The 56,997-nt window shown below is 58.8% G+C and carries 52 protein-coding genes and 3 pseudogenes (1 of these 55 only partly in view); 25 read left to right on the forward strand and 30 right to left on the reverse strand.

All coding sequences use genetic code 11. The features are described 5' to 3' along the window. The coding region (locus K9B32_RS26320; protein WP_224567845.1) for an electron transfer flavoprotein subunit alpha/FixB family protein at window positions 1–349 on the forward strand (349 nt) is incomplete at its 5' end. Between the two features lie 80 nt (window positions 350–429). Here K9B32_RS26320 and K9B32_RS26325 read toward each other — a convergent pair. From K9B32_RS26325 to K9B32_RS26340, 4 genes are all read right to left on the reverse strand, one after another. Beyond that, window positions 430–915, reverse strand: a complete 486-nt coding sequence (locus tag K9B32_RS26325) for a DUF1643 domain-containing protein (RefSeq protein ID WP_224567847.1) — start codon at window positions 913–915, stop codon at window positions 430–432. A gap of 63 nt (window positions 916–978) precedes the next feature. Beyond that, complete coding sequence (locus K9B32_RS26330; RefSeq protein ID WP_224567849.1) at window positions 979–2,250, reverse strand: M24 family metallopeptidase; 1,272 nt, start codon at window positions 2,248–2,250, stop codon at window positions 979–981. Window positions 2,251–2,303: 53 nt separating this feature from the next. Further along, window positions 2,304–3,392: an FAD-binding oxidoreductase gene (locus K9B32_RS26335; RefSeq protein ID WP_224567851.1), complete on the reverse strand. Its 1,089-nt coding sequence runs from the start codon at window positions 3,390–3,392 to the stop codon at window positions 2,304–2,306. Continuing rightward, complete coding sequence (locus K9B32_RS26340; protein WP_224567853.1) at window positions 3,382–4,635, reverse strand: aromatic ring-hydroxylating oxygenase subunit alpha; 1,254 nt, start codon at window positions 4,633–4,635, stop codon at window positions 3,382–3,384. Before K9B32_RS26340 ends, K9B32_RS26335 begins: the two co-directional genes overlap by 11 nt. A 108-nt stretch (window positions 4,636–4,743) precedes the next feature. On the opposite strand from K9B32_RS26340, the gene K9B32_RS26345 reads away from it, so the two are divergent. Together K9B32_RS26345 and K9B32_RS26350 are read left to right on the forward strand one after the other, a co-directional pair. Then, window positions 4,744–5,631: a LysR substrate-binding domain-containing protein gene (locus K9B32_RS26345; protein WP_224567855.1), complete on the forward strand. Its 888-nt coding sequence runs from the start codon at window positions 4,744–4,746 to the stop codon at window positions 5,629–5,631. Between the two features lie 373 nt (window positions 5,632–6,004). Then, window positions 6,005–6,745 (forward strand): alpha/beta hydrolase family protein, encoded by a 741-nt coding sequence (locus K9B32_RS26350; protein ID WP_224567857.1) that lies wholly within the window; start codon window positions 6,005–6,007, stop codon window positions 6,743–6,745. A 202-nt stretch (window positions 6,746–6,947) separates the two neighbouring features. On the opposite strand, the gene K9B32_RS26355 is transcribed toward K9B32_RS26350, so the two are convergent. From K9B32_RS26355 to K9B32_RS26365, 3 genes and pseudogenes are all read right to left on the reverse strand, one after another. Beyond that, window positions 6,948–7,430, reverse strand: coding sequence for a GNAT family N-acetyltransferase (locus K9B32_RS26355; protein WP_224567859.1), 483 nt, complete (start codon window positions 7,428–7,430; stop codon window positions 6,948–6,950). A 164-nt stretch (window positions 7,431–7,594) separates the two neighbouring features. Continuing rightward, window positions 7,595–7,720: pseudogene (locus K9B32_RS29195) on the reverse strand (DUF2277 domain-containing protein); the annotation flags it as partial. 68 nt (window positions 7,721–7,788) lie between these two features. Beyond that, window positions 7,789–8,121 (reverse strand): GYD domain-containing protein, encoded by a 333-nt coding sequence (locus tag K9B32_RS26365; protein WP_224567861.1) that lies wholly within the window; start codon window positions 8,119–8,121, stop codon window positions 7,789–7,791. A 109-nt stretch (window positions 8,122–8,230) separates the two neighbouring features. Here K9B32_RS26365 and K9B32_RS26370 point away from each other — a divergent pair. Further along, window positions 8,231–8,483 (forward strand): annotated as a pseudogene (locus tag K9B32_RS26370) (chromate transporter); the annotation flags it as partial. Window positions 8,484–8,614: 131 nt separating this feature from the next. On the opposite strand, the gene K9B32_RS26375 reads toward K9B32_RS26370, so the two are convergent. The 3 genes from K9B32_RS26375 to K9B32_RS29075 form a co-directional block, all read right to left on the reverse strand. Then, window positions 8,615–9,106, reverse strand: coding sequence for an SRPBCC family protein (locus tag K9B32_RS26375; protein ID WP_224567863.1), 492 nt, complete (start codon window positions 9,104–9,106; stop codon window positions 8,615–8,617). Beyond that, window positions 9,087–9,449, reverse strand: a complete 363-nt coding sequence (locus tag K9B32_RS26380; RefSeq protein WP_133704368.1) for an ArsR/SmtB family transcription factor — start codon at window positions 9,447–9,449, stop codon at window positions 9,087–9,089. Before K9B32_RS26380 ends, K9B32_RS26375 begins: the two co-directional genes overlap by 20 nt. A gap of 127 nt (window positions 9,450–9,576) precedes the next feature. Then, a complete protein-coding gene (locus K9B32_RS29075; protein ID WP_318013373.1) occupies window positions 9,577–9,846 on the reverse strand; it encodes a hypothetical protein in 270 nt (89 codons plus the stop codon). 200 nt (window positions 9,847–10,046) lie between these two features. Here K9B32_RS29075 and K9B32_RS26390 point away from each other — a divergent pair, with 200 nt between their 5' ends. From K9B32_RS26390 to K9B32_RS26405, 4 genes are all read left to right on the forward strand, one after another. After that, on the forward strand, window positions 10,047–10,760 hold the full coding sequence (locus K9B32_RS26390; RefSeq protein WP_224567865.1) for a cysteine hydrolase family protein: 714 nt from the start codon (window positions 10,047–10,049) through the stop codon (window positions 10,758–10,760). Further along, on the forward strand, window positions 10,757–11,221 hold the full coding sequence (locus K9B32_RS26395) for a putative quinol monooxygenase (protein ID WP_224567867.1): 465 nt from the start codon (window positions 10,757–10,759) through the stop codon (window positions 11,219–11,221). Before K9B32_RS26390 ends, K9B32_RS26395 begins: the two co-directional genes overlap by 4 nt. A gap of 182 nt (window positions 11,222–11,403) precedes the next feature. Then, a complete protein-coding gene (locus tag K9B32_RS26400) occupies window positions 11,404–11,613 on the forward strand; it encodes a cold-shock protein (RefSeq protein ID WP_007792156.1) in 210 nt (69 codons plus the stop codon). A gap of 202 nt (window positions 11,614–11,815) precedes the next feature. Further along, window positions 11,816–12,061 carry a hypothetical protein gene (locus tag K9B32_RS26405; RefSeq protein WP_224567869.1) on the forward strand — a complete coding sequence of 82 codons (246 nt, stop codon included), beginning with the start codon at window positions 11,816–11,818 and terminating at the stop codon, window positions 12,059–12,061. A gap of 290 nt (window positions 12,062–12,351) precedes the next feature. Here K9B32_RS26405 and K9B32_RS26410 read toward each other — a convergent pair whose 3' ends face one another. The 3 genes from K9B32_RS26410 to K9B32_RS26420 form a co-directional block, all read right to left on the reverse strand. After that, on the reverse strand, window positions 12,352–14,772 hold the full coding sequence (locus K9B32_RS26410; RefSeq protein WP_224567871.1) for an autotransporter outer membrane beta-barrel domain-containing protein: 2,421 nt from the start codon (window positions 14,770–14,772) through the stop codon (window positions 12,352–12,354). 322 nt (window positions 14,773–15,094) lie between these two features. Next, on the reverse strand, window positions 15,095–15,301 hold the full coding sequence (locus K9B32_RS26415; protein ID WP_224567873.1) for a hypothetical protein: 207 nt from the start codon (window positions 15,299–15,301) through the stop codon (window positions 15,095–15,097). Window positions 15,302–15,932: 631 nt separating this feature from the next. Continuing rightward, window positions 15,933–16,526, reverse strand: a complete 594-nt coding sequence (locus K9B32_RS26420; RefSeq protein ID WP_224567875.1) for a TetR/AcrR family transcriptional regulator — start codon at window positions 16,524–16,526, stop codon at window positions 15,933–15,935. Window positions 16,527–16,683: 157 nt separating this feature from the next. Between K9B32_RS26420 and K9B32_RS26425 the strand changes: the two genes are divergently transcribed. From K9B32_RS26425 to K9B32_RS26440, 4 genes are all read left to right on the forward strand, one after another. Then, complete coding sequence (locus tag K9B32_RS26425) at window positions 16,684–17,082, forward strand: RidA family protein (RefSeq protein ID WP_224567877.1); 399 nt, start codon at window positions 16,684–16,686, stop codon at window positions 17,080–17,082. A 508-nt stretch (window positions 17,083–17,590) separates the two neighbouring features. Beyond that, window positions 17,591–18,583, forward strand: a complete 993-nt coding sequence (locus tag K9B32_RS26430) for an ornithine cyclodeaminase family protein (protein WP_224567879.1) — start codon at window positions 17,591–17,593, stop codon at window positions 18,581–18,583. Further along, window positions 18,583–19,560 carry a threonine/serine dehydratase gene (locus K9B32_RS26435; protein WP_224567881.1) on the forward strand — a complete coding sequence of 326 codons (978 nt, stop codon included), beginning with the start codon at window positions 18,583–18,585 and terminating at the stop codon, window positions 19,558–19,560. Before K9B32_RS26430 ends, K9B32_RS26435 begins: the two co-directional genes overlap by 1 nt. A 1,042-nt stretch (window positions 19,561–20,602) precedes the next feature. Further along, entirely contained in the window at window positions 20,603–20,974 is a 372-nt protein-coding gene (locus K9B32_RS26440) for a hypothetical protein (protein WP_224567884.1), read from the forward strand. A gap of 323 nt (window positions 20,975–21,297) precedes the next feature. Here the strand turns inward: K9B32_RS26440 and argS are convergent. The 4 genes and pseudogenes from argS to K9B32_RS26460 all read right to left on the reverse strand — a co-directional run. Continuing rightward, a pseudogene (gene argS / locus K9B32_RS26445) lies at window positions 21,298–22,965 on the reverse strand (arginine--tRNA ligase); the annotation flags it as partial. A gap of 623 nt (window positions 22,966–23,588) precedes the next feature. Next, window positions 23,589–24,395 carry a transporter gene (locus tag K9B32_RS26450; protein WP_224567886.1) on the reverse strand — a complete coding sequence of 269 codons (807 nt, stop codon included), beginning with the start codon at window positions 24,393–24,395 and terminating at the stop codon, window positions 23,589–23,591. A gap of 216 nt (window positions 24,396–24,611) precedes the next feature. Continuing rightward, window positions 24,612–25,877 carry a flavin-containing monooxygenase gene (locus tag K9B32_RS26455; RefSeq protein ID WP_224567889.1) on the reverse strand — a complete coding sequence of 422 codons (1,266 nt, stop codon included), beginning with the start codon at window positions 25,875–25,877 and terminating at the stop codon, window positions 24,612–24,614. Between the two features lie 395 nt (window positions 25,878–26,272). Beyond that, on the reverse strand, window positions 26,273–27,574 hold the full coding sequence (locus tag K9B32_RS26460) for a glycoside hydrolase family 28 protein (protein ID WP_224567891.1): 1,302 nt from the start codon (window positions 27,572–27,574) through the stop codon (window positions 26,273–26,275). Window positions 27,575–27,792: 218 nt separating this feature from the next. Here K9B32_RS26460 and K9B32_RS26465 point away from each other — a divergent pair, with 218 nt between their 5' ends. The 3 genes from K9B32_RS26465 to K9B32_RS26475 are packed head-to-tail and all read left to right on the forward strand — an operon-like array spanning window position 27,793 to window position 30,799. Next, the gene (locus K9B32_RS26465; protein ID WP_224567893.1) at window positions 27,793–29,034 is read left to right on the forward strand and encodes an ABC transporter substrate-binding protein; all 1,242 of its coding nucleotides are present in this window, start codon (window positions 27,793–27,795) and stop codon (window positions 29,032–29,034) included. After that, complete coding sequence (locus tag K9B32_RS26470) at window positions 29,031–29,984, forward strand: carbohydrate ABC transporter permease (RefSeq protein WP_224567895.1); 954 nt, start codon at window positions 29,031–29,033, stop codon at window positions 29,982–29,984. The genes K9B32_RS26465 and K9B32_RS26470 overlap by 4 nt, the downstream gene beginning before the upstream one ends. After that, window positions 29,981–30,799, forward strand: a complete 819-nt coding sequence (locus tag K9B32_RS26475) for a carbohydrate ABC transporter permease (RefSeq protein WP_088693812.1) — start codon at window positions 29,981–29,983, stop codon at window positions 30,797–30,799. The genes K9B32_RS26470 and K9B32_RS26475 overlap by 4 nt, the downstream gene beginning before the upstream one ends. A gap of 111 nt (window positions 30,800–30,910) precedes the next feature. On the opposite strand, the gene K9B32_RS26480 is transcribed toward K9B32_RS26475, so the two are convergent. Both K9B32_RS26480 and K9B32_RS26485 read right to left on the reverse strand, forming a co-directional pair. Further along, window positions 30,911–32,656, reverse strand: a complete 1,746-nt coding sequence (locus K9B32_RS26480; protein WP_224567897.1) for a GH116 family glycosyl hydrolase — start codon at window positions 32,654–32,656, stop codon at window positions 30,911–30,913. After that, window positions 32,653–33,645, reverse strand: a complete 993-nt coding sequence (locus K9B32_RS26485) for an ROK family protein (RefSeq protein ID WP_224567899.1) — start codon at window positions 33,643–33,645, stop codon at window positions 32,653–32,655. Before K9B32_RS26485 ends, K9B32_RS26480 begins: the two co-directional genes overlap by 4 nt. 155 nt (window positions 33,646–33,800) lie before the next feature. On the opposite strand from K9B32_RS26485, the gene K9B32_RS26490 reads away from it, so the two are divergent. Together K9B32_RS26490 and K9B32_RS26495 are read left to right on the forward strand one after the other, a co-directional pair. After that, window positions 33,801–35,003, forward strand: coding sequence for an ROK family transcriptional regulator (locus K9B32_RS26490; protein ID WP_224567901.1), 1,203 nt, complete (start codon window positions 33,801–33,803; stop codon window positions 35,001–35,003). 333 nt (window positions 35,004–35,336) lie between these two features. Further along, the gene (locus K9B32_RS26495) at window positions 35,337–36,485 is read left to right on the forward strand and encodes an ABC transporter ATP-binding protein (RefSeq protein ID WP_224567903.1); all 1,149 of its coding nucleotides are present in this window, start codon (window positions 35,337–35,339) and stop codon (window positions 36,483–36,485) included. A gap of 138 nt (window positions 36,486–36,623) precedes the next feature. On the opposite strand, the gene K9B32_RS26500 is transcribed toward K9B32_RS26495, so the two are convergent. The 10 genes from K9B32_RS26500 to K9B32_RS26545 form a co-directional block, all read right to left on the reverse strand. Continuing rightward, window positions 36,624–38,774 carry a hypothetical protein gene (locus K9B32_RS26500; RefSeq protein WP_224567905.1) on the reverse strand — a complete coding sequence of 717 codons (2,151 nt, stop codon included), beginning with the start codon at window positions 38,772–38,774 and terminating at the stop codon, window positions 36,624–36,626. Window positions 38,775–39,191: 417 nt separating this feature from the next. Beyond that, a complete protein-coding gene (locus K9B32_RS26505) occupies window positions 39,192–40,103 on the reverse strand; it encodes an ABC transporter permease (protein WP_224567907.1) in 912 nt (303 codons plus the stop codon). Then, window positions 40,100–41,200 (reverse strand): ABC transporter permease, encoded by a 1,101-nt coding sequence (locus K9B32_RS26510; protein ID WP_224567909.1) that lies wholly within the window; start codon window positions 41,198–41,200, stop codon window positions 40,100–40,102. Before K9B32_RS26510 ends, K9B32_RS26505 begins: the two co-directional genes overlap by 4 nt. After that, complete coding sequence (locus K9B32_RS26515; RefSeq protein WP_224567911.1) at window positions 41,197–42,720, reverse strand: ABC transporter ATP-binding protein; 1,524 nt, start codon at window positions 42,718–42,720, stop codon at window positions 41,197–41,199. Before K9B32_RS26515 ends, K9B32_RS26510 begins: the two co-directional genes overlap by 4 nt. 3 nt (window positions 42,721–42,723) lie before the next feature. After that, window positions 42,724–43,821: a BMP family ABC transporter substrate-binding protein gene (locus tag K9B32_RS26520; protein WP_224567913.1), complete on the reverse strand. Its 1,098-nt coding sequence runs from the start codon at window positions 43,819–43,821 to the stop codon at window positions 42,724–42,726. 24 nt (window positions 43,822–43,845) lie between these two features. Beyond that, window positions 43,846–45,225 (reverse strand): amidohydrolase, encoded by a 1,380-nt coding sequence (locus K9B32_RS26525; protein WP_224567915.1) that lies wholly within the window; start codon window positions 45,223–45,225, stop codon window positions 43,846–43,848. A 1-nt stretch (window position 45,226) separates the two neighbouring features. Further along, entirely contained in the window at window positions 45,227–45,886 is a 660-nt protein-coding gene (locus K9B32_RS26530) for a glutathione S-transferase family protein (protein WP_224567917.1), read from the reverse strand. Then, a complete protein-coding gene (locus tag K9B32_RS26535; protein ID WP_224567919.1) occupies window positions 45,883–46,728 on the reverse strand; it encodes an aromatic ring-hydroxylating oxygenase subunit alpha in 846 nt (281 codons plus the stop codon). The genes K9B32_RS26530 and K9B32_RS26535 overlap by 4 nt, the downstream gene beginning before the upstream one ends. Then, window positions 46,725–47,378, reverse strand: a complete 654-nt coding sequence (locus tag K9B32_RS26540; protein WP_224567921.1) for a Rieske 2Fe-2S domain-containing protein — start codon at window positions 47,376–47,378, stop codon at window positions 46,725–46,727. Before K9B32_RS26540 ends, K9B32_RS26535 begins: the two co-directional genes overlap by 4 nt. Window positions 47,379–47,531: 153 nt before the next feature. Beyond that, window positions 47,532–47,807 carry an acylphosphatase gene (locus tag K9B32_RS26545; RefSeq protein WP_224567923.1) on the reverse strand — a complete coding sequence of 92 codons (276 nt, stop codon included), beginning with the start codon at window positions 47,805–47,807 and terminating at the stop codon, window positions 47,532–47,534. 348 nt (window positions 47,808–48,155) lie between these two features. Between K9B32_RS26545 and K9B32_RS26550 the strand changes: the two genes are divergently transcribed. Continuing rightward, a complete protein-coding gene (locus tag K9B32_RS26550) occupies window positions 48,156–48,437 on the forward strand; it encodes a hypothetical protein (RefSeq protein ID WP_224567924.1) in 282 nt (93 codons plus the stop codon). Between the two features lie 143 nt (window positions 48,438–48,580). Here the strand turns inward: K9B32_RS26550 and K9B32_RS26555 are convergent, their stop codons facing one another. Continuing rightward, a complete protein-coding gene (locus tag K9B32_RS26555; protein WP_224567926.1) occupies window positions 48,581–49,600 on the reverse strand; it encodes a LacI family DNA-binding transcriptional regulator in 1,020 nt (339 codons plus the stop codon). Window positions 49,601–49,746: 146 nt separating this feature from the next. On the opposite strand from K9B32_RS26555, the gene K9B32_RS26560 reads away from it, so the two are divergent. From K9B32_RS26560 to K9B32_RS26590, 7 genes are all read left to right on the forward strand, one after another. After that, the gene (locus K9B32_RS26560; RefSeq protein WP_411969754.1) at window positions 49,747–52,080 is read left to right on the forward strand and encodes a family 78 glycoside hydrolase catalytic domain; all 2,334 of its coding nucleotides are present in this window, start codon (window positions 49,747–49,749) and stop codon (window positions 52,078–52,080) included. 79 nt (window positions 52,081–52,159) lie between these two features. Further along, complete coding sequence (locus K9B32_RS26565; RefSeq protein WP_411969755.1) at window positions 52,160–53,428, forward strand: ABC transporter substrate-binding protein; 1,269 nt, start codon at window positions 52,160–52,162, stop codon at window positions 53,426–53,428. Between the two features lie 59 nt (window positions 53,429–53,487). After that, a complete protein-coding gene (locus K9B32_RS26570) occupies window positions 53,488–54,351 on the forward strand; it encodes a carbohydrate ABC transporter permease (RefSeq protein ID WP_132593635.1) in 864 nt (287 codons plus the stop codon). After that, window positions 54,348–55,172: a carbohydrate ABC transporter permease gene (locus K9B32_RS26575; RefSeq protein WP_132593633.1), complete on the forward strand. Its 825-nt coding sequence runs from the start codon at window positions 54,348–54,350 to the stop codon at window positions 55,170–55,172. The genes K9B32_RS26570 and K9B32_RS26575 overlap by 4 nt, the downstream gene beginning before the upstream one ends. Before the next feature lie 3 nt (window positions 55,173–55,175). Further along, window positions 55,176–56,156: an ABC transporter ATP-binding protein gene (locus tag K9B32_RS26580; RefSeq protein ID WP_224567928.1), complete on the forward strand. Its 981-nt coding sequence runs from the start codon at window positions 55,176–55,178 to the stop codon at window positions 56,154–56,156. A 214-nt stretch (window positions 56,157–56,370) separates the two neighbouring features. Further along, entirely contained in the window at window positions 56,371–56,757 is a 387-nt protein-coding gene (locus tag K9B32_RS26585) for a hypothetical protein (RefSeq protein ID WP_318013374.1), read from the forward strand. Continuing rightward, window positions 56,726–56,997 carry the 5' portion of a GNAT family N-acetyltransferase gene (locus tag K9B32_RS26590; protein ID WP_224567931.1) on the forward strand. Its footprint extends 229 nt past the window's final position, so only the first 272 of its 501 coding nucleotides appear in the window; its start codon is at window positions 56,726–56,728; the stop codon falls past the right edge of the window. Before K9B32_RS26585 ends, K9B32_RS26590 begins: the two co-directional genes overlap by 32 nt.

The raw sequence follows: 56,997 nt of genomic DNA on the forward strand, positions 1-56,997 counted from the left end.
GATCATCATCTCCGGTGGCCGGGCGCTCGGCTCGGCGGAGAAGTTCAGGCAGGTCATCCTGCCGGTTGCCGACAAGCTCGGAGCCGCCGTCGGCGCCTCGCGCGCTGCCGTCGATGCCGGTTACGCCCCGAACGACTGGCAGGTCGGCCAGACCGGCAAGGTCGTGGCGCCCGATCTCTACATCGCCTGCGGCATCTCCGGCGCCATCCAGCATCTCGCCGGCATGAAGGATTCGAAGGTCATCGTCGCCATCAACAAGGACGAGGAGGCCCCGATCTTCCAGGTCGCCGACTACGGTCTCGTCGCCGACCTGTTCGATGTCCTGCCGGAACTAGAGCGGTCTGTCTAGCCACCCATGGAACCAGCGAAAAACCGAGGCTGCGCAGCGCCTCGGCGTTGCGACCGGACGCGGCACCGGCGATAGCGAGTTCACCATTGGAATGGCCTCGGCTCGACTGTGCCTGAAATATAGAGCGGGTGGCAGGGGTGCCCATCCGACGTGAATTTGAGTGCATAGAGCTTTGACGTCGCGAGCATTCGACAAACCTCAAAAGCTCGATCACGATAGGCACCATGCCTTCCCCAGCCACACACGATCCTGTCGCAGCTTTCGGACATCTTGCGTAAGTATCGATCGTTTTCAGGCCCAACCGGGTCCGCTTGCTCATAGAGCTGTCCTGGATTGGACGATCGAAGGGCGAAGAGATTTCCAACGACGAGACCGCCGAACCCCCACGACCTCGCAAAGGCGATGCATCGACGCAGCGTTGGATCAGAGCTGAAGGCGTCCGCAGTGGATGGATTGAGCATCAGGAACGCGACAGTCTCCCTTGAGGGATCCCACTGTCGCTCCAGCAGGTATCGATAGCTGTTACATCTTGAAAATAGTGCAGAAGAGATGGTGAAGTCGCTCATCCGCCTTCTCCATTCACCGGCCAATCCTAACGCGTTGCGGGCTTTTGCGCGTCCGAAGCCTTTTCAGATCTCCTCCCAGGGGAAAGAGTCCAGGCGCTCCGCTCCTCGAGACGTAACAAGAACTTGCGTTTCCAGCTTGATGCTCTCCGACCCTGCCTCCGCAATCAAACTTTCAACATTTAGAACCATGTTCTCTTCAATGACGCCCGTGAAGTTCTGGTCGAAATCGGGGTGGAGCAAAATGCCGGGCCATTCGTCGGCCATTCCCGTCCCATGCACTGCCAGAGTATAGCGATAAGGCAGGTACTTTTCAGGGATGCGCCAACTCTTTTCGTTGAAGTCAACGAATGTCATGCCAGGACGAATGATCGACAGGTTGTGCTCGATCTGATCCAACGCCGCCGAATAGAGCTCGCTTTGCTTGTCGCTCATTGCCACGTGACCGCAGGTCCATGAGCGCGACAGGTCGGCGCAATATCCATAGGGCCCGATCATGTCCGTATCGAAGGAGATCATCTCGCCGTGCTTTATGACGTAGTCAGAGCACTCCTGATACCAGGGATTGGTTCGTGGGCCGGCCGTCAAAAGCTTCGTCTCAAGCCATTCGCCGCCACTGCGGGCGTTCTCAAAATGCAGCTCAGTCCAAATTTCGCGCTCCGTTCGTCCGGGCTCGGAAACCTCGTACATGCGGGCCATACCGGCTTCGCACACCCGGATCGTCCACCGCATGAGTTCGATTTCTTGAAGACTTTTGATCGAGCGTGCTCGTTCGGCCAGCTCCTGGCCGTCCAGCAGTTCCAGGCCGCGCTTTAAAAGCTCCGATGCCGGCGCCGGCTCGAGCCTGTCGACGGCAAGTCTCGTGTTGCGCCCGTGGGACTTCATGACGTCTGCGATCTCATCGGCCCAGTCCGTCATTCGGTGTTCGACAAGGTTACCGGAGGTGAAGAACAGGAATTTTGACGTGCGGATTTCATCGATATCGGGAAGCCCGTCATTGATGTGCTCCGATCCCTCGAATTCAAACATGATGGCGGGACCGTCAGCGACAACGAGCGCATATCGCGAGGGATTATGCATCGTCCAGATGGCCATGTTCGACGAGTCGAACGCGTAGCGTATGTTGACCGGATCGTACAACAGCAACGCCGAACAGTCCCATTCCTTCATTTGCAAGCGAAGGCGGTCCAGCCGGTACCGCCGCACGGAATCGAGGGTTTGCAAGGGAACAGGACTTATGAGCGGCCGATCGGCTCCTGCCGGATTGAGATAGGCCTGCTTGCGCTCGTCCTTGAACAGCGTGGAGCCTTGGTCGGAGATCCTGTCTCTAAGCAGCATGGTCGATCCCTATTGTCGCCAAAGGATAGGTCGTGCGGGCGCGTGCCCAGCCGTTAGCGATCAATCACCAGGTCGGTGAGAGGCTTGGAGCAGCAAGGCAGGAACAATCCAGCGTCGATCTCTCGTTGCCGTATCCCGCCATTGTGGTTCATGTCGACCGCACCAGAAACCAGCTTCGACTTGCATGTGCCGCATACGCCATTGGAGCAGGAGGACGGGATGCGCACGCCCGACTTCTTCGCGCAGGCAAGCACCGTCTGGTCGTCGGCGACCTCTATCTTTCTGGATTGCTTGGCGAATTCGACCTGAAAAACCTTGTTTGCTGTCGAGGTCTCGCCGGTGACGGCTCGTTCCTCGATAATCGCTGCATCGAAGCTTTCCTCGATGTAGCTGTTCACGGGCACTCCGAGCTGCGCGGTGATCGAGCGCGCCGCGGCCATGAATGGCGCCGGGCCGCAGCACATTACGGTTCTCTCCGCAATGTCGGGCACGGCGAGCTTCAGGAACTCGGGCGAAATCCGGCCTGTCAGCCCGGGCCAGGATGGCTCCCCATCGACGCTCTCAGGCAGAAACTGCAGGCGAAGGCCTTTCATTCGTGCGGCAAGACAGCTCAGCTCGTTGCGAAAAATCAGGTCGACTGGCGAGCGAGCCGCATGAAGAAATACGACATCTGCGGGCTCGCAGCGATCCGCCAGGCCACGCAGAATAGACATCACCGGCGTAATGCCGGAGCCGCCGGAAAGAAGCAGAAGCTTCGGGGCGGTGATGCGCGGACAGACAAAACGACCGAGCGGCCCCTGAGCCTTCACGGTCATACCGCGTTGCATGTTGTCATGAAGCCAGTTCGATATTCTTCCGTTCGCGACCCGCTTGACCGTCACGGTAAAAGCGTTTGCACGGTGCGGCGACGAGGAGATGCTGTAGCAGCGTGCCTCGGCATCATCGCCAATCGGGAAGTCGAAGAGGAAGTATTGTCCGCCGTCGAAGCTGAAGCGCTTGCCTTGCGGTGACGCAAAGGTGAAGCTCTTGACGTCTTGGGTTTCCTGATGAACGTCCAAGCACACCAAGGTGTCGTCTTGCTCGGGATCCCATGTGTCGCGCAGCGCTGAGCCGCCCTGCTTCTGTGCGAAATCAATATCCATTTGCGCGCATCCGATCGATGTACCACGTTGCAAACTTGTCGAGGTTGGTCTCCGAGAATTGCGAGTAGGGGCCGGGCCGGTAGGCAGGATCGAGCGCACCTGCATGGGAGCGTGCCACCAGGTCAGCGTCCTGGTCGGTCGTCGCAATCCAGACGTCCGTCAGCTTGTCGTGGTCGTAGTCGACACCCTTAACCGCATCCTTGTGCACCAGCCACTTCGTCCGGACCAGGGTCTTGCCGGCCGACAGGGGGATGACGATGGCGACCACAGCATGGTCGCCCATGAAGTGGTTCCAGGAGTTGTGGCCCCAAAGATGGGTATCGCCTAAGTCCTTCCGCGTCATGTGGCCGAGCAGCTTAGATGATGCGGCCGTGGCGTCATGCGTCTGGGATTCGCCGGCGCCAGCGATGATCAGTCTTTGCGTGCGGAAGTTCGTGGCGCAGCCGGAGAGTTGCTCGACGGCGGCGGATGGGAAGCCGTCGGCCTCCCACGCCTTGGTCTTTTCTTCATAGAGCCGAAAATGTTCTTGCGCCTGCGCGCGGTCCTCCGGGCTCAAGGTTTCCGGATCGAAGCCGAAGTCGAGATCGACGAAGGATACACAGAGCTCGGGATGGTTCGCGGAACAGTGGTAGCACTCACGATTGTTCTCCATCGTCAGCTTCCAGTTGCCATCCTCGATCACATCCGTCTGATGGGCGACCTTCGCATTACGGATGTCGTAGGGAGCGAGGCGTTCAACCATTGTATGTTCGAGGACGTCGATGTCGTGGGGAGGGTTGTCACAGAGACAGGCATAGATCAGCCCACCAATCGACTTGAAGGTCACCGGTTTCAGTCCGTGACAGTCCTTGTCGAAGTCCTTGCCCATATGAGGAGCGTAACTGAGTTCTCCGGTAAGCTCATAGGTCCAGGTGTGATAGGGACAGACAAGCTTCGAAACGATCGTTTTTCCTTCGTCCAGCAGGCGAGCGCCGCGGTGGCGACAGACGTTGTGCAGCACACGAATTTCGCCCTCGTCATCTCGCAGCAGGATGAGGCTCGTCTTGCCAATGTCGATGACAGTGGCATCGCCAGCTTCCGGAACATCGCAGTCGAGACCGATACAAATCCAGTGTTTGTGGAAGAAAACATCGATGTCCGCGTCGAAGACGTCTTCACGCGTGTAGAGGCCGGCGGGCAGCGAGTGGCCGTTCGTGCGAGCGTCGAGAAGGGCGGAGATGGAGGAGGGAAGTTTGTTTAGCATGAGAGCCCCTTATGCCTGTATTCGCATAGACTGCCCTTGCTACGGTGCCTCTTCAACGGCATTAATTATCACATTCGCATAACGACGAGTAATGTGACGAGGCATGGAATGCAGTTTCGCAGGCGCTTGCCGTCGATGACGGCCCTGATCATGCTGGAGGCGGTCCTTCGCCGTAAGAGCTTCACCATCGCTGCGGGCGAGCTCGGCGTTACCCAGGCGGCCGTAAGCCGGCAAATTGCGTTGCTGGAGGAAGAGCTCGGTCAGCCGATGTTCGTGCGCAAGCACCGCGCAATCGAGCCGACTGCCGCATGTCTGGGGCTGGGCGCCTCCCTAGCGCAGAGCTTCTCCAACATTTCCGACGCAATCGATGCCATCAAGGGGGCCGCCCAGGATGTGGTTACCATCGGCGCGACCGTAGCTTTTTCATCTTTCTGGCTGCTTCCCCGCCTCGCCGATTTTCGCGCCCAGAATCCCGGCATTCAGATTCGCGTCGTGTCCCAGGATCAGAAGATCGATTTGGACAGCGGGGCGGTCGATCTTGCCATCCGGTTCGGGCTGCCTCCCTTCAGCGACGGAACGGTTATTGCCTCCCGCGGGGACGAAATAATGCTCGTCTGCTCGCCAGAATACTTCAACCGGCGCGACAAGGGCCCATTGTCCACGGCCGACGAGTTTATCGAGACTGACGCCGAGGACCGATCGTGGCTTTCCTGGGGGCAATGGCTCGCAGAACTTGGCGTTCACTTCGAGGTTACGCCCTCTCTTCGATTCAGCCATTACACTGAGACCATATTCGCCGCACGCGCGGGTCAGGGAATTGCCCTGGGCTGGGGCACCCTTGTTCAGACGTTCCTCGATGACGGCACGCTGGTTGCTCTCGATGAGACCAGACTGTCGCCGGAGGGCCGATACAACGTTTTGCTGCCGTTGAAATCCAGAAGGACGGTGGCTATCGACCGGGCTTCGTCATGGCTCACTGCCGCGCTTCACAAATGATCGTCTTCCCTTCGGGAAACGGCGGGGAACAGGATAACGGCCTTTTGCTTTGAGCTGGGCAATTCAATCCAGGTGAAGGCGGCCGGTCTCGGACCATTCGTCGGTCTGCTTGCCGCAGCGACCCACTACTCGCTTGCGTTCATTCGTGGTGGCGCGAGGCCGACCGTGAAGACGACAATATCCAGCAAATGAGGCTACAGCGCTGTCTATCGTAACCGGTGTGCCGCCCCACACTTTGGCGGATAATTCCGGGCACTCGATATCAAATGCCACTAAACGTGGAGCACTATGGCAACTATGCGCCATCAACAGCGGTCATTGACAGGATGTCATGCCCCCTTATCCTCACCACCAATTTTACTCGGTGACGGCAATGTCGGCGATTACGCAACATATGATTGGTGGCAGCGATGGCCTGGCTCGACCCTCAGCTGCAAGACCTGCAGGAGCGATATTGTTCGTGCATGGCAATCAGGGCGGGCTCCTTTTGGGGGGCAAAGAGGCTGTTGATGACGGATCGTTGCTTCGGTTCTCCTCTCGTCTCAACGTAACGGCGGCTGCCGTTTCACAGCCCGGTTTTGGTGCATCCGATGGTCCTGCCGATTTCTGCGGACCAGCTACCCAGCGAGCGATTGTGGCTGCCTTGGACTTTCTCAGGGAGCAGCCATCAGTCGATCCCGGACGCATTGTTCTCTATGGAAACAGTCGGGGGGCAGTCGCTTCGGCCATGGTTGCCGCTCAGGTGCGTGATCTCCGAGCAATCATCCTCACGGGAGGCGTCTACGATCTCAGGGGAGCGTACCAAAGCAGTTCGCGGGGTTTGCAACAGGCCATCCAAAAAGAGGCAGGCCTTTCAAGCGAAGCTTTCTTGGATCGCTCTGCTCTGTATCATTCACACAAAATCCACGCAGAAACACTGCTGTTGCATGGCAAGTACGATGACCGTGCGCCTATTGATCACGCCGAGAGATTTCTAGGAGCCCTTTTACAAGCCGGCGTATCAGCAACTCTTCATACCTTTGAGTGTGGGCATCGTCTCCCACGAGAGCAGATCACACCAGTCCTTCGAGATTTCCTTACGCGAATACTCGCTCCTGCTGCCATTTATCACTGAGCCGATGACCATTTGGGGCCAAAAGCTGTGCCCCCTCGGCAGCTTCGCGCCTGGACTGGAGGAAAACCAGGATAATGACCATTGAAAGCACACCCGCGATGCAAAAGGCGACGGTCGCGTCCTGCCAACTCTCCCTTCGTCGTTCGTACGAAATGCGCGGTATAGTCTTCATCCCGCACCTCCGTGGCTGTCATGGGGGACGTCAAAGTATTCGATACATGACCAACGCGTCGACATAACCCGTCATGGGATGCAGGAATGCGCCCGGTAGGCGTCCTACTTCCTCAAATCCGAGGGATTTCCATAATCTCACGGCACGCTCGTTCGTACTGACCACGAAATTAAATTGCATGGCACGGAAGCCCCGTTCTCTCGCGATCTCAAGGGAGTGCTGGTGCATTTCTCTTGCGACGCCTCGCCCAACGGCAGAATGATCGGTCATGTACCCACAATTGCAAACGTGGCCTCCGCCCCCACCCTGGTTCTGCTTGATATAATAAGTGCCGACGATGCTCCCATTCTCTTCGGCCACAAATGTTTCTCGATCGATACCAAGCCAATAGCTGAGTGCATCGGCCTTGCTCAAATTGCGATCAAGCGCGTAGGTTTCGCCCGCCCGTATGACGGGTTCAATGATACGCCAGATGGCATCTTGGTCCGATTCAGACGCTCGTCGAATTTTCATGCTGTTTTTATAGGGGTGAATGAATAAGCCGACAACGGGCTGGTCGTGGAACGCGCGACCACTTTGGGCCGACTGCAGACGATGGCCGAAAGCTGAAATGCGTCAACTTGAGACCTGACTGAGATCTCCTGTGCGTGATGGACTCTCTTACGCGAACCGGATCGCCGTTCTCGCGCCTTTGCCGCTACTTCCTCGCGATCGCGAGGAGGTTGAGAGGTCTCCAGCGGATCGAGCAGCCCGCGGGGAATGCCGCGATCGAGTTGACCCCGCTCGAACGCGGCCTCATTGCGCGCTAACACATCGTTTCTGGCAGCGGAAGTTCGATCCGCTGCCAGAGATGTTTCAACCAGTGGCCTGCCTATTTTGCCGGGGGCTTGTAGGTAGATGCGATTGTGCCCGCCTTCTCTTGCGCAGCCTTGAATTCCGCGCCCGTGTAGGCTCGCACGGTTTTGACATTCGATACGGCTCCCGATGCGCCGATGACGAGAAGTGCGGGCATCAGGTCGGCACCATCGTTGAATTCCGTGATTGCCATCCAGTCGGTTTCGCCGGTCGTGACGTAGAAAGAATGCAGTTTCCCGCCCGCTGCTTCCATGATGCCACGGGCCGCCTGTTCTCGGTTCGATGGATTGTCAATCATTCCCTTCGCTGACGTGGCTGTATAGCACCCTGTCGTTACGAAAAGTGGCATAGGACATCCTCCCTCGATAATTGGCCAGATCGGGTGATCTGCCGAATACTCATTATCTCAAAAAACTTGGCGTTAGACGAGCGTCGGACCGCAGAGCGCTAGATTGGTCGCCGCCTATCTCGGCGCTGTCATGCGGGCCTGCCCCCGATGACCTGCTTGGCGCAGTGATCTGCTTAGTCGCGATCTTTCTGCCTGGATTCTTGCTGCTCTTGGGCGCGTGGGACAGCCTACGGAAGCGCCCGATGGCTCAGGCAGCCATGCGTGGCGCGAACGCTGCCGTAGTCGGCATTCTCGGCGCGGCTCTTTATAGCCCCGTGTGGACCAGCGCGGTGCTCAATTCAGACGATTTTGCGCTCGCGTTGGCACTTGAACGGTGACGTCCTCTCCCTTTGTGGCAGGGGCGCTGTGGTGGATATCATAGGCAAGGCGCTCTAGGCTGCGCCAATGCCCTATCTCGTCCCTGTTTGTGGCGTGGCCGATTGAGTTGAAGCTGTCACACGCTCACGCCCCAGATGATGAGAAGTTCATCCAACTGCTCGAACTGCTCGGGCATCGCGTCTTCCATGCCGACGAAAGCCTCGTCGAGCGCTTCCTTCGAGGGATAGAGTTCTTGCAGGACCAGCAGCGTCCTGCCGTCCTCTTCCTCGAAGGTCACCGTGGTGACGGCGGCGTCATCGCTTTCGTCATTGGTCCACACGAGGCGCGAAGGCGACGACACTTCGAGGTACTTGCCGAAGAAGGCCATGGAGTCCGAGGCGTCGTGTCCGAACACGATGCGATAGCTGCCCCCGGTGCGAACATCCATCTCGCAGGAAAGCAGGGGGACGCCGCACGACTTCGGCGCCCACCACAGCTTAAACAACTCAGGCTTGGTCCACGCGTCGAACACGAGGCGAACCGGGCCGTTGAAGGTGCGCGTCACGACGAGTTCGCGCTCGGACCTCCGTTCGACCGCCGTGCGGCCGTTACTCGCTCTGCCTCCCATCGACTTTCTCCTTCCGTTTTAGGGCCTCGACGACTTCGTCGAGCGCGTCGAAGCGTGCGTTCCAGATCTGGCGGCGCGCTTCGATCCAGGCCGCCTCTTCCTCGAGCCCGCGCAGGCCGAGCCTGCAGGTCCGCACACGCCCGACCTTCTCCGTCGTAACCAGCCCCGCCTGCTCCAAGACCCCGACGTGCTTCTTCATGCCCGTGAGGGTCATGTGGAACTTCTCTGCAAGCTCCGTGATCGAAGCATCCGCACTCCCGAGCTGCTCCAGAACGCCGCGTCGAGTGGCGTCCGAGAGCGCGGCAAAGGAGGCATCAAGGCGAGCTGTCGAAAACTGAACCATCTAGTTCAGTGTCTAGCACACGGATCGGCGTCATGCAAGGGGGGCGAGATCGGCCGCCAGGTGATCGGCAAGCAGCAGACCTTCCAAACGGCCGCCGTGGGCCGCGAGGCGACGATTGTGATATCGTTTACCCGTCGATTAGGGACGTTGCGGCGGGAGGTGTGGCGGAGACTTCGTCGTGGAAACCGTCGTAATGCGTACCCGGCATCCGTGGAACGAGGGCGTCCTTGTCGGTCAAAAGCGGCCACTTCAACCGAAAAATGTCTGGTCGATCCGCGTTCGCCTTGAAATCAGCGGGGCGCTCCGTGAGCAAGCCCGCTTCAATCTCGCCATCGACAGCAAGCTTCGTGCGTGCGATCTCGTAGGCTGCTGGTCGAAGACCTGTGGTCGGGCACACTGGCTCGATCGGGCCAGCTTTTTAGCGTCGACCAGCGACGCCGGTGCTTCGGCCTTCAAAGCCCTTCTATCTTCAGATTGTGACTGCTCATATGGGCACATTACTTCGCTCAGTCCCTTCGACAAGCACCGGTTGGTATCTAGCAGACGATACACCCACGCTGTGCTATAGTCGCCGCGCTCGATGCGGGAGGGCTGGGAATGGATGCGCAAGTTTCAATTACCGCTAGGCCTGAGCCGATAAGCTTCGACCCCCACCGGACGGCCGTCGTGGTCATCGATATGCAGAATGACTTCGGTAGCCATGGAGGAATGTTCGAACGTGCTGGGCTTGATGTCGCACCAATTGCGGCCCTCGTTCAGCCGATTTCCCGGGTGCTCGAGGCGGCACGGCGTGCGGGACTGTTTATCGTCTACACCCGGCAGGAACACAATTCCGACCTCTCCGATGCGGGGAACGAGGATTCCCCGCATCGGATCAAGCACAGGCGCATGAACATCGGCGCGACAGTGGAGGCACCGGGCGGCACCCGAAGTCAAATCCTCGTTCGCGACACTTGGAATACGGCAATCGTCGCGGAACTTGAGCCCCGACAAGGCGATGTCGTGGTCTCCAAGCATCGATACAGCGCTTTCTTCGAAACGTCGTTTGACACCATTCTTCGTGCCAAACGAATCGACACGCTCATATTCACGGGTGCGACGACCAGCATATGCGTTGAGTCGACGGTCAGGGACGCGATGTTCCGCGACTACCGTTGCATTGTACTTAGGGACTGCACGGCCGAGTTGATCGCGGCTGATGCGCCCCGCAGCAACCATGAAGCGTCACTTCTCGCAATCGAGATTTTGTTCGGCTGGACGGCCGAATCTGGTGCGGTAATAGCTGCCTTGTCGGCGGTAGGTGGTCGATGAAGTTCATAACCGGCTGGCTGAGCTGCAGGCAGGGGATGCGAGACGAGTTCCTCGCCGCCATGGAGCCCCATGTCGCGTTAACACGCGCTGAGCCGGGCTGCGTATTTTTCGAGTATCATCGGCATAAGGACGACGAAGACGTCGTGGTTCTGATCGAAGGCTTCCGCGATGCCGAGGCACACGAGTTCCATCGGCGTACGCCGCACATGATCGCTATGCAGGCCGACGTCCGGCGGCTCCTGGCAAAATTGAGTGTAATCGAGACTGTCTCCGATGAGGTCATACGTTATGATCTCGATTTCATCGCAAATCCGCCGAGCCCAGAATGGATCGAGCCCGACGATGGAGACGGCAACGGGCCATATCGAAACTATCGCGGTTACACATCGCTATTCGGAACCGTCGATGACGCAGTGAGAGAGGCAAGTACCCATATTACGTGGATGAAGCAAAACCCGTGACTGGGAAGACAGCGACCTTCACCTCCGCTTCAAATTGGAACGATATATTCCATCGGGTCCAACTCTGATCTTTTCCACGCGAGACCAAGTTCGCCAGCGTAGCTGTGCGAGACGTATTTTCGCTTGCGAAGGACAAGCGTCGGCTACATGGTGGGGCCGTCTCGCAGTTGATGAGGTAAGCAATGCCAACGGGTACAGTCAAATTCTTCAATGCCGACAAGGGGTTTGGCTTTATAAGCCCCGACGGCGGTGGCAATGATGTGTTCGTACACATCTCGGCCCTTCAAGATTCTGGCATCCAATCTCTTCATGAAGGACAGAAGGTGTCTTTCGATACGGAGCCAGATAAAAGGGGCAAAGGCCCCAAAGCGATCAACATCGAAGTGCGATAATCCTTGAACGCATTGGAAGCTCCCGCGGACTGAAGCGTTCAGTTACTAATTGCGGGCTGCGGTCAAGCTCCTTCTCTGCGCGAGCGTGTTGACATCACCGGTTCACACAGCACAGGCAGCATGGGCCGACTGCCTATGCGACTTCACCGCGTGTATGCGGTGTTCGCCCTTGATGACAACCATTATCCGAAGGAGAATGCCAATGAACCGCGCTTTCATGGTTGCGGCGGTCGCTGCACTCTTTAACCTTGCGACCCTTGCGCCATCTTCCGCGGCTCCTGTTTCATCGAAGGCACAGCAATCCAACCCAAAGGCAGTGAGTAAGCAGAATACCACACCGACGACCAATCGATTTCTCACTCCTCGAATGATGGATCGCAAGCGCCCGATGAATCCAGTCTGTGACCAAGGCTTTAAACCCGGCGCTCCTTCCAGCTGTCACTACTGACGCTCCAGCGGACATACGACTGGTCTACCGCGTGCCCGGACGGGCTCGACACTTTTCGAAAAAGTATAATGATTGCGTAGCAAATTTCGGTGTCCAGCCGTCCACTAACCATATTGTTTTTGTTTATTTTCCGCGCCCGGCACAAGGTACTACCAGACCTCGGAATCGTTGGGCAAATACGCCGCTTTTCTGGCGAAACCTCGTATTGATTTTACTCAAGGTTCGCGAAGCTTCCCAAGCTGAATCTCCATGCGCTCGCGGCCCCTCCGACGCCCGAAGTTAACGATCCATCACCATTTGACGCGGATGCCGGCAGTGCCACTCACGGCATAGCTGTCGCCGAAGTTTTCCAGGGAAGACTTGGCCGCGACCTCGCCGTAGAACGAGAAGCGCTCGTTGCTCCAATTGTAGGAGCCGCCGAAGGTGAGCCCCGCCCAGAGGCGGTCGTTCTTGCTTGCGAAACCGGTGTCGGCGACATCGACGGCCGTACCGTCTAGAAATTCGGTGTAGAGATTGGCAGTGCCATAGAGTTTCGCGCGGGCCGTCTGGCCGTCGGCCTTCTGCCAGCTCTCCTCGCGGTCGAGCGCCACACCCAGGCGGCCGATCAGGCTATCGCCCTCGTCGAGGGAGACCCGCGCTCCGAACCTGTCGTCGAAGCTGTCAAAGTTTACGGAGGAATAGACAAGCTGGGCCTGCGGCGTGATCGACCATGGCCCGGAGGCAGCCAAGCGCTTGCCCGTCTCGACGCTCACAGCATAGCCGGAGCCATTGTTGCCATTCTTCAGATCGCCGTCGACGCCGGATTTCAGGTCGCTGTCGTACCAGGTCGCCTGGCTCTGCGCGTCAACGTAGAAACCGGTTTCACCATACCAGGTGAGTGTCGCGCCGACGCCGTAGCCGGTCGTGTCGATCTTGCCGTCGCCGTAGACCGAGGCGATGTCGCCGGAAACGGTGCCGTAGTGAACGGTCAGGCCGCCGATCAGTCGGCCGCTCCGGTCCTGGTAGAACTCACCGTCGAGCCCGCCTTCCAGTTTGAACAGATCGTAGTCGTAGCTCGTGCCGCTCGTGCTGGTGTCCGGTTCGATGCTGGCGTGCATGCCTTCGGTGCGCAGCCAGACGCCCTCCGGCTCTAAGGCGGACGCCGTCTTGCCGCCAGGCTGCCAGTAGCGGTCACCGACGCGTTGTTGCAGCGTGGGCAGCCCGTTCAGGCTGAGCAGCAGTTGCGGATAGGCCTCGTAAATAGGAACGCCGGGTTGGTAGAGCGGCGAGGCCGGCTCGCCCGGCGTGGCGGGATCGATCAAGGTCGACCGCAGATACCAGTCGCCATCAGTCGGCGTGGAGACACCGTTCTGGTAGAGCCGGTAGGCATAGGCTCCTCCGACCACGGCCTGATCGCCCTGGAACACATAGTCGCCCTGCAGCGTGAAGGTTCCCGCTGACGTGCCGCCGACATCGACGATCTTGATGCCTTCGACCGTTTGCGCGCCGCTCCCGCCGAGATTGATCACCTGGACGTTGGTGGTGCCTGAGGTGTTGCCGGTGACGACGAGGCGATCGGTCGGTGACGTATCGCCGCCGAGCACGCTCTCGATCTCCAGGGCGCCGCCGCTGCCGACGTAGTCGCCCGAGATCGTCAGCGTTCCGATCGAGTTGCCGGGGGCGATCGTGCCCGAGTTCGTCACGTCACCGAAGATGGTGCCGCTGCCGCCGAGTGTGCTGAAGTTGGTGATGTCGCCGATGACGCTGGCGGCGGCGCTATGGTCGCCAACTAGCAGCGTGCCGTCATAGATCGTCCAGTTCGTGGTCGTGGTGCCGACGCCCGTCAGCAGCCAGGTACTGGTGCCGGTCTTCTCGAAGATGTCAAAGTTCTGGTATTGCGCGGCCGCGCCGATCGCCGAGACGTCGAAGCTATCGCTGGCAGAGCCGCCGAGGCGCAGCGTGTCAGTGGTGGGCGTGACACCGGCAACGACGTTACCTTCGATCACCGACCCGGCCTGGAGCTCAAGCGTGAGTGTGCCCGTCGTCGCCGCAACTGAGCGCATGATAGCATTTGTCTGGCCCGCGCCGGCCCGGATTGTGCCACTATTGATGATGGAGAGATTTGCGCTGGCTGAGTTGCCAACGATGGCGGCCGCGCCCGTTCCGCCCTCGATTGTACCTGCGTTGGTAAGGGTGCCCGAGCGGTAGAGAATTCCTGAACCACTGACAGATCCGCTTCCGCCGCGGATCGTTCCGTTGTTGACCAATGTAGGCGCGGCGCCGGGTCCTCCGAGCTCGAGACCAGCCCCCCCGGCGTTACTCAGGCTGTTTCCTCCCTGGATCACGCCGTTGTTGGTTGCCGCTGCCCCAAACGTTAGTCGCAAGCCCTGGCCGGCGGCGCCCGCGTTAGCGTTGCCGCCCCTGAAAGCCCCCATCAATGTGTAGGTTCCACCGCCGTTCCCTTGCAGGGTCACCGAGGTGCCAGCCGTCGCGCCGGTACCATCCGCGCCCGAGAGAACAAAGCCCTGAGTATCGATCGTGATCGACTTGGTTGCTAAAGCGAGGCTTGGCGGGGCTCCGACGCCTACATTGCCGGTCAGTCTGATGATGGAACTTGCATCGCCATCGGCATTCGCGGCTCTGATCTGATCGTCCAACTGCCCTCTGGTGGCGGCCGTATATTCTCCCGCCGACGCCAGAGTCGGCAGGCAGAAGGCAATGCTCAATGCCACGACGCTGACCCCCGCCAGTAGGCTTCGTATTCCGATATTTCCTATGCCAACAGCGCCGCCGCTCACACGCGTCTCCATAAAGTTGTTACTGAAATAAATATCAGCTCATAGATGATATATCAGCGCCACGTCGGTCAAAACAATGGGGAGGGATCGAAAGCCCCAGCCCGTGGCGGTGCTGCAACAGCAGCGCTCACGGATTGGTTTGCAGTAGCGACGCTGCGTAACGGGCTTATGACTGCAATTAAGCGCAAAGCCGCCATGTGCGGACGTATATGGACCCCGCCCGATTGCAACGGTTGACCAAGATCAGGATCGACGGTCACAACTGCTGACGTATATCCGGCTCTAATGCGGCTTGATAAATCGTCGCCGCGAGCCCCGATGGATTTTCGCGCGCTTCCACCTCATCGGCCCCTAGACATTGGCCGAAGCCAAGCCGGTCCACAGGTTTGGGAAGCGACGGAATGACCGTTTCGCCATCTCCTGCCATTTGTTGCAATTGCTGGGGTGAGACCTCCTTGGCCACTTCAACCGAAAAACGTCTGGTCGATCCGCGTTCGCCTTGAAATGAGCGGGGTGTTCAGCGAGCTGGCCCTCTTCAATCTCGCCATCGACAGCAAGCTTCGTGCGTGCGATCTCGTTAGGCTGCGGGTCGAAGACCTATGTCGGAAAGCTCCATTCGAGATCGCGCGACCACCATCCAGAAGAAAACAAAGCGGTCAGTGCAATTCGAGGTCACAGAGCAGACAGAGATCGCATTGGCGACATGACACCCGTTTGTCCGTAGGAGCGGAGGTAGCTACCTGTAGCGCGCTCGATCGGTTGGGCACCTCACGGCACGTTCAAAAGGTAAGAGCCCATGAGCGATTACGGTAGCTAATGGAAGTTCCTGCTCTTCAAGTGCAGCGTATCGATAGGCAAATCTGGAACTTATCCCGAGCGCGAGACTATGCCGAGCCAGTTCCCTAAAGCCCGCGATTTCCGATAGTTCCAGATCGCAAGCTCGGCATATTTCCGCTGTGCGCACGGCAGGAATGCGCCAGAAGCTCAAGTTGCTGCAGTCGCAAGCCGCCGCGGTCTTGGAGGCTGTAGCTTCAACTGAGCATTCCGCGACGCCAAAGGCTCAGTCTGGAAGCTCGACTTTGGCCTTTAGCAGATCACAAACGCTCCAAAAGCAGACCCGCCGCCAAGGCATGAAAAGCCTCGACCGCCTTCGGCAGCACGCTCTGCGGGTTTTCGCTCGCGGCGATCCAGAGTGCAGCATTGAGAGCCGCGCCGCTAAGCAATCGAGCCGCCGCCTCTGCGTCAAGTGGCTTGAGGATGTCTTGTGCGATTAGGCGCTCCACCGTGCCCTTGGTCACCTGCAGACAACTGTTCTGGCTAGGCCACTGCGAGGGATCACCTAACACCGCAGGTCCGTCGAGCAGAACGATGCGTTGGACTTCTGGATTTAGCGCCATCTCGATATAGGCCGCACCCTCAGCGAGCAGGCCCTGCCAATCATTGCCCGCCCGAGCCCCAATCTCGTTAGCGCGCGCCGCCATTTCCGTGTCAATCTGATCGACAACCGCGGCCAGGAGCCCGCGCTTGTCTCCGAAGTTGTGGTAAAGCGCGCCCCGGGTCAGACCGACGTCAGCCGTCAACTCGTCCATTGACGCTGCGGAGTACCCCTTTTCCGCAAAAGCCTTTCGCGCAGCCGCTATCAACTTGACGCGGTTTTCCTGCATCGTTTCGCTACGTGTTTTCGCCATTCAATCCCTCAAAATTCGCATACGAAGCGTATATGAACTTGACATACGATGCGTATGTCGGATATTCCACATACGTACCGTATATCAAATGGAGCGCGAGTTTGTGAAGCGTTCCTGCCCGCGCATCAGTAGTTACCAACAATAAAGAGAGATCAGAATGACCCAACGCGAAGCAATCTTTCCTGCTAATAGGCACACTCTTTACGAGCAGCACGGCTATTCCGCCGCTATCCGATCCGGCGATCTGCTGTTTGTGTCCGGACAGGTTGGCAGCCGTTCCGATGGAACACCAGAACCCGATTTCGAACGTCAAGTACGGCTGGCCTTTGAAAACCTGAAGGCCACGCTGAGCGCAGCGGGCTGCACGATGGATGACATCGTGGACGTAACCACCTTCCACACTGACCCTGAAAACCAGTTCGGAACGATCATGGCTATCAAGCAAGAGATCTTCAGCAAGCCACCCTATCCGAATTGGACTGCGCTCGGCGTAAACTGGCTCGCCGGCTTCGACTTTGAGATAAAGGTCGTCGCCCGCATTCCGGCAAGTACTTGACATCGCCACACCCGCTGGGCGCGAAATCGCCATGTTCTGTCGCACGCGCTCCAGAAGAAGGCTCTTGCGATGGAGTTTGCGAAAGCTCGATGACCGCTGTGGGCCGAAGGCAGACGAGCCGCCTCGGCGGCTTCGCGCCACTTCCAGACCTTACCTCGGAAGCTGCGATCGACGCGTCTCGACCCAAAGCGGCCAATCCTGCACGCGATGCGGAAAGGCTGCAATGCGTTGTGGATCGTCCGCCTATCCGTTTCGGGCGCCGTTCCCTGCAAGCGCCGTCTAGCCTTTGAACTTATCCTTGTCGTGCATGGAAAAGCCTACGCTGACGCCCAAGCTCGGCCAGACGCCTGCCGCAACTCTCTGCCAAAGCCCCTATGCGATACAGAACAATCTGCTTCCGGTCGCGGCGAATGCGGCCACCAGTCTCGCCGCTCACCCACTATGGTGATTGCGGTACCGGGCGCACTGTGCCGATGCATCCCATGAACCCAAAATAGAGAGGTCATGCATGAAAACGCTGCTGCTTAAGAAGGATGAAGTAAGGCGGCTAATCGGTATGACAGAAGTCATCGGCGCGGTGGAAGAGGCATACAAAGCCTTTAACAGCGATCAGGTGGAACAACCTGATTATATAGGGATGCATCTCCCATCGCCTCGTGGGGAAATTGACGTCAAGCTTGGTTACTACAAAGCCAATGAAGTGATCTCCATGAAGGCGTCTTCTGGTGGGTTCATTGATAACCCGACAGCACACGGGGTACCTAATGGCATGGGGACCATTCTCCTGTTTGATGCCAGGAGCGGTGCGTTGATTTGCGTTATGGACGGAAGCTTGATCACTGGCCTCAGAACCGGAGCGGCTGGAGCCGTTTCCGTAAAAGCCCTGGCGAGGAAGAACGCCAGGACGATCGCATCGGTCGGGACAGGAAATCAGGCAAGAATGCAAATTCGGGCGATCAACGAGATCATGAAAATTGAAGAGATCCGCGCATGGGACAGTAACCCGGATACGCTTTCCAAATACAAGACGGATATCGAAAGCGAATTTGGCATTCCTGTAATCATGGCAAACTCCAAAAAAGAAGCCGTTGAGCAGGCCGATATCTTGATTACGACGACCCGCGGGAAAGGGTCGCTTGTGGAAGCGGATTGGGTGAAGCCCGGTACACACATCGTTGCAATCGGCACAGATCAACACGGCAAGCAGGAGCTGGATCCGGAACTCTTCAGGAACGCGAAAATCATCCTCGACTCGATCTCGCAATGCACAGAAAAGGGCGAGACTTGGCACCCGCTGAATAAAAACATCATCACCAAAGACGACATCCATGGCGAAATCGGCGAGGTATTGTTGGGAAGAAAGCCGGGACGAGAAAGTGATGACGAAATCACGATTTTCGATTCCACGGGGATGGCCATACAAGACAATACGACAGCGGGCAAAATCTATCAGAACGCAATAGCCAATAACGTCGGCACTTTCTTTCAGTTTTTTGAGTAATGACTATGCGCAACCACCCCACCATTCAGGACATCCGTGAAGCTCAGGAACGGCTGAAACCGCACGTCAGGCACACGCCGCTATTGCGTGCAGACAAAATAGAGAAAGCCGCTGGTTGTCAGCTATATCTCAAACCGGAAACCCTGCAGATTACTGGCGCATTCAAAATCCGCGGCGCCCTAAACAAGGCTCTCTCGCTCTCGAGAGAAGAGATCGCAAACGGCATAATTGCGACGTCGTCGGGCAATCATGCCCAAGGGCTTGCTTATGCCGCCAGGATGCTTGGCGTAAAAGCGATACTGATCCTTCCGGTCACAACGCCCAAGATCAAGATCGAAAACACGAAAGCCCTCGGGGCAGAAGTCATTCTTTTCGATGGCGACACCGCCGCCAGATGGAAAAGGGTGTATGAAATCGCTAAAGAAAACAAATACGCGGCTGTTCACGCTTTTGAGGACCCCATCGTGATGGCCGGTCAGGGCACGATCGGGTGTGAAATACTGCAGGACCTGGACGATGTAGATACCGTCATCGTTCCCGTAGGCGGCGGGGGCCTAATCTCGGGAATCGCTACCGCCATCAAAGAAACGAAACCATCGGTGCGCGTTATCGGGGCAGAGCCCGCCTTGACACCGAAGTATTTTCACAGCCGGATAAACAAGGAGCGCACAACGCTTCCCTTAAAGAACACTATTGCGGATGGCTTGAGGATAAGCGTTCCGGGTCAAAACCCGTATCCGATTATCGAAAAGTATGTGGACGAGATTGTTCTTGTTGAAGACGAGCACATCATCGCCGGGATGCGCGCTCTTGCCAAGGATGCGAAATTGATCGCTGAACCAGCCGCCTCGATTGGCGTCGGAGCACTGTTGGCGGGCAGCATAGACGTCAAGCCCGATGAAAAAGTCTGTGCGGTGTTGTCTGGCGGGAACTGGGATCTACGCGACCTTGCCAAGATATACAATGTAGCGGGGTAATCAGTTCCAGCTTCGGTCCGTTCACCAGCCGGCCGCAGTTGAACTTCTGCGATCCTCATCGCCAGGAATCTGCCCGTCCGGAATGCGGCCCGAAACACGTCATTCGGGGATCAGCTTGGCGACGACCGCTCTCCACCGGTTGGAGACATTGGCTGGTTTGGCACGAGCGGCCGCTTCGGGCCAAATCCCAGACCTTGGCGCGGAGTGCCCAAATGTCCGCTTTCTCGTCGGGTATGCTAGCAGCGGACGGTCTGCAGTCGGCCCTTTCCGGACATAAACTCACGCATTCTTCGGGAACAAAATGGACCCCAAAGCGGACATCGAAGCGCAACGCTTGGCAAATTCGTATTCCCTAAGGGGCAACGTCGCTGGTCTCTTCGGTATGCTAATCTATGGCTGTATGATTTGGAGACCATCTGGCCAGTCTGTATGCCGAACATCACAACGAGCCTCCGTTGCCAGAAGGTTCAAGCCAGGGGATCGCCGTTAGGAAGCATGCTCGGTGTTTCGCGATCCGACACGCTCGATGCTTAGATCACTCCGTGACAGTCCCTGGCTGATGGCGCGGGGAAGTCCTCGCAAGCAAGGTGGCTCGGGCCGCTCGGCCCGATTTCACCTTAACTAGAAGCCGCATTGACGACACATCATGGGTCAGCGTGTTTCTCACGCCACGCCTGATCGAGGCGGGCGCACAACCCAGCAAAGGGGATAGCAGTCATGACTACGAGAAGCGTGAAATGCTTCGCTCTGGCCGCTGCACTAGCATGCAGTGTCTTCGCTCCAGCGCAAGCACAGGACAAGAAGCCCAACATTGCGATGCTCATGACCGACGATGACTCAAATGACCGCTTTGGGGTCGAGACGCGACCCTTCTGCCATCATTGGCAAGGGTCCGGAGTTGGCGCTTCGTGGACCTTGTAACTATTGCTGGCCTGTCGTGTTCGTCCCCCATGGGCGGAACCGCTTTCATAGTTGGGCGTTTTTATCAGTTAGATCGGGTACTGCTGGCATTCCGCCGGCACTGCCGAATGGGAGAAAAATCATGAGAACGATATTAATCGCGATAGGTGCGTTAACTGCTTTAACCGGGTCTGCTTTTGCGGCCGAGCCGGCCAAGATGGTCGAGACGAAAATGGGCAAGGTCCTGGCCACTGAAAAAGGCATGGTGCTTTACACCTTCGACAAAGATACAAAAGGCAAATCCAACTGCGATAGCGATTGCCTGAAGAAGTGGCCGGCGTTCCACGCTGGAGCCAAGGCCAAGGCGGAAGACGAATGGTCTCTAGTCAAAGCTGCGGATGGCAAAGAGATGTGGGCCTATGAGGGTAAGCCACTTTACACCTATGTCGAGGATAAGAAAGCCGGTGAAGCCAACGGCGATGGCGTTGGAGGAGTGTGGCACGTGGCCAAATAGCTCACCGGCGACGGTTCGAATGGGCGGTCGTCGGATCGCCCTGAACCCCAAGAACAACGTCTGGAACGACCTATCTCTCTCTGTGGTTCGCCGACAAACCCGGCCCGCCCGGCCCGTCCGATGGAACCGACCGCTCAAGCCTGACTTTCCCAGCCTCGTCGATAATACAGATCGCCACTGACCGCAGTGACACGTCCAAGGCAGCATAAAACATCGTCGTCTCCCGTCATCTCGGTTGCATCGAGATTGTAATGGGAGCCTGCCCCTTGTGGGACCGCCCGATTACACATGCTAAGGGCCGGAAGCCGTCAAACCAATGGACCTTACATACGCCGCACAGCTTCCATTCCAAGAAGCTCAAGACACTTTCCGATAACCCTTGCGACCAGCTTGCACGTGGCGAGCCGTCCCGACGGATCGTCCGCCTTCAGCACCGGGCAATCCGTGTAGAACCGGCTGAACGCATCCGCCACCTGATAGGCCCGATCAGCGATTTCGAAAGACTCGAACTGTCGCGCTGCCTCCGAAAGGGCGTGCGGATACCAGAGGCATTCCATCAGGACGGCACGTTCCGATGGATGGCTGATCGAGACTGTCTCGCTTGGAACGATGCTGACCTCCGCAGCTTTGTCGAGGATCGAGCAGATCCGGGCGTAGGCGTATTGAAGGTACGGTCCGGTCCGTCCCTCGAAGGAGGTCATCCTGTCGATATCGAAGATGTAGCCTGTCTTTCTTGGTGTGGAGAGGTCGGCGAACTTCAACGCGCCGAGGCCCACAACCGTCGCTGCTTGGCTGTCGGCGACCATTTCAGACGACTTGGCGAGCGCAAGATCGATCATGTCACCGAGCGAGGCTGCCGACCCGTCACGGGTCTTGAAGGGCTTGCCGTCATTGCCGCGGACTGTACCGAAGGTCACGTGCCGCAATTCGACGCCATCGGCATAACCTGCCGTACGCGCCGCCGAAAACACGCTGGCGATATGGAGTGCCTGCCGATCGTCGGTGCAGTAAACGATCTGCTGCGCGCCGATGTCACGTACCCGCTGCCGGAGTGTTGCGAGATCGGTGGTACCGTAAAGGGCCGCTCCGTCTCTCTTCTGGAGAAGCAGAGGTGGCACATTGTCCGGAAGCCCGTCGCCGTAGACGTCGATGACAAGAGCCCCATCGCTCTCCCGCGCCAGCCCGCGGGTGGTGAGATCGTGGAGCATGGGCGCGACTTCCGCATGAGCATCGCTTTCGCCTTTGAATAGATCGAAATGCGCGCCGAGCATCTTCGCCGTGGCGGAGATCGATGCAAGGGAAATGGCCCGCATGCGCGCCCAGGCCTCCGCCAGAAGCGGATCTCCGTCCTGCAGCTTCGTGGTCAGCATCCGCGCGAACGCAAGCGAAGCCTCGTCCTCGCAGGCAGCATTGCCCGACTTGTAAAGGGCGCCAAGCTCCTCGACGGTCATGGCATCAAATGCCGATGGATCGATGAAGTATGTCGGGTCACCTGCCTTCCATCCCGCGGCCTGAGCTGCACCCAGAAGAAGCTTGCCCATTTGCAGGCCCCAGTCACCAAGGTGAATGTCGGACAGTACGTCGTGACCGATCTCCACGAGGATGCGCCGCAGGCTCTCCCCGATGACGAAGGAACGCAGATGGCCGACATGCAGTGCCTTGGCGACGTTGGGTCCGCCAAAGTCAATGACCGTTCGCATCGGCTCCACCTTCTCTGCGGCGAGCGATGGATCGGCAAGCATGGCGCTTGCTTCCGCGGCAACGGCTGAATCGGCCAGCCGGAAGTTGACGAAACCTGGGCCGGCGACAGACACGTCCTCGAAAAGAGCACTCCGGGCTGCCTCTGCGACTTGCGCCGCAAGCACGCGCGGGTTCTTGCCCGCGGATTTCGCCAGCCGCATCATGTCGTTGCATTGGAGATCGCCGAACTCGGGTCTGGTCGACCGGACGATGGAGGGGGCGGCTTCAAGGCCCTTCAGTTCATATGCGGAAGCAAGCGCGGCGAGCGCGGCAGCACGGAAGCGTTAAGAGCTTCAGCGTCGCCGTTCTGCAATCTTCGGAGCCATGTTCATGTCGGGCCTCTAAGTTCGATTTTTCAATAGACCGTCCGATGACCGCTGGCAATCATGTGATCGACTGAATTTTGCAACCGCAACGATCGGAAGCGTCTCACTGAAATCTGCTGGCGATTGGTGGCTGACTGTGCGATCCGTGTTTTAACGACCGCAATGGGCCCGATAGCGGAAGACCAGTCCGTGGCTGGAAAGCGCCAACACCGGACATTGCACAGGGAAGCAGACCTGCTTTCAAGGCTGGCTCACGGTACCGACGCGATTTCGCTTGGCCGCAGCCTTCCCGTTAACCTTCATCCGGCAAGATGTTCCGTCCGCGCGGCACAAATCGAGATGGTGGGGTATGGGGGCTCGAGATTTTATGACTGCCATGGGAGCAGTAAGCGGGGCAGGCTTCGGTTTCTTGTTGGCCGAACTGGACTATCCCGTGTGGACCGTAGCCGTTGCATTCCTGTTCTCGGTGGCGTGCACATGGCTGATTGCGCGAGGAACATTCCGGTGAAGCTAGTCAGACAAAGGCTAGAGCCGGCGTCGGCGACATCCTATTTCGGAAACAAGAATGTGACCACCGCCCGGACTCCCCAGCCGTCCGGCCCGTTCTCCGGTGAGTCGGCCCAGTAACGTGCGCCGATGCCAAAGCTCACAGGCTGGTCGCCAAACTTTACTACTTTTGAGACCTGAAAGTTAATTGGGACAGACCACTCATCATTTTCCCAGTCGTATGTACTCTCGGTGTTCAACGAGAACGTCCAGGCCTCGTGCGTTGTATACGAGATGAAGGGTTGCAGGAATGTCGAACTGACGTCAGCCCGGTCGCTCTGCCCCGCGAATGACCATACGTGGTTGGCCAGTATCCCGAAGGTCCATGGCCCGTCTTGCTTCAGGGCAACGCCGGTTGGACCAGCGCCCCACTTTCCGCTTCCGAGGAACTCGTCGGTTGCTGTGGGGATAAGGAACGCCGGGCCAACGCCCCAGATGATTCCATCGGTTGGCTTTGCTGGTGAAAGAAAGAAACTCTGTAATGTATCACCCAAACCGAACTGCTCTCCTGACGGTCCAGCGATATCGTCTTGCCATGTCACGGGCAGGATTGTTCGGGAAATGAGGTTCCAGTCTTCATTCAGCGAGAACGGAATTACTGGTTGGATATTCAAAGTAGTATGGTCGCCATCCTGCGGTCCGTAGCCTTGGTCGTAGTTGAATTGGAATGGAACACTGATCAGCGAGGCAATTGGGTTTGAGAGCTTCTTCGCCAATTCTTCGCTGGATTGGGCATGGGCCGAAGCGGCTGCGGAGGTCAGAAGGACGGCGTAACCCAAGGATTTGAGCGAACCTGATGCCACAGTCATGCTCCTACCTGCACGTTGTTCTATAAACCGGCGGAGCCATGCAGGAACCCCCCCAGGTCGCATGCTGCAAACACGATGAAAGAGTCCCTAGGTCGGCGCAAGTGCATAGCGGCAACATACGACGCAAAAATAAGTCGGCGCGAAAGGCGCGGCCAAACTAGCGTCCGCTTCGGGCGGAAGGCGACAACAGCCTCGTCCGCAGAGCGCCAAAGGCTGTCACGAAGGCCCTACGATGTGTTCGACAAGGCGGGGTGCTTCCTCGGCGATCGCCAGTATTATGCCTGACTTGCGCGTAGAGGCGAAATCCAACCCGGCGAAGTAGAGGCCCGGCAGGGCGGCCACGCCATCCTCGTGGACAGGCTGTCCCGCGGCATCGAGCGCACCGGGAAGCCTCATCCAACTGAAATCGCCCTTGAAGCCTGTGCACCACACCACGGTCGTTATGCCGGACCGGGAGAGATCAAGCGAAACGATCGCCGGGTTCGGCTGTCGCATCGCGACCGTCTCCGCCGGGTCGGGTTCCGAAACGGGTGCATCGATTCCAGCGCCGCTGATATACTCGTCGATATGGCGTTTGACGTTATTGGAGGCTTCATCTGCAAAGCGAACATTCGCTTCGAGATCGTCGGCGAACGAGAGGCGGTCGCCATCCTCGACGCCAGTCAACCGCCCAAGAAGCACGATACCTTGGGCGCTGAGTGCTTGAAGGCTTATCGTGTGCGTCGACCCAAGCACACCTCGAGGCGGGATGCGTCCCGCAAGTCGAATGACCTCCTCCCGTCGCACATCGAGAAACCCACATTCGAGGAGCCAGACCATGATGTCGCGGCCTCGGTAGCGCCGCGGGAGCCGTCCGACACGACTGGTGGCAAGGAAGACTGTTCGGCCTGCCTGCGCCAACTCCTCCGCGATCTGGACACCCGACTGGCCACTTCCGACCACCAGCACCGCGCCGTCGGGGAGATCCGCAGCGCAGCGGTAGCCGGAAGCGTCGATCTGGCAAAGGACGGGCGGTAACGCAGCGGCCCAAACTGGGCGCACCGGACAATTCAGGCTGCCGCTTGCGACGATCACGTTCCGCGCTAAAAGTGTGCCGCGTGAGGTGGTCAGCCAATACGCGTCATTCTCGTGCCTGAGTTCGTTCACCGCAGTATCCGGTTCGATCGGAAGCGCGTTGCGCCTGGCGAAGTCCTCCAGGAGAGCGACGAACTGGTCGCGCGTTAGGGCACCGGATGGATCCTCACCGTCATAGCGGTCGCCTGGCATGACGGTCTGCACGTTTGGGGTATTCATCCGAAAGGAATCCCATCGCTGCGTGCGCCAGGTCTCTCCTATGCGGCCCCGCTCCAGGACGCTATGGCGCAAGCCCCTTCGTGCCAGCCAATAGCTGACGCCGAGGCCCGCCCAGCCGGCTCCAACGACGACAGCATCGAGAACATCGGCACTACCATTCATTTGCCGCGGTGATCTCATGATCGGCATCCCCCAGCCATCCCCGCGCGGCATTAAGCCTTGTTCACAGCTATTAGTCCAGCGTGGCGGATCTCCACCCGACTGACCGAACGCACTCGATTTCGCCAGCCCAGTCACCGCATGAAACTGCGCCACACGCTCTCGCCAAACCGGAAGGCAAGGTCGCCTGACCGGAGCCGATGAGTTTTGCGAACGGCGATCGGAGATTGAGGCTGTGTTGCTGCGGAACTTTTCCGAAGCGACCGTGACGAGGTGTCAATGGTCCAGAAAGCATGTGACAGTATGCGGCGGGTTTGCGGTCGTCGCGATCACCTTGACCATTCAACACCCACAATCGCATGAAATGCGTGTTCGCCACCGACTTGTGGAGATAAACTGCTTTTCTAGTGGCCGGCGACAGGCAATCAGTCCTCAATGCAGTGGGCTATGCGGTTCCAGCCAGGCGGAAGGGGATCCGGACGCTGGACTTCAACATTGTCGAGTATGAGGTCGGCAGTGTTGTGCGCAAAGACGGCCGGCATGCCTCCCGGATAGTCGACGAGACCGATAATCTTTCCATCGGCGCCGCGCAGCCAAGCATTACCGCGCCCCTCGACGTCCTTAGGTGGGGATAGGTCGACGTTTGTGGGGCGGAGGTCATATTGCTTGGCTGTACCCAAGGGCCCGTCCTGCATCGTCAATTGCACGTTGCGGAGGGTTGTTCCGGCGATCCCGCCGCTTCGCTCTGCGAAGAGATTGATAGGGCCGTGGCAGCGGCCGGTGACGTTCTCGACGCGGACATTGCTGACGAGGCCAGCGGGCACCTCCGGGCGACGATCAAGCTGCGTTATCGTTAGCGGTTCACCCGAACCCCAGAAGCCGTCGGCTGTCTCGTGGCAGTCGATCTCGATATCCGAGAAGACGACACTTTCGATGGCTCCGCCATCGCGCGAGAAAATACCGAGGGCTCGATTCGAATCCCGCACTTTGGAGCGCGTAAACCGAACGTCGCGGATGTCGCCGAAACTCTCCGTGCCTATTTTCAAAGCACAGCTGTTGCTCTCGACGACGCAATCTGAAACGTCGATACTTTCGCAATGTCTGATGCCGTGTTCGCTCCGACTGGTTTTGAGGCAGATCCCGTCGTCAGCGGTGCTGATGACGACTTCGCTCACCGCAACGTCCACGCAGCTATCGATGACAATTCCGTCCGTGTTCGGAAGCTGCCGATTGTTGAACACTTTCATGCCGTTGATGATCACAGCGTTGCAGCGGACGAGGTGAACCGTCCACATCGGGGAATCCTCGATGACAAAGCCTTCGAGCCTGACGTTGCTGCAGTCCTCGAACACAATGACTCTCGGGCGCTTCTCGCTCGGTGTGTAGGTGCCGACGGTCTCATCGAAGCCGGTGTTGAAGGCGCCACCTGAGGCAACAATTTTACCTTTGCCTGATATCGCGACGTCATGTGCGGCCTGTGCTACGATGTAGGCGCGATTGGATCCCTCGGCGATCACGCTCACCGAATTTCTCGCATAAAGCTCGTAGTCGGGAACGAATTCCAGCGTCGCACCCGTCTCGATCGATAGAGTTACACGGCTACAAAGCCGGATCGGCCCCGATATGTGCCGTCCCGCCTGCAACAGAAGAGTTCCCCCGCCGACGGCAGCCAGCCTGTCGATGAAATGCTGTAGATCAGCGCCATTTGGTTCGACGGAAATGTCCATTGCGTTTCCTCTCATCTTTCCCAACAGTTATGCCACGTTAATTTATTCGTCAACAGGACGAACTAATTAGATACGGTTGATCTTGTTTGTGTTGACACCGCCGAAAACTCGTATTTAATTCGTCATGGTTACGAACAAACGCCCACCTCAAGGGAGTGAATAGTGGGTCGATCGTTCGCAGAGTTCTTGAAAAATGAGGAGCCAAGAAGGGGAACCCTATGAAACCGCTCAAGACACTGATGATGACAGCAGCTGCAATGGCGATGACGATTTCGCTGGCGGCAGCATCCGAACTAAAGATCGTCTGGTACGTTGACAACGATCAGGAAGAGGCGAACACGCGCGCCCTGCTCGAGCAGTATACGAAGCTGCATCCCGACACGACGTTCGATCTCGAAATCACCCCTTATGACGGGATGATCCAGAAATTCCAGCAGTATGCGGCCTCCGGCATCATGCCGGACTTGTCGCTTACGTCATCGATGGAACCGGTCATCCGTCCTTTCCTCGTCGATCTCAACAAAGAGATCGGCCCTGAATGGATCAATGACTTCGTCAAGGGCTGGGGCGACGGCGCCAAGCTCGGCGACAAGGTGATCGCCGCGCCGCTGCGCGTGACCTCGACGGGCATCTTTCTGAACGCCGATGCCTTCAAGAAGGCCGGCGTTGCGATCCCGGATCAGGCGACCGGGTGGACCTGGGATGAATTCATTCCGAAGATCAAGGAAGTCGCCGAAAAGTCGGGTACCCGCTATCCTCTGGTATGGGACGTTTCGGCGAGCCGCTGGATCGTTCACGAGTATCAGTATGGCAACCACATCTATACGGAAAAGGAGCCTGTGAAGGTCATCATGGACGAGGCAGCGTGGACGAGCACGCTCGACAAGTTCATTGACATCACCAAGGCCGCAATGCCCCCTGGCCTTTGGTCCGGCGCGAGCTCGGATAATCCGAAGGAAATCTTCACCGCCGGTCAGGCTGTCGCCTATATGTCGGGGAGCTGGCAAATCGCCGGATTGGCCGACAATGCACATTTTGTATGGCAGGCCGGCCCGACGCCGCGGGGCACGGTTGCGTCGTCAATCTACGGGGGCGACTATATCGTGGCCTTCAACACGAGCCAGCATCTTCCGGAAGCGGTTGAATTCATCAAATGGATCACCTCGCCGGACATCCAGGCGCAGTATGCCAAGACCTTCGGCATGATCCCGGCCAATCTGAAGGCGCCGGCCGTCAAGTACGACAATCCGGCCGCGACCGAAGCGATCAAGGCAATGCAGAACGAGCTGAACGCCAGCCCGGCCTACGCGGCAACCGATCAGGCCTGGCCGCAAATGCAGGCTGTCTGGGGTACCGTGAAGACGGCTGTCACTCAGGCTGTTGCCGGCCAGATCTCCTCCGCAGAGGCCATTTCGCAGATCAAGAAGGCAGCCGATGCCTCGCTTGAGGCCGGAAAGTGACGGCGGTCACGCTAGAAGATGGTCGTTCGGCACTGGGTCCCCACCCGGTGCCGAAAGGCCTGCGGGCCAGTCTGGCGAGTCTCGGCTGGCCTTACCTGCTCATGCTGCCCACAATGGCGCTCCTCGTCACCTTTACGCTCTATCCGCTGCTCCAGGGCCTGCTCATGGCCTTTTTCAAGCGGGGCGTGGTGGTTGTCCCACAGGTGCCAAGCACCTTGCCGCAGTACATCGGCTTGGAAAACTTCGTTGGGCTCTTAAGCAATGCCGACTTTCAGAATTCATTGCTCAAGACCGTCCTTTTCGTTGTCATTGCAGTTCCGCTGAACATTGTCGTCTCGCTGGCGCTGGCTCTTCTTCTGTCGCCTCAGACCAAGCTGTTTGCGGTTGTCCGCACGATTGTCTTTTTCCCTTCCATGATCAGCCTGCTGATCATCGGTGTTGCCTGGCGGTGGCTCTTCGGCCTCAACAACGGCCTGGTCAACTACCTGCTCTCTCTGGTCGGAATTGCGCCGGTGCCATGGCTGGAGCAGGACACGATGGCCCAAGTCGCTGTCGTCATAGCCTGGGTGTGGGCGCAAGCCGGCTTCAATATGATGATTTTCATAGCCGGCTTGACGGCAATTTCCATCGACTACTACGAAGCCGCCTCGATCGACGGCACCAGCAAGTGGCGGCAGTTCACCCATATCACGCTCCCGCTCCTCAAGCCGACGCTGGCAGTCGTCTTGGTGCTGTCCTCGATCGAGGCCTTCAAGGTCTATGAACTCGTGGTGTCCTTGACCGGCGGCGGTCCGGGCAAGGCGACGGTCTACCTCATTCAGACAATCTACGACACGGCCTTCCAGAAGCCCATGCAGGCCGGTGTCGCGGCCGCCCAGTCAATGGTGCTGTTCATCATCCTATTGCTTCTGACGATCTTCCAGCTACGTGTATCGCGGGGTGAAAAATGACGCGCATCTACACTCCCTGGCGATTGATCTTCGTCGCACTGACGCTGTTCGTCTTCGTGATGCCACCGGCCTGGCTGTTCCTGTCGTCGTTGAAGTCGCAGCAGGAGATCTTCCAGTGGCCGCCGACCATTTTTCCGGCGCAGCCGACGCTGCAGAACTTCATCGACACGGTGTCGCGCGCGAAGTTTCTTGTCTTCTTCCGCAATTCGGCTGTTGTCTCAGTGCTCTCGGCGTTTCTCTCCGTCACCATCAGCGTGATGGCCGGCTACGCGCTCGCGAAGTTCAGATTTAAGGGAGATACGCTCTTCTTCCTGCTGATCATGTCGTCGTTGATGGTGCCGTTGCAGATCGTCATGATCCCGGTCTTTTTGGTGCTGCGGGATCTCAATCTTCTCGACACGCTCGCAGGCATTATTATCGCGCCGGCGGCAACCCCGACCGGGGTCTTCCTCATGCGGCAATACATCACCAACATTCCTGACAGCCTTCTGGAGGCGGCACGTCTTGACGGTACGCCGGAGTGGCGAATCCTGTGGCGGATTATCGTACCGCTTGCCATACCCGCGATCGGCACGTTGCTTGCTTTCAATTTGGTGTGGCGTTGGAACGACTATCTCTGGCCATTCCTTATCATCAGCGATCAGGATAAATGGACTGTTCAGGTTGCGCTTGCCAACACTGTCGGGCGCTTCGGCATCAACTGGCCGCGGCTGCTGTCCATGTCAGTGCTGTCGGTGCTGCCCGTGCTCGTGATGTTTACGGCGTTGCAGCGCATGCTGATGAGCGGCCTTATGGCAGGCGCGACAAAGGAATAAGGTTGCACCACACCAACTGAACTTCAAAAGCCGCCGCCTCAAGGCGGCTTTTCTGTGTAACGCTTCCCACAACAAGAAAGGCCGCCCGTGAGGGCGGCCAGTTGGGGAAACCTAACCAACTGTCGCCGGTAATTTGTGCTTGTAGAAAAGTGCAGCGGCCGCCGGCATGCTGCTCCATCCCTGAAGCAGCGAGCCGCGACCCCAAGGAGGCGAGAAATATTCGACGGCGCCCATCCAACCCTCCTCAAGGCAGGTCTTCCACCACCGCAAAAGCGGGTAGTCCGCGCCGTCCAGGCCATGGGCCAGGCGTTGCTCCGCATAGAGGCCTGAAAGATAGGGCCAGTCCGAACCATTGTGATAGCGGTAAGCGAAATAGGACTTCTCGCGCGTATCTTTCGGACGCTTGAATGGCGGGAAGGCGCAAAGCACGCCCCAATCGCCGTAGGGCTGTTGGCTGTTGTTGCGACTTTCCAGGGTCTGCTGGACGCGGGCAAGTACGCTCTTTGCTCTTTCAGGAGAGACCGCTTTGAAGCGAAGCAGCGTCAGGCTGTCAAGCGTCAGGTGATCTTCGACAAAATCCGTCTTTGTCCCGTAGTCTGCGTAGGTGCCGCTGGGCTGCAACAGCGCCTGGTCTAGCGAAGCGCGTGCCTTTTGCGCCATGGCAGCCGCCCTCGATGCAACCGCCTCATCAAGCGATACTCCATGCTGCGCGATGACGTCGAGCGCGCCGATCCAAAGGCCGAGATCATAGGCAACATAGCCGTGGCGATAAACGTTGTCGGCCCAGTCGCGGTCGTGGCGCGGCTTTATCGGCAAGCCGTTTCCTGCCGCGTCGAACCCGCAATAGCGATTAAAGATCGTCACCACCTTGTCCCAATGGAGGGTAAGGGGGGAACTGTCACCGGTTGTCCTGACATAGTCGCCGATGGTCAAGATAAAGAAGAGCGGGCTGTCGAAGTGATCGCTCCACCAATCGCCAGGCCGAAGGTGCTCCTCTTTGATCCTTGGATGCGTTTGCCGTACTTTCTCCCATTCTTCGGCCTGTCCGGGACCTGTCAGGATGACGCCGCTCGGCGCTTCTCCGTTCGGCTGGACGCCCCGTGCAAGAAGGTCGATCTGGGCGCGAACCGCCTCAGGTTCCCGGTCGAGGAGGGCCTGGAGCGTCCAATAACCGTCACGATAGTATGTGCGAGCCGGCGCGCTATAGGCCTGGCCAGCCGCAAGGCCGGCAAAGGCGCCATGCTCGTCCTGCCGGATACTGGAAAGGGCGGCATGCAGGCTCTGCGAGATCATGCTGCGCATCAAAGGATCCGTTTCCGGCATAGCATCGCAGCGCGTTACATAGGCATTCGCCTCGGCGATCAGTTGTGTCTCTTCCAGCTTGAGAGCTGCCAGTGCTTCTTCGATCGTCGCGCCGGCGGTCACGAATATCCCGCTGGATCTCTGCTCGGCGATGGCGACGCCCCAACCGGTACGGGCGATACGGCGACTGCCTGTCCGCTCCACCGGTTCGCGTTTTGCCACACTGCCCCACCAGGCGCAGCGCCGGGCGGGAATAAAGGTCCGCAGCTTTGCGCCCTTCAAGAAAAGTGCTGGCGCCGATTGGGCCACATAGAGTCCCCCATCATGCGTTTCAACGCGGTTCGGGGCATAGGTAAAGGGGGCGCTCCATCCAGTAAAAGTCAGATTTGCCAGTTTGCCGGCGCCCCATAGTGAAAGCTCGATCTTGCCTTCCGGGCGGCAATCGCCCTGCAGACGCGGAGCCATGAAGGGGACGAGCACAGGCTTGGTGGAACGAAGCTGTCCGTCAGCGAGCGGGGCTAGAACTTTTTGCTTCGCTTGTTGTGGCGCGCTCATTGGACGGCCTCCCGTTGTCCAAGATTTTCAATGCTTGCAAGGTCGTTGAGACCGAGCATGAGAGCTCCGAGCATGCCGGCCTCCGGGCCAATGCCAGTTGCCTCTATCTGCGTCGCAAATGGCAGCAAGACCGATAGATGCCGTGTAACAGCGCTGACAAATTCCCTTCGCGAGCCAATGCCGCCACCCAGCACGATGAGGGCGGGATCGAAGAGAGCTTGCACGGAAGCTATGCCAACCGAAGCGGATTTCGCGAGCGTCTCGATGACCGCGGCAGCTTGCGCATCTCCGGCTGTGGCGCGAGCGAAGATCTCGGCCACCGGCAAGGTGCCATCGCCATAGAGGCTGCGCACCGCAGGCGAATCGACTTGGTCCTCAAAGAGGCCGGCGCGGGCGTGTGGTGCCGTCTGGTGCGGATTGGCACCGAGCGGCAGCAGGCCAAGTTCCCCCGCCCGTCCATGTTGGCCGCGGAAAAGCGTTCCACCGACGACGAGCCCCATGCCGACACCGGTTCCGAAGGCGACGAATGCGAGGGAATCGCGATTGCGTCCCTTGCCGAGAGTGGCCTCAGCGTAAGCTGCGAGGTTGACGTCGTTTTCGACCACGACAGGGCAGGGCAGTGCCTGCGCGAGGAGCACGGCAAGTGGCCGATCCGATGGAATTGCCAGATGGGGAGAAAGGGAAGCGAGCCCTGTCGACGGCGATACCGCGCTCGGTACGCCGACCACGGCCTTAAGCAGAGGGCCGCGTTCCCTATGCTGTTGCAGCAGAGACATGATCATCCGTGGAATTTGCCTCAAGACTGGTGCCTCGGAACCATGTTCCGTCGGTTCTTCGGCCTTTGCCAAAATCCGCCCTTCAAGATCGGCTAGACCCACCAGGATTTTCGTTCCACCCAGATCGACACCGGCAACGACGCCCGCACCGTCTGCCCGGCAGGGCTGATGTGCCTGCCGCAAGCCCGACGCAATGGTTGAAATATTTGACAAACTCAGTCCTCTGCGATATTTGTTCGGCAGGTTGACGAATTTATTATTGCCGTGTCGGAGGACTGTCAACAAGCAGTTTGAAATCGGCGGGCTTTCATGGAAGAAGCAAATCACCGGTATAACGATGAAGACGGATCTGGCGGGATAGCTCGACGATGGCACTAACCGAAAACGCGCCTCCCGTATTGCGGCAGATTTCTGTCCGCGCCGTCATGGATGTTCTGCTTCACGCCGGCCCGACGTCGCGTGCGGAGCTCTCCAAGATTACGGGTCTCTCGAAGCAGACGATGTCCGAGGTCATCCGGACGCTGGAGGAAGGCGGGTGGGTCCGGGAAAAGGGCGTCACAAGCGGGCGCATTGGCCGCACCGCCATTACCTATGAGGTCAATGGCGACGCCGGATATGCCGTCGGCATCGACATGGGGGCGACGACAACGCGTATCGTGCTCGGTAATATTGGCGGAAGCGTTGTCGGCGAAATCGACTACCCATCCGATCGCCGCGGTGGTTATCACCTGATCGATCAGGTGGACGCGATGCTGTCGAAAATGCTTGCGGACATGGGTATCGCCCGGGAGCGTGTGCTCGTAACGGCAATTGCGACGCCGGGCGTTGTCGACCCGATCACCGGCGCGCTCTCCATGGCGCCAAATCTGGTCGATATCGGTGGAATCGATATCGGCCGGACGCTGAGCGACAGGCTGGGTTGCCCTGTCGTCCTTGAAAACGATGTCAACGCAGCAGTTATCGGGGAATCCTGGCAGGGATGCGCGACGGCAATCGATTCCGTCGCTTTCATATCGCTGGGGACAGGGATCGGACTGGGCGTGCTGCAGGACGGCAAGCTGATGCGCGGTGCGAGCGGCGCGGCAGGCGAAATCTCCTACATACCGTTCGGCTCGGACCCATACGCCGAAGACAGCCTTGAGCGCGGCGCCTTGGAATGCGCGATCGCGGCCCAAGGGATCAGCGCGCTTTACGCCCGCTTGGGAGGCGCGAAGGATACTTCGGTGCGCGATATTCTGGCGCTTGCCGAAAAAGAAGACCCGCGCGCGGTCGAGGTGATCGGCAAGGTATCGGACATCGCTGCGCTCCTCGTCGTTTCCGTCAATGCGATCGTCGACCCGAAGACCGTCGTTCTCGGCGGCAGCATCGGGCGCCATCCGCTGATTGCCGAACGTGTTCGGCAAGGCATTACGAAAGCAAGCCGTCGTGCCATCGACGTCAAGGCCAGTGTTCTTGGTGGCAGGGCAACACTGCTTGGCGCGTTGGCGATTGGTCTGAACCATGTCCACAATCTGCTCTTCTCGCCGCAGACCCTGCCGGAGCAGCGGCGTCTCCCACCGCCGCCACTCTGATTTTCAGGCCTCTGTCCGTGCCGGTTGGAAACACTCGTTGTACCAGCTGACGGGACCGGCGTGATGACGATACCGGTGCCGACGAACGTGAAGGTAGTCGACACCCTCCCCACGATCAGATGCGGCCGGCGCAAGCCGTCCAGGACGAGGGTTTGCCGTGAAAATCCTATCTGAGCGGGGAAGAGCCGATCTGACCGTATCGTAGAAAATTACGTTCGTCATCTTGACGAACTAATTGCTTCCGCGCAAACTGCCACCACCTAAAGGGATGGCAACCGACGGATCGGGGTGCCTGTGGTTGCCACCAGATGCAGCGTCAAAGGGAATGAATTCATGGCCGGTCTCAAGTTGAAGGACGTCAAGAAGAGCTTCGGCCATCACGCAATCCTTCATGGTGTGGATCTCGATGTAGGCGAGGGCGAATTCGTTGTGCTCGTCGGTCCTTCCGGTTGCGGCAAGTCAACGTTGCTTCGCCTCATTGCCGGCCTCGAAAGCGTGACCGCCGGCCAGGTCGTCATTGGCGACAACGATGTGACGGCGGCATCACCGGGGGATCGCGGGATCGCGATGGTCTTTCAATCCTATGCGCTGTACCCGCACATGACTGTGGCGAAGAACCTTTCCTTCGGTCTCGAGAACCTCAAGATGAGTCGGGCCGAGATCGACCAACGCGTGATCGAAGCGGCACGAATGCTGGCAATCGAGCCTCTTCTCGACCGACGGCCGAAGCAGCTCTCAGGCGGCCAGCGGCAACGGGTGGCGATCGGCCGGGCGATTGTCAGGAACCCCAAGTTGTTTCTTTTCGACGAGCCGTTGTCCAACTTGGATGCCGCGCTTCGCGTGCAGACACGAGGGGAGATCAGCCGTCTTCACAAGCGGCTCGGCGCAACAATGGTCTATGTCACGCATGATCAGATCGAAGCGATGACCATGGCGGACCGCATCGTCGTCCTCAATGCAGGACGGGTCGAGCAGGTCGGCACTCCGCTGGAGCTCTTCGAAGCGCCTGCCAACAAGTTCGTCGCAGGCTTCATCGGTTCGCCGCAGATGAATTTCTTCGAAGGAACGCTTGCCGGCGCAGGTTCGGATCATGTCGTTGTCGACGTGCCGGGCTTCGGCCGTCTGGAAATTCCAGCCGAGCTCGGGGAGGCGACGGTCGGCGAGGCTGTGATCCTCGGCGTCCGGCCGAGTCATTTCAAACTCGCCAAAAGCAAGGGCGCAGACGGATATCCGATCCGCTTGGACGTCGATTACGCAGAAAGCATCGGCACCGACACCTATGTGTATGGAATGGTCGAGGGTAGCGGGACGGCCACAATCGTCCACCTGCCGGATCATGTTGCGATCAAAGACCGCTCATCGCTTGCTCTCGTCGTCGAGCCTGCGCGCTTTCACCTGTTTCGAGCCGAAACCGGCAGCTCCTTTGCGAAATTGCCTCTCAGTGCGGGCAATCTCGTCAAAGCCGGCGACGCCAGGGCCTAAGAGCCTCACAGTTTCATAAGTTGCTTTGGCTGCCGGACACATGTTCGCGTGAGGGCCTTGGCGCAAGGTCGTGGTCGGGGGCTCGGCGCGTTTTCGCGCCGAGCCCCCGGTTCCAAAAGCGGGAGCAAGGCAGATATTTTATTGCGCAGTGGCTTCGAGATCGACCTTCTCGAGAAGAAGTGCGGGGTTCTCTGTGGCGCCGGCCAATTCGAGCGCTCCGATACCAGCGGCGTCCTTCGCCTTGACCGTCAGGGTGAATGTTCCCGGCTTGGTGATGAACTGTGAAAGTGCGGTCGCGACCTCCTGCAGCTTCGGCTGAGTGGACGCAAACTGTTGCAAGCCAGCAGTCGTCATCAAGACAAGGATGCCGCGCACGCTGTCTTCGGTCATGCCGTTCTCATCGGCATAGAGCTTGATGCCCTTGGCCATGATCCCCTTGTCCTCGATCTTGAGTGTCGCCTCCCGGGCCGTGAGGCCGAAGAGTGCCATCTGAGCTGCGGTCGTGTCGCCGGAGAAGAAGTCCTTGGTGGCACCCCCCATTAGTCCAGAGAAGGAAAAGCCGCCCATATCCTTGCCGCTCAACGAGATCTCCTTGACGAGGAGGTTCTCATTCGGCTCATCCCAAGCTACCTCTACGTTGGAAGACAAGACCAGCCTGTCAAAACCCAGTTTGCGCAACGCGTTGGAACCCTCGTCCTGGGTGTCCGCCGGAACCGGCACGCTGAGGTCCCGATAGCTGACGCGGACATCGGTCGGGATGCCGTTGCGTGGCTTGGCCAATGCCAGTTCATAGCTGTCGAGCGTGAACCGGATGCGTTCCGGAATGGAAGGCACAGCAGCTTGGTCGGCCAGTGCTTCGTTCAGTGGATCGTCTTGGGTGTCGGCCTCGCTCGCCGAATCCGCGTCAGGCGACGGCTCGGCGCTTGCAGATGGATCTGTTTCGCTGCCGGTTGCGCTTTGTTCGTCCTCGCCGACACTGTCTGGCGCACTTGCCACCTTAGAACCAGGCATGTCGACGTCCAGTCCCACCAACCGGATCGTTCCGAATTCCGGCATGAGCGTGGTGAGAGGGAAGTTCTCGAGCTGCTCTTCGTCCAGTCCCACCAGCTTCGTCAGCGCCTCCATGGTCGGATCCCAGGAAAAGCCGTTGATGCTCGCCTCTGAGAACTTGGCGTAGTCGGCGCCTTCGCCCATCGAAACGCCGTGCATGGCGCCGTCGAAGGTGCGCCCATCGAGCTGGAACGCCATGTTGTCGATGGCGAGTTTGATAGTCTTGCTCTCGTCGCCTCCATCTATTTCGGGCACCTCCATCTTGAGACCGAGCATCTCGATGTCGCCCTTGCCGATGATGTCGGCAAGTGAAAGGACGCGTTTGAAAAATGCCTGGCGCTCGGCGGGAGGCAGTGCCTCGGGATTGGCCGATTGCAGTTTCTGAAGTGTTTCAAGAAGTGGCTCGGCCGGCATGCGCACACTCAAGCCGTTGCTGCGCACCTCATCATAGCCGAAACGCGACTTGCTGTTCGAGAAGACGAGATTCTTGACCGTAATCGGGCCATAAAGCGGTTTTGGTTCCTTGTCGTCAGGACCAGCTTTTTCTGAGTACATCCGAGCGAGGAAGGCTGCATCAAAATCCTTTCCGGCCACGGCGCCCATCGAGCCGTTCATCTCCTCTCGCTTCGTTGCGCCCTCGCCATCCGGGATCTCCAGCGCAAACCCGAAGCTCGCCCCACTGGCAAAATAGCGCGCCACGCGACCGCCGGCGATGTCTTCCAAAGCGACGTCCTTGTAGACGGTCTTTTGTTCGGAACCGGCGGCCACTTGGCTTACTGTAACCTCCGCCGCCAAGACACGCTTTGCGGCAAAACGTTCAATGCGTTTCAGCGGCGTCAAGTTCGTTTGATCGCCGGTCTTGACCAGGGCGTCAGCAACGAAATCGGGTTCCTCGACGCTCGCTTGCGGCACTGAGAGCTTGCCCATCGCCAGGTCGAGCTCCAGACCTTTCACCTCGAGCTTGCCGCTTAGGAAGAAGATCGTCGGCCTACCGTCAATCGCAGCGATGCGGGCACTGCCGCCGTTGGCGAAGGGCAGCGTGACGTCGCGCATATGAATGCGTCCGAGAAAATCCGCTTCGACCGAGGACGCCTTGCCGCCGCGCTCGACAAGAAACCTGTCGGCCGCCCTTGCGAGCATGAACTTGCCGGCGGTCACGCCGGCGGCTGCGAGCGCGATCACTGCCACCGTGGCCCAAAGCGCTTTTCGACCGCCGGTTCCCATTTCTGTCTGCGCCACGATTTCTGTCCTTTCACCAACCAAAATTGACAATGTTCCTCGCGAACCGTGACTAACGAGCCGACGCGTTTTTTGCAAGTTTCCCGGGAGCGATCTTCACTTGTATCGGTTTTGTTGCAAAGTTTGCTGTGGTGCCGAACCAAGTGACACGAGCGATTCCAAATGGGTGAAGTGACTTTGGGGGTCGGGGCGCTTCGGCTTGAGGCCGCACTGTCTGGTGGCTGACAGCTCCTATGGCTCAGTCGACAAGAAGATCGCCCCGCATATTCGGGTCTTCGACATGTTCACCCGAACCGACGCTTCTCGCGCCGACTTCGTCTCGGACATGAGCATGATCGCTACATCTATTCGGCTGCAGTTCCATCGCAGCTGATCCGTCTGAGGGCGCGCAACTTTGTAACTGGCCTTGCGTTATGCCTAACGTTCGAAGGGTTCTCCGAGCGAGGCGACGCCGTTCAGCTTCAGCAGGCGACGATCTGCCGAAATGATGCCGAGCACGATGATGGTGACGAGATAGGGCAGGCTCGCCAACAGCTGCGATGGAACATTCAGCCCCGTCGCCTGGGCCGCCAGGCTCATCAGTGATACGGCCCCAAAGAGGCATGCTCCGAGGAAAATCCGACCGGTAAGCCAGGTTCCGAAGACGACGAGTGCGATTGCGATCCAGCCACGTCCGGCGATCATCCCGTCTGCCCAGAGCGGGGTGTAGACAATTGCCGCATAGGCGCCAGCAAAGCCGGCCATCGCGCCGCCAAAGGCGACGGCAGCAAATCGAACGGCGATGACGTGATAGCCAATGGCGTGGGCGGCTTTGGGATTTTCACCGACGGCGCGCACAACGAGGCCGATCTTCGAATAGGCAAACATCGCCCAGATGGTGACTGTTGCTGCAATCGACAGCCACACGACGATGTCCTGAACGAAGAGCCCGCCGACAATTGGAATGTCCGACAGCCCAGGGATCGAGAGTTTCGGGAGCCCTTTGACCGTCAGGCTTTCATAGGTCTTTCCGAACAGCGCGGAGAGACCCTGGCCAAGGATGCCGATAGCCAGACCTGTTGCCACCTGGTTGGCGCGAAAGCCAAGAGTGATACCCGCGAAGATCAGGGCGAGGACAGCGCTGCCAAGTCCCGCAGCCACGAAGCCCAGAAAATGCCCTCCGCCGTGATAGACGACGATGAAGGCGAGGGCTGCCCCGAGAGCCATCAGTCCTTCCACGCCGAGGTTGAGAACCCCGGCACGCTCGACCACCAACTCGCCGAGCGCGGCGAGAAGAAACGGCGTCGCAGCCGCCAGCATGCCGGCAAAAATGAACTCGATGGCGTTCATGGCTGACCCCGATAGGCGGCCCGGCGCCACTCGAAACGATACCGAGCGAAGGCGATGGCAACCAGATAGGCGAGCAGGAGACTGCCCTGGAAAACACGCACGGCAGCAATCGGCAGGTTTGCCGACACCATGGCGTTGTCGCCGCCGATATAGAGCGCGGCCATGAACAAGGCGGAGACGACAATGCCGATCGGATGCAGGCCGCCGAGGTAGGCAACGATGATGGCTGAATAGCCGTAGCCGGTCGAGATCGATCGCTGCAGCTGCCCTAGGGGGCCCGCGACCTCGGCTGCGCCGGCAAGGCCCGCCGCGCAGCCGCCGATCAACAGGGATAACCATATTGCTCGGCTCTCCTTGAACCCGGCATAGCCGGCGGCGCGTGGCGCCAGGCCGCCGACCTGGAGCTTGTATCCGGCAAAGCTCTTCTGCATGAAGACCCAGGCAGCCAATGAAAGGGCGATGGTGATCAAGAGGGAAACATTGACGCGCGTCCCGGAAATCAGGATCGGCACCATCGCGTCATACTGGAACATCACGGATTGAGGGAAGTTGAAGCCGTTCGGGTCCTTCCAGGGGCCTAGAAGCAGGTAATTCAGAAGCTGCGCGGCGACGAGACTGAGCATCAGCGAAACGAGGATCTCGTTTGCATTGAGCCTCACGCGCCAGAATGCCGTCAAGGAAGCCCACAAGGCACCGCCGAGAACGCCGAGGATCAGCATCAGCGGCCATATCCACTGCCCGGTTGCCTCAGGAAACCAGATGGGGATTGCCGAGGCGAAGATGGCGCCCAGAATGAACTGGCCCTCGGCGCCGATGTTGAAGACCTTGGCGCGAAAGCCGATCGCCAGACCCTGGGCGATGAGCAAAAGTGGGCCGGCTTTCAACAGTACTTCCGAAAACGATGCCCAGGAGAGGAACGGTTCGAGAAGCATTGCATAAAACACATCGACCGGATTGCGGCCCATCAGCACGTAGAGGCCGAGATTGAGCACGGTGGTCACCGACAAGGCGATGAAGGGTGCAGCCAAGGTTGCCGCAAGCGAAGCGCGCTCCCGGCGGACAAGCGTGGGCAGAAAGGTAGCAGACAAGGCGCTCATGCAATGACTCTCTCGGCGCCGGGCCGTGCGCCGATCATGTAGCGGCCAATTTCCTCGGGCCGGGTATCGCGCGTTACGAGCGGCGGGCTCAGCGTACCGTGGTAGAGAACCTGGATGAAATCACAGAGCTCGAAGAGCTCCTCAAGTTCCTCGGAAATGACGAGAATGGCCGTGCCCTCGTTGCGCAATGCGACCAGCCGCCGGCGCACGGCGGAGGCGGCACCGATATCGACGCCCCAGGTCGGTTGCGCGACGAAGAGCAGCTTGGGCGCCAGCATGATTTCCCGACCGACGATGAACTTCTGCAGATTGCCGCCCGAAAGAGCACCCGCCTCGGCATCCGGGCCGGGGGTGCGGACATCGTACTGGCGAATGCAATCACTGGTGAAGGCCGTTGCCTTCTCCTTGTCGATCAAGCCGTGCCGCAAGAGGTTCAAAGGGTGAGCCGTCAGCAAGCTGTTGAGAACGAGCGACATTTCAGGGACCGCACCGCGCCCCAGCCGATCCTCCGGAACGAATGCGAATCCGAGCTGGCGCCGGGCAGCTGCATCGAGCCTGCCCACGTCCTGCCCCATCATATAGATTCTGTCGCGCTGTTCTTTCGGTAGAACGGCCTCGCCGGAGATCAGCGAGGCGAGCTCGCTCTGCCCGTTGCCCGAGACGCCCGCAATGCCGAGGATCTCGCCGGAACGCACCGTAAGTGTGATGTCGGACAGGGGCACGGCGAAGGGATCGTCGGGGCGATGGTCCAGGCCGATGATCTCAAGTCGCTTCTGGCCGCCAGACAGCGGCACCGCTGGCATCGGTTCGGGCATGTCGCGACCGATCATCATCCGGGCAAGATCATGGGCGTCGTGTTCGCGCGGATCGACATGTCCGGTGACACGCCCGCCGCGCAGGATCGTCGCCCTGTCGCAGATGGCGCGGATTTCCTCGAGTTTGTGCGAAATGAAGAGGATCGACACGCCGCCGTCGCGCAGCCTGCGCAAGGTATCGAAGAGCTTTTCGACCAACTGTGGAGGTAAAACGGATGTGGGCTCGTCGAGGATCAGCAGCCGTGGATTGGTCATCAGGCTGCGGATGATCTCCACGCGCTGCCGCTCGCCCACGGACAGTACGTGCACATGGGCGAGTGGGTCGACCTCCAGGCCGAAGTCACGGCCCAACGCGCGGATGCGTTGTATGAGATCGGATTTCTTTCCTGGAACGACCAGCTGAATGTTTTCCATGACAGTCAGCGTCTCGAACAGCGAAAAGTGCTGGAAGACCATGCCGATCCCCTTGCGCCTCGCCTCTGCAGGCGAGGCGAAGGTCAAGGGCTCGCCCTCCCAGACAACGGTTCCGCTGTCTGGCTGCTCGACGCCGTAGATGATCTTCATCAGCGTCGATTTGCCGGCCCCGTTTTCCCCGAGAACGGCATGGATCGACCGCGGTGCTACGTCCAGATCGATGCCGTGGTTGGCATGAACCTGGCCATAGCTCTTCGAGATGCCGCGAAGCGCCAGGAGTGGTGCCGTCATGGCTTACTTCGGCAGAGGCGTGGTCACGCCCTTGACGTGCCAATCCATGGCGACGATTTCGGCCTCCGTCATGGTTTTGCCGGAGGCTACGCCTTCGCTGCCGTCGGCCTTGGTGATCGGCCCGGTGAAAGGCGAAAGGCTTCCATCGGCGATCTTTGTCTCTGCGGCCTTGATCTTGGTCATCGTATCGGCCGGGATCGAGGGGCTCCAGTCGACGACCTCGACAACCTTGTCCGCAACGCCGAGGAAGGTATTGGCGCCCTTGAATGTGCCGGCGAGATGAGCATCGACTGAGGCCTTGAAGAAGGGCGACCAGTCGGTCGAAACGCATCCGAGGTAGGTCTTCGGGGCGTAGCTCTTCATCGACGAGTTGAGGTTGAAGGAATAGACGCCGGCTTCCTCACATGCCGAAATGACAGAAGGTGTGTCCTGCGCATTGGAGAAGATCACGTCGCATTTTTGTGCGATGAGGGCCTTGGCCGCTTCCTGCTCCTTGGCCGGGTCGAACCAGGAGTTCACCCAGACGACGGAAACCTCGACATCGGGGTTTACTGCCTGAGCACCCAGCGTGAACGCGTTGATGGAGGTGATCAACTCGGGGATGGCGAAGGCGGAAACCGAACCGAGCTTGCCGGTCTTGGATAGCGCAGCAGCAGCCATGCCGAGCAGATAGGTTCCTTGGAAATACTTGGCCGCGAAGGGAGAGAAGTTGGGAGCCACCTGGAAGCCCGATGCATGCAGTACGGTGACTTGAGGATTGCGGCGAGCGATCTGCAAGGCGCCGTTCTGATATCCGAAGGAGCCTGCGATCAGGAATTTGTTCCCGTCTGCGACCGTCTTGTTCATGATCCGGTCGGCGTCCGGGCCCTCCGGAATATTCTCAACGACAGTCACCTTGACCTTGTCGCCATAGGCGGCCTTGATCGGCTCAAGGCCGGCGGCAAGCGCGTGCCCCCAGCCGACGTCGCCGATCGGCGAAGGGACGACGAGCGTGATGCCGAGCGGCTCATCGGCTGCCAGCGCCGCACGACCTCCAAAGGCACCGGCGAGGCCGACGGCTGCGGCCCCCTGCATCAACGTTCTGCGAGTGATCTGTGTCATGGTTTGGTTCCCCTTTTTGGTGTTCTAGAATTCCACGGTTGCGAGAGCTGCCTCGGCCTCGGCAAACAGCTGAGCTTCATCAAGACCCACGAATTCGCCCTTCTGCCAGACGATGCGGCCGTTGATCATCGTCAGATCCGTCGGCATACCGATGCCGACCTTGGCAATCAGACTCAGCGGATCGTGTCGTGTTCCGACGTAGTCCATCCGCCGGGTGTCGATCGCAAAGAGGTCAGCGGCCATACCTGGCGCAAGTCGACCAATGTCGCGACGGCCGAGCAGGGCAGCCCCGCCACTTGTTGCGTAACCGAGGAAATCGACCGGAGGCGGAACGGGATGCTGGCGCGTTGATGCGGTCAGGCACTGCAGCATGTAGGCAGAGTGCACGCAATGCATCAGGTTTGAATTGTCGTTCGAGGCTGCTCCGTCGCAACCGAGTCCGACGCGCATGCCGAATGCCGCCATGGCGGGAATATCTGTCACTTCGGCACCGACCAGATAGACCGGCTCAGGGCAATGCGAGACGCCGGTGCCGCTTGTTGCCATGTTGCGAAGTTCGTCGTGCGTCAACTCCCAGCAATGGGCGTAGAAGGCATCCGGACCGGCAAAGCCGAGTTCCGCGCAATAATCGACGGTGCGCATTCCATGGCGGGCCGCGATGACCGCACTTTCTCCCTCGCCAACATGCGTATGCATCTGGACGCCGCGATCGCGTGCCAATGCGACCGACTCGACGAAGGTCTCACGGTAGCAATTGACCGGCTGGCAGGGTGCCACCACCACCTGGCGCATGCTGAAGGGGCTGGCGTCGTGATAGGTGTCGATCAGGCGTGCGCAATCACCAATGAACTCGTCCGTCGTCTCCAGCATGGCATCCGGAATGGTCGAGCCTTCGGACTTCGGCAAGGTGTTGCCGCCACGACCGGCATGGAAACGCATGCCCAGGAGATCTGCTGCCTCGAACTGACGGTCGATCAGCCGCTTGCCGGCATGCCGTGGGAAGCAATACTGGTGGTCGAAGGCCGTGGTACAGCCATGCTTGATCATCTCGGCCATCGCGCTCACCGAGGAATGATAAAAGCAATCCTCGTTCAGCCGCGAGAAGATCGGATAGATGCGGTCAAGCCACTCGATGACGGAAAGCTTTGTCCAATCGAGATCCGCGCGGTTGCGCACGAAGCACTGGAAGAAGTGATGGTGCGTATTAACGAGCCCGGGATAGACGAACCAGCCCGTGGCGTCTTGAACCGTGGTGCCGAACGGCAACTCGCTTTGGCCGAGATTTTCGCCGATGGCCTGGATCGCCGGGCCAGTTGTCAGAATATCGACATTGCGATGGACCGTCGGCCCCCTGTTATCGTCGACGATGACGGCTGCACAGTTCTTTAGGAGGTAGCCGGCCATCTTATTCCTCGCCCGGTGCGATCTGTGGCTCGGGCTTCAACTCGTGCAGCCGGTGTATGCCTGGCATCTCGATGAACGCGTCGAGCGCGCGTATGGCACGGGACCAAAGCCGTATCGCGGGATAGGGATCGAGGGAAACGCCACCGTCCGGCGCCAGCGCGACATAGGGGAAGCAGGCAATGTCGGCCACCGTCGGGCGATCTGACGCGAGGAACCGCTTGCCGCGCAGGCTCTGTTCGACGAGCCCCGCTTCCAGTTCGCGCAGCGCCGCGGTGCCCTGCGCCTGAAGCGTCGTGATATTTCCCGGGCGTAGCAACATCTCATGAAGACGTGCGCCACCAAGGCTCGCGGTCAGCCGATGCGAGAAGGAAAGCCACTGCTGCACTCGGGCGGCTTCGTCGGCTGTTCCGCCACCCAACCATTCAGGCGCGCTTTTTGCGGCCAGATAAACCAGCATTGCCGATGATTCTGTCAGAAGAAGATGACCGTCTTCCAGGATCGGGATGGAGCCGGCAGGGTTGAGCGCCATGAGTTCGGGGCCGCGGTGCTCGCCGCCTGGATGAAAATCCACCGGTCTGATATCGAGCTTAACGCCTGTGAGTGCCGCCATCAGGCGCACTTTGTAGCAACTGGGAGAAAGGATGTAGTCGTAGAGCTTCATTGCGCCACCAGCTGTGCGCCGTAGGTGTAGTTGTGCCGTTTCAGCCAGCGTCGATACGCGACCGACGTCAGGTCGGCACGTGTGGGAATCTCCATCCCGGGATCGAGCGGTAGAAGACGCGGGATCTGGTTTTCCAGGATCGATCGGTCCTGCAGGAAGATCGTCTGCTGAAAGTGAATGAGGTCGGTCATCGACGTGTCGTCGTCAAACAGTGCCATCCACGGCCAAACGTCGCATAGATCCTCTGCCAAGGGTTGCACAAAGAGGGTGATGACATCCCACTCGCTGGGGCGGGGCGGACAGGTCTTGTAGAGCACCGAGCAGGTCGGGGCTGGCACGCGATACATGTATTCCGTAGTGATGCCGCCGCTTGCCGACTTCGCTGCCTGCGGCTGATAGAACGTCACCTGGGTTGCCCAGACCTCGTCCTCGACGTCCCGGATTTCGACCTTGTAGTTCTGAACCTCCGTGTGCGGCTCTGCGCCAAGGATATCCGTGTGCACGAACGGGAAATGCGCAATGTCGAGAAAGTTCTCGACCGCGCGAAGCGGTGAGCAGCGCACCCGCACGACGCCGACATCGACAAACCGGCGACCCGGCTGGTCGGCCTCGGGGATGGCGAAGAGCTCCTTCTGGGGAGCGCCAAGAGACGACCAAACGTGTCCGTAGCGAACGCGGACAGGCAACTCACGCCCCGTGTGAGACGTCACCTTTGCATTTCCGTCGGCTGCGATCGAGACCTCGATCGGTTCGCCCATCAAGGCGGTTTTGTATGCACTCTTGCTTAGTTGGCTGAAGAGGCCGACCGGGTACCACTCGTTGAGCATAGCTCCCTGTGTCATGCGCTGATCCCTTTCGTCTGGAGACCCTCGGCTTTCCGGCGCAAGGCTTCCGCGGCGCGTGACGCTAAGATGCGGTTAGAGGCAGTAGCATTGCCCTCGATAAAGACATGAAGGAGCGTTAGATCAGGCTCCTGTTCGACGAGCAAAAAACCGATCTCTTTCGAATGAAGCGACTGGCGAAGAAAGCCGTTGGCATTCTTCTTTGCGCCGGCCGCAGCCTCGATAGCAGCAATGCCGGCCTGAGCTGTCAACGAGCGTACCGGAACGAAGCCGTCAAATCGTGGCGGTTGATCCGTGGGTTCTCCGACGGCCACCCAGATCACCCCCTCGGCTTCCTCGATCTGTTGTGTTGCGACGCGGATCGTTTCCGGCGGCGTAAGGCCGGGATGCGCCGGAATACGCAGACAGTTTCCTGCCTGTGCGTAACTCCAGCCATGATAGATGCAGGACAGAGCCTCGCCGCGGACAAAGCCATGTGAGAGACGCATGCCACGATGAGGACAGCGATCTGCCGAAGCTGCAGGGCGCCCCGAATCACTTCTCCAGAGGGCGATCGATCCGGCTGACGTGCGTGCCGGCATGACCGTTCCTGACGGCAAATCCGCGGAAAGGGCGACTGGCGTCCAACTGCCCGTCGTATCGGATTGCATAACTAAACTTTCTTAGCATTATCAATATATTGCCTGCGTCAGGCACGATGCCAAGAGCCCTGGCTTGCTGCAGGCGACCATCACGTTTGCATAATAATTTCGCATTGGCAACGCTGATCAAATAAGGGGCAGTGGAAAATCAAACGGTCGCCGCTATCCCTGATTTTCGTCGTTCACGATCGGCGTGCGGAGTATCGTTTCCACCCAGACATCAATGGGCCCGAGCGAGCACCCCATCTCCATCATATCGATCAATTCTACTGGCCCTGCGACGTCCAGTTCGACCCGATTGGCACTGGTATGAGATATGGCCTGCGACAGGCCAAGCTTTGCCGCGTGACGGCGAATCCAGGGAATGAAGGAAGCGGCCTCAAGGTCGCCGACGATCGTTATCCGTTCCTGCAGGTGGCTTTGATGCTGTTCCATCATGAAAGTCTCGCGCTGGCGCCTCGATGACAGCATAGCGTCTAAATGAGCTTTCGAAAGCCCCACGACACTCTTGCGTACAGGCCGCGCTTCGCATCGAAACGAAGGTTCGTCCTACCGAATTTCCTCGCGTTCACCTGCTTCTGGAGGCGGCCAGGCATCGATGGCGGCGGTCTCGCCTGTGATCGTGGTTTTGACATGCGCAGGCTGCATGGAAGCCATGCCTTGTCTCGACGCGCCTCGGTGTCCATTTAAGGGTCAGGCGATCCTCGCCTTAAATGCCCGCCAATGAGAGAGACTATGTAGCGGCTGCAAGGCCGCTTGGCGGCTATGTGCGTTTGGGAGCTCTTGATGCAGGAACCTGGCAAGACACTTGACGAAATGACGCTGCGGGAACGATCGAACATTATGTCGATGGTCGCGGAAGCGCTGGAAGAGACTGCAGGACAGGCACAAGAAATTGGTGACATCCGCTATGCCGCCAATTCGAGCTGTCTTGCGCACACGATCCGCGGACTTGTCAGCGATCTTTCGCCACGTGAGCTGAGGGCGGCGACCATTCTCCTGGAGCAAGGGATCTCGCTCGTTGCTTCCTTCGAGAGCCGGATGCGCGGTGGAAGCACCCTGCAATAGTCGTGAGGCTAAGCGCACGCCGGTTTGTCGCTACCGTCTCGAGTGTGCACCGTCCAAGCCAACCACGCAAAAGTGCGCGTTCTTTCTCGGCGAGAACTTGCGGCCGGCTCGACCGACCGCTCTTGGTGTGGATTTGCCAATCATCATAGACTGCCGCGTATCTCCACGTGAGGTTCGATCAGCAGGTGTCGAACATCTTCGCGGCCGTCGATACGACTCAGGAGCGTCTCCGCAGCCGTGCGACCCAGTTGAGCGGCATTTTGGTCTACGCTGGTCAGCCCGACGAGAGGTATGGCGGCGAACGGAGAATTGTCGTAGCCGACGATGGCGAGGTCTTCGGGAACGCGTATGCCATTGGTTCGGGCCGCGTTGAGCAGGGGGACGGCATCAAGATCGGACCAGACGAATACCGCGCGGGGGCGATCTTGCGCTGACAGGAAATTATTGATCGCGACCTTTCGGTCCGTCGCAACAGGCGGCAGCCGAATGATCCGGCTTTGCAGACCGGCCTGCTTCATTGCTTCGACATAGCCCATTTCGCGCTGAACGGCGACGACCGACGCAGGCGAGTCCAGGAGATCATAGCTCACCATGGCTATGTCGCGATAACCTTGGCGCAGTGCAGCTTCGACTGCCAGGCACCCACCCTTCCGATCGTCGGAGTTGACAGTGTCGTAGGTCTCAGCCTGGGGCTCGTGATGCGCGATCACAACGATGGGGATTTGACGAGCGTAGCGCTCCAGGACCTTTCCAGAAATCCGCGGGGCTACGATCAACACCCCATCCATCCGATTGTCGATCATGGATTCGATCATCGAAGCCTCGATCGGGCTTGCTGAGCGCCCGAGCCCGATAAGCGATTTGTAGCTGCTTTCCGACAATGCGGTGTTGGCGCTTTCAATAACGCCGGCCAGGAACGTGTTGGACAGTTCTATCACGAGAACGCCGATCGTGTACGTGCGACCGCGCATTCCCCGAGCGGCCACAGAGGGGCGGTAATTCAGCTTCTCGATCGACGTCTCGACCTTGTGCCGCAGAATGTCGCTGACGCCATAGGCGTTGCGGAGCACTTTGGAGACCGCAGCAACGGAAACGCCCGCATCCTTTGCCACATGGCGGATGGTGATCCTCTCGTGCGGCGCGTCAACTAACTGATTTGTCATTATAAAGTGTCTCGTTTTCTGCTTTTCCGAAATTATAGGCATAAAAACTCTTGCACGGCAATCGAGAGTGTAGAATGGTATACATAGAACGATATACACAAAGGTGTTAGTCCCGCCGGAGGACAGGCGGTTGAGGAGGTTGCATGATGAAGATTGCCTCGGACCACGGCGTCGCCGCGGCCAACAGCCTTGCGGGCTCTCAGTTCCAGTTCACCGCATCGATGATTGCGCCCTCATGCGATGGCGGGCAGGGGACCGCAGGCACGTTCATTTCCAGAGAATTTTCGCTGGAAGCTGTACCGGCCGGAGCGACATTGCGCATTTCCGCGCTTGGGCTTTACCGTGCCTTCATCAATGGACGCCGCGTGGGGGACGATCTCCTGACGCCTGGTTGGACCTGCTACGACGACCGGATCGCATTTCAGGCCTATGATGTCACGGATCTGCTCAAGTCGGGCCGCAATCGCATCGAGATCTGGCTGGGTGACGGTTGGTACCGGAGCCAGCTCATGTGGGCGTCCAATCCGATATTTAACTGCTGGGGCGAGCGAACGGCGGCGATTGCAGAGTTGAGCGCAGCCGGAACGCCGCTGGTAGCTACGGATGAGAGCTGGAAGAGCGGCTACACGCCAGTTATCCGCAACGGCATCTACTTAGGCGAAGATTACGACGCGCGCATCGAACCGAAAGATGCATACGGCGTGGAGGTGCTGGCCTTCGACAAGCAATTGCTGGTTCCGCACGAGACGAGGGCGGTCAAGGAGCTTGATGGGCGTTCCCCTGTCGAAAGTTGGGCCGAGACCGACGGGCGAACTGTTTATGATTTTGGCCAAAACGCCGGCGCCTACATCCGCATCCATGTAAAGGGAGAGGCGGGCGCGCAGATTCGTGTCGAGCATTCGGAAGTGCTCGGACCCGACAGGTTTTTTGACAATCGCAATTATCGCAGCGCACGAGCCGAGCTGCGCTACACGCTCAAGGGAGTGGGCGAAGAGGTCTATGCACCGCTCTTTACCTTCATGGGCTTCCGATATGCTCGCATCACCGTGACAGGTCGGGCGGAACTGGTAGCCATCACCATGATCCCTGTTACGTCCGTGCCAGTAAGCGCGGGCGGCTTTACCTCAGGCATTGCTGCGGTCAATCGCCTTGTCGAGAACACCGTCTGGTCGCATCGCTCGAATTTCATCGAGGTTCCGACGGATTGCCCGCAGCGCGACGAACGGCTCGGCTGGACGGGCGATGCGCAAGTCTTTGCCGGCACGGCTTGCTGGCTTGCCGACAGCGGCTCATTCCTCGTCAAGTATCTTCGCGATGTGATGCACGACCAGCGCGCCGACGGCGCGGTTTCTCACTTTTCGCCTGACCCAACTCGGCTTCACCCAATCGACGGGCGCGGGGATTGGGCGGGGTCGACAGGCTGGGGCGACGCAATCGTCATCATCCCGTGGCAACTCTACCTGCATTATGGCGATGCCTCTGTTCTCGAGGAATGCTTCCCGGCCATGCTGCGTTGGCTGGACTATCTCTGGGGCATTTCCGACGGACCGATTATCCGTCCTCCCGCGGTTTGGGGGGATCACGGTTTCACCTTTGGCGACTGGCTGCAGCCGGTCGGCGACAACCGCAAGCCGCGTCCAACGGTGGCGGACGACTGCGCCGCGACCCTCTATCATTTCATTTCGACGCAATTGACAGCAAAGATCGCCCACACAATCGGGATGGGCACCGAAGCTGCGCGTCTTGATGCGCGCGCGGGTGAAATCAGATCGGCCTTCAAGCACGAATTCTTTTCGCCATCCGGTCGCATAGCGCATAACGATCAGACCTCCTGGGCTTTGGCGTTCCTCTACGGTCTCGTACCGCCGGAGTATGAAGAGGCTGGTCGTGAATATTTCCGCCGGGTCTCGGAAGAGACCGATGGCGTCATCGGTACGGGTTTCATTGGAACACCCGCTGTGCTGCCCGCCCTTACGCGTCTTGGGATGATGGACCTGGCGGAGAGGATGTTTCTGAACCGCAAGGTCCCCGGCTGGCTGTATCAGGTGGAGCACGGTGCAACCTCGATTTGGGAGCGATGGGATGCACTCGCCGAAGACGGCACGATCTACGATCCTGACATGAACAGCTATAACCACTATGCCTACGGCGCTGTGTGCCAATGGCTCTTCGAAGATGTCGCTGGCATAAAGCCGCTGGAAGACAAGCCTGGCTTTGAGGAGATAGCCTTCGATCCCGCAATTCTTCCGGCGCTCTCGCCGGTTTCGGCCTGGCACGACACTCGCTTCGGACGCATCGAGGCCGGATGGAGCGTGGAGGGGAGCGCCGTCACCTGCCGCCTTTCCTTGCCAGAAGGCGTGACTGCGCGTCTTGGGGGCAGGGAGGATCGCAAGGCACTGACTGCGCACGGTGAACTGGTCGCGCCGGGCCAGGAGGTCAGGCTCGGCAAGGGAGAGCACACCATCACGTTTTCGATTTGATAGAAACGCTTGCGGGCTTTGCCCGCAAGCCAGCAGCCCAAATCATTCCGGTCTTCAGGAGGAGGAAATGACTATGAGAATGACGAAGTGCAGCATCCTTGCCGCAAGCATCATGTCGCTGGCCACTGGCGTTGCTCACGCCGATGTAACGCTCAGCATCCTGATCGATACCAATCCCGAAACGATCGCCTCATTCGATGTTGTCTCGAAGGCCTATACGGAAAAGCATCCAGATGTGAGCTTTGATGTGGAGCAGCGTGCTGGAGGATCGGAAGGCGACAACATCATCAAGACACGTCTCGCCACGGGCGAGATGGCCGACATCTTTCAGTACAATGGCGGTTCGCTTTTTCAGGCACTGAAGCCGCAAGAGACGCTGGCAGATCTCTCTGACCTCCCGTCGCAGGCTGGAATCCTCGACAGCTTCAAGAAAGTGGTCACCAGTCCCGATGGACACGTGCGTGGAACGCCGTTTGGCCCGGCCATGGGTGGTGGCATTTTCTACAACCGAAAGATCTATGCAGAGCTCGGCCTCACCCCGCCTAAGACATGGGCGGAGTTCATGGCCAACAATGAGAAGATCAAGGCCGCCGGCAAGGTGGCCGTAGCGCAGACGTATGGCACCACTTGGACGTCGCAGCTCTTCGTCCTTGCCGACTACTTCAATGTCCAGGCGGAGGTTCCGAATTTTGCTTCCGACTATACCGCCAACAAGGTCAAGTACGCGAACACGCCGGCTGCCATGCGCGGCTTCGAGCACCTTGAGGAGGTTGCGAAAGCCGGCCTGCTCAATGCTGATTTCGGTGCTGCGACGTTCGACGACGGGATGCGAATGGTAGCCACAGGTGAGGCCGCACACTATCCCAATCTGACCTTCGGCGTCGGCAACGTTCAACAGAACTTTCCTGACAATTTGAAAGATCTTGGCTTCTTCGCTCAACCCGGCACAGATGCGGCAAAGAACGGGCTGACGGTGTGGATGCCTTCTGCGCTTTATGTTTCGGCAAAGTCAGAGCATGTCGAGGAAGCCAAGAAGTTTCTCGATTGGATCGGCACCAAGGAGGCGTGTGATCTCATGGCAAAAGCTGTTCCCTCTGGCCCGTATCTGGTCAAGGGTTGCGAGCTCCCGAAGGACATTCCGCCGGTCGTTTCCGACATGTTGCCCTATTTCGAACTTGAAGGACGTGCCGCGCCTGCGCTGGAGTTTCTTTCGCCGGTGAAGGGGCCGGCGCTCGAGCAGATCACGGTTGAAGTCGGAACGGGAATTCGGTCCGCCAAGGACGCAGCAGCTCTCTACGACCAGGACGTCGAAAAGCAGGCCAAGCAGCTCGGCCTGCCCAACTGGTAGTAACCTCCCAGCCGATCCCCACCCGGTACTCGTCCGGGTGGGGTGCTCAAGGAGCCCCCATGGTTACGCGCAGATCGCCCTACCCCTACTGGTTCGTCCTGCCAGCGGCGGTGATTTTCACCGTCCTTTTTCTGGCGCCGACGATTGCCTCTTTCTGGTTCAGCCTCACCCGGTGGGACCTCTTCACCACGCAGTTCATTGGTCTGGATAACTACCGGCAGTTTTTCCGTGAACCGTTCCTGGTCCAGGGCCTCGTCAATACCGTCATTTACGCGGTGCTGACATCAGGCGCCAAGACCGTACTCGGCTTGCTTCTGGCAGTGCTGTTGACATCGGGTCTGTGGGCACAGGGCTTCCTGCGCACAGTCATTTTCTTTCCAGTTCTCGTGTCGACCATCGGCGTCGGCATCACCTTTTCCATGCTCATGCACCCCACCCGGGGTCTTATCAATGTGGCGCTTGCTGCCGTGGGCATTCATGGTCCGGGCTGGCTGACGGATCCGGCACTGGCGCTCTATTCCATCGTCTTCGTCGATCTCTGGAAAGGCATAGGGCTCGCCACGGTCATCTACATCGCCGGGCTCGCATCCATCAGTCCGGACTACTATGAGGCGGCCAGAATCGATGGCGCCACCGGCCGTCAGATGTTCTTCCGCGTGACCATCCCATTGGTGAAGCCTGCAACTGTTACGGTCGTGACGCTATCGCTGATCGGCGGCCTGCGCAGCTTCGATCTGATCTGGGCAATGACCCGCGGCGGACCTGGCTTTTCCTCAGATGTTCTGGCGAGCGTCATCTACAAGCAGTACCAGGCGGGCTTCTATGGGCTTTCGACGGCCGGAAACGTCATCTTGTTCGTTCTTATCGGGCTGATCGTTTTGCCCCTCACAGCTTGGTTCAATCGCAAAGAGGTGGATCTGTGAGGCGTCGCCAACTTTACACGGGTGTCGTAGCACTTGCCGCTTCGGGCGTGGTCTTCGTCCTCCCCTTCCTGTTCATCTTCATTACAGCCGCCAAGACAAAGCAGGACGCGGCGTCGTTGAGGTTCAGCCTGCCTGTTGAATGGCGCCTCTGGGAAAACTTCATCGAGGTGCTCCAGGCCCGCAACTACATGCTGCTGCTGGCTTACTTCAATTCAACCGTTATCACGGTGGTTGCGGTCACGCTTCTCGTGCTGTTCGGTGCAATGGTGGGATACGTTCTGCAACGCCGCCCCTCGCGTTGGAATACGGTGATCTATGGTTGCGTTCTAGCGGGGCTGATGATCCCGCCCGCAGTCGTGCCAACCATCTGGGTGCTGCAGTCGCTTGGCCTTTTCAAGTCGATCTCAGGTATGATCCTGATCCAGGTCGCCTATGGTCTCGCATTTACGGTGCTACTCTTTAGGAGCTTCATCGCGACGATACCGCGCGATCTCGATGAAGCGGCGATCATTGACGGCGCCAAACCGCTCCAGATTTTTTTCCGGGTCGTCCTCCCGCTATTGAAGCCGGTGACCGTCACCGTCATCGTCGTGCAGTCCATCGCCATCTTCAACGACTTCACGAATCCGCTGTACTACCTGCCGGGCCGGGAAAACGTAACGGTACAGCTCACCCTCTATAATTTCCAGGGGCAGTTCCAGACCCAATTCAACCTCTTGTTCATGAACATCCTGCTGGTGACCATTCCGCCCCTCATCGTTTTTGTGTTCTTCAACCGGCAGATCGTGGCGGGCATGACCGCCGGCGCAGTGAAAGGATAGACCATGACCAGCGTCGTGCTTGACAATGTCCGCAAGAGCTTCGGTAGCCTGGATGTGATGAAGGGCGTCGATCTCACGATCGAGGCGGGGGAATTCTGCGTCTTCGTCGGTCCGTCAGGTTGCGGAAAATCGACTTTGCTGAGGATCATTTCAGGACTTGAGACGTCGAGCCAGGGAAAGGTGTTCATCGACGGCAAGGACGTTACCGATGCCGAACCCTCCCAGCGCGGCATCGCCATGGTCTTCCAGTCCTATGCCCTTTATCCTCATCTGACCGTGGCGGAAAATATCGGCTTCGGCCTGTCGCTTGCCAAACGGCCCAAGGCTGAGATCGCGGAAAAGGTCAAGCAGACCGCCGACATTCTTCAGCTTTCCCATCTGTTGGATCGAAAGCCCAAGGCGCTTTCGGGCGGACAACGGCAGCGCGTCGCAATCGGTCGCGCCATCATCCGCAATCCAAAGGTCTTCTTGTTCGATGAGCCCTTGTCGAACCTCGACGCTTCTTTGCGAGCACAAATGCGTATCGAGCTGACTGAGCTGCACGCCAAACTTGGCGCAACGATGATCTATGTAACGCACGATCAGGTCGAGGCGATGACCATGGCCGACAAGATTGTCGTGCTCAACGGCGGAACGATCGAGCAAGTCGGAACACCGATGGCGCTCTACAACAATCCGGCCACGCCGTTCGTCGCAGGCTTCATCGGCTCGCCCAAGATGAACCTCTTCGAGGGAGAGGTGGCCAAACGTGAGAGCTGCAAGACCTATGGCATCCGTCCTGAGCACATTTCGCTTTCCTCGACGGATGGAAAGTGGCGCGGCGTCGTGCGGCACATTGAAAGGCTGGGCGCGGACACGGTTGTCCATCTTGACCTACCGGAACTCCCGTCGCTTGTCGTGCGTACGGAAGGCGATCGTTCGATTTCGGTGGGCGAAACGCTGTTCGCCTCACCGTTCAAAGGCAAGGAGCACAGGTTCTCCTAAAATGGCAAAGAGCGGCAACTGGTGTTTTGCTCCCACGTTGTCCTGTCCGCGTTGATCTGTGATCGGCTTTCCATGGACGAGCAAAGGGAGTTTCTCCATGGAGAGTACGTTGGAGGTTCTCACGACTGGGAAGAACGGGCGTTGAGGTTCGCCGGCAGGGCCGGATGAGGTCAAAGCGCAGATCGTTTCGGAGAGCTTGCGACCCGGCGTGACGGTGAATGAAGTAGCAGACCGTTATGGATTGAAGGCCAATCACCTGTCCACTTGCCGAACGGTGGCGCGGCAGGGCAAGCTGGTTTTGCCCGAGGTCATGCCTTTGACGCGTAAGAACTTTCGATTGGAGTTCGGCTTCGTGCCAAAACCTGATTCCAACATGGGCCGCCGCTTGGCATCGCTGACCCGGTACTTGTTTACAATCTCAGAGATGTTGCGGCCATATGTTCGGTTCAGTGCGCCGGAAAGCTGCCGCCCTAATGCGCGCGCTTCCGACACGTCGCAAGACAGTTCAGCGATTCTGCGCTATAAGGTAGCAATTGTCACCAGGCATTTGCTACCCTTGGGGGTGCTTCATGGAAGTCCGAGCAATTGTTTCTTTGTCTGACTTCGAAGCGGCACATGCGCTCATCAAGGCCATGGGCAAATGGGACGCCGAAGAGTCACGCAAGTTCGGAGTGCCAGATGTTGTATTGATGGATTACATCTACGGACACACCATAGAGACTTTAATGGAAAAGTTCAGACAACGCGGCGCGGGGTTCTTCCTAGCCAGCGTCGATAAATATCTTCCCGGGTGCGCTGGCTATTCGAAGTCAGACGACGGTATCGCCGAACTACAGAAAAT

Origin of the sequence: Rhizobium sp. 3T7 (assembly GCF_020166565.1) — a bacterium.
Classification (GTDB): Bacteria; Pseudomonadota; Alphaproteobacteria; order Rhizobiales; family Rhizobiaceae; genus Rhizobium.

What these genes read in the sequence shown, in the direction of transcription:
- K9B32_RS26420 (WP_224567875.1), bottom strand. Translation starts at nt 16,526, where the DNA reads ATGGCGAAAACACGTAGCGAAACGATGCAGGAAAACCGCGTCAAGTTG.
- K9B32_RS26530 (WP_224567917.1), bottom strand. Translation starts at nt 45,886, where the DNA reads ATGAAGCTCTACGACTACATCCTTTCTCCCAGTTGCTACAAAGTGCGC.
- K9B32_RS26345 (WP_224567855.1), top strand. Translation starts at nt 4,744, where the DNA reads ATGCAGTTTCGCAGGCGCTTGCCGTCGATGACGGCCCTGATCATGCTG.
- K9B32_RS26380 (WP_133704368.1), bottom strand. Translation starts at nt 9,449, where the DNA reads ATGGTTCAGTTTTCGACAGCTCGCCTTGATGCCTCCTTTGCCGCGCTC.
- K9B32_RS26390 (WP_224567865.1), top strand. Translation starts at nt 10,047, where the DNA reads ATGGATGCGCAAGTTTCAATTACCGCTAGGCCTGAGCCGATAAGCTTC.
- K9B32_RS26455 (WP_224567889.1), bottom strand. Translation starts at nt 25,877, where the DNA reads ATGCCGATCATGAGATCACCGCGGCAAATGAATGGTAGTGCCGATGTT.
- K9B32_RS26440 (WP_224567884.1), top strand. Translation starts at nt 20,603, where the DNA reads ATGAGAACGATATTAATCGCGATAGGTGCGTTAACTGCTTTAACCGGG.
- K9B32_RS26460 (WP_224567891.1), bottom strand. Translation starts at nt 27,574, where the DNA reads ATGGACATTTCCGTCGAACCAAATGGCGCTGATCTACAGCATTTCATC.
- K9B32_RS26480 (WP_224567897.1), bottom strand. Translation starts at nt 32,656, where the DNA reads ATGAGCGCGCCACAACAAGCGAAGCAAAAAGTTCTAGCCCCGCTCGCT.
- K9B32_RS26565 (WP_411969755.1), top strand. Translation starts at nt 52,160, where the DNA reads ATGACGAAGTGCAGCATCCTTGCCGCAAGCATCATGTCGCTGGCCACT.
- K9B32_RS26395 (WP_224567867.1), top strand. Translation starts at nt 10,757, where the DNA reads ATGAAGTTCATAACCGGCTGGCTGAGCTGCAGGCAGGGGATGCGAGAC.
- K9B32_RS26465 (WP_224567893.1), top strand. Translation starts at nt 27,793, where the DNA reads ATGAAACCGCTCAAGACACTGATGATGACAGCAGCTGCAATGGCGATG.
- K9B32_RS26405 (WP_224567869.1), top strand. Translation starts at nt 11,816, where the DNA reads ATGAACCGCGCTTTCATGGTTGCGGCGGTCGCTGCACTCTTTAACCTT.
- K9B32_RS26375 (WP_224567863.1), bottom strand. Translation starts at nt 9,106, where the DNA reads ATGGGAGGCAGAGCGAGTAACGGCCGCACGGCGGTCGAACGGAGGTCC.
- K9B32_RS26580 (WP_224567928.1), top strand. Translation starts at nt 55,176, where the DNA reads ATGACCAGCGTCGTGCTTGACAATGTCCGCAAGAGCTTCGGTAGCCTG.
- K9B32_RS26365 (WP_224567861.1), bottom strand. Translation starts at nt 8,121, where the DNA reads ATGCCACTTTTCGTAACGACAGGGTGCTATACAGCCACGTCAGCGAAG.
- K9B32_RS26545 (WP_224567923.1), bottom strand. Translation starts at nt 47,807, where the DNA reads ATGATGGAACAGCATCAAAGCCACCTGCAGGAACGGATAACGATCGTC.
- K9B32_RS26335 (WP_224567851.1), bottom strand. Translation starts at nt 3,392, where the DNA reads ATGGATATTGATTTCGCACAGAAGCAGGGCGGCTCAGCGCTGCGCGAC.
- K9B32_RS26430 (WP_224567879.1), top strand. Translation starts at nt 17,591, where the DNA reads ATGAAAACGCTGCTGCTTAAGAAGGATGAAGTAAGGCGGCTAATCGGT.
- K9B32_RS26495 (WP_224567903.1), top strand. Translation starts at nt 35,337, where the DNA reads ATGGCCGGTCTCAAGTTGAAGGACGTCAAGAAGAGCTTCGGCCATCAC.
- K9B32_RS26550 (WP_224567924.1), top strand. Translation starts at nt 48,156, where the DNA reads ATGCAGGAACCTGGCAAGACACTTGACGAAATGACGCTGCGGGAACGA.
- K9B32_RS26555 (WP_224567926.1), bottom strand. Translation starts at nt 49,600, where the DNA reads ATGACAAATCAGTTAGTTGACGCGCCGCACGAGAGGATCACCATCCGC.
- K9B32_RS26515 (WP_224567911.1), bottom strand. Translation starts at nt 42,720, where the DNA reads ATGACGGCACCACTCCTGGCGCTTCGCGGCATCTCGAAGAGCTATGGC.
- K9B32_RS26560 (WP_411969754.1), top strand. Translation starts at nt 49,747, where the DNA reads ATGAAGATTGCCTCGGACCACGGCGTCGCCGCGGCCAACAGCCTTGCG.
- K9B32_RS26535 (WP_224567919.1), bottom strand. Translation starts at nt 46,728, where the DNA reads ATGACACAGGGAGCTATGCTCAACGAGTGGTACCCGGTCGGCCTCTTC.
- K9B32_RS26435 (WP_224567881.1), top strand. Translation starts at nt 18,583, where the DNA reads ATGACTATGCGCAACCACCCCACCATTCAGGACATCCGTGAAGCTCAG.
- K9B32_RS26355 (WP_224567859.1), bottom strand. Translation starts at nt 7,430, where the DNA reads ATGAAAATTCGACGAGCGTCTGAATCGGACCAAGATGCCATCTGGCGT.
- K9B32_RS26505 (WP_224567907.1), bottom strand. Translation starts at nt 40,103, where the DNA reads ATGAACGCCATCGAGTTCATTTTTGCCGGCATGCTGGCGGCTGCGACG.
- K9B32_RS26520 (WP_224567913.1), bottom strand. Translation starts at nt 43,821, where the DNA reads ATGACACAGATCACTCGCAGAACGTTGATGCAGGGGGCCGCAGCCGTC.
- K9B32_RS26425 (WP_224567877.1), top strand. Translation starts at nt 16,684, where the DNA reads ATGACCCAACGCGAAGCAATCTTTCCTGCTAATAGGCACACTCTTTAC.
- K9B32_RS26475 (WP_088693812.1), top strand. Translation starts at nt 29,981, where the DNA reads ATGACGCGCATCTACACTCCCTGGCGATTGATCTTCGTCGCACTGACG.
- K9B32_RS26450 (WP_224567886.1), bottom strand. Translation starts at nt 24,395, where the DNA reads ATGACTGTGGCATCAGGTTCGCTCAAATCCTTGGGTTACGCCGTCCTT.
- K9B32_RS26540 (WP_224567921.1), bottom strand. Translation starts at nt 47,378, where the DNA reads ATGCAATCCGATACGACGGGCAGTTGGACGCCAGTCGCCCTTTCCGCG.
- K9B32_RS26570 (WP_132593635.1), top strand. Translation starts at nt 53,488, where the DNA reads ATGGTTACGCGCAGATCGCCCTACCCCTACTGGTTCGTCCTGCCAGCG.
- K9B32_RS26490 (WP_224567901.1), top strand. Translation starts at nt 33,801, where the DNA reads ATGGCACTAACCGAAAACGCGCCTCCCGTATTGCGGCAGATTTCTGTC.
- K9B32_RS26525 (WP_224567915.1), bottom strand. Translation starts at nt 45,225, where the DNA reads ATGGCCGGCTACCTCCTAAAGAACTGTGCAGCCGTCATCGTCGACGAT.
- K9B32_RS26510 (WP_224567909.1), bottom strand. Translation starts at nt 41,200, where the DNA reads ATGAGCGCCTTGTCTGCTACCTTTCTGCCCACGCTTGTCCGCCGGGAG.
- K9B32_RS26330 (WP_224567849.1), bottom strand. Translation starts at nt 2,250, where the DNA reads ATGCTGCTTAGAGACAGGATCTCCGACCAAGGCTCCACGCTGTTCAAG.
- K9B32_RS26325 (WP_224567847.1), bottom strand. Translation starts at nt 915, where the DNA reads ATGAGCGACTTCACCATCTCTTCTGCACTATTTTCAAGATGTAACAGC.
- K9B32_RS26400 (WP_007792156.1), top strand. Translation starts at nt 11,404, where the DNA reads ATGCCAACGGGTACAGTCAAATTCTTCAATGCCGACAAGGGGTTTGGC.
- K9B32_RS26340 (WP_224567853.1), bottom strand. Translation starts at nt 4,635, where the DNA reads ATGCTAAACAAACTTCCCTCCTCCATCTCCGCCCTTCTCGACGCTCGC.
- K9B32_RS26350 (WP_224567857.1), top strand. Translation starts at nt 6,005, where the DNA reads ATGTCGGCGATTACGCAACATATGATTGGTGGCAGCGATGGCCTGGCT.